Raw genomic sequence first — 57671 nt, forward strand, 5'->3', positions numbered from 1 at the left:
CCTACGCAGGGGCACCCGTCACCCGGACGCTCTGCCCCCTCCTTGCTTCGCTGCGGAGAGCGTCCGTGTGACACCCTGAGGGCGCTTGGCGGAAAACGCGGCAGCCCCTACGCTTCATATATGGGCACAGCAAAGCCCACGGACGCGCAACCCTTAGCGGGTCGCCCATCCGGGGCTTTAGTTACACAAAAAACAACAGGCTAGTGGCCCGCCACCGGAGCCTCATGGCTCTCACCGTCAGCCGAGTAGTCCGAATCCTTACGCGGCGTAGTCCACAGCACCAGCGCCGTCAGGACCGCGAAACCCAGAATGGAGAAGCCCATCGGCAGGTACTCATGCTCACCAGCAAACGACACCAGCGGCGCCGCCAACGCGCCCAGCATCGCCTGAACCGTACCCATCACCGCCGAAGCACTACCCGCCATGTGGCGCGCCTCGTTCAACGCCAACGCCGAAGCATTACCAAAGATCAGGCCGCACGAGCTGGTCAGCAGGAATAGCAGAATCAGGGTCGGCACCAGCGAAATACCGACAAGGAAGCTAACCACCAGCAGCGAAGACACCACCAGCAGGCTCACCACGCCGACATTCACAATGCGGCGCTGCGCCACACGACCCACCAGCTTCGTTGCAATCGCACTGAACAGCACAATGCCAATCGAGTTCACACCGAACACGATCGTGAACTGGGTTTCGGATAGACCCAGAATCTTCTGCAACACAAACGTCGAACCGGAAATATACGAGAACAGCGCACCAAACGCGAAGCACATCGTCAGCATGAAACCCAGGTAGCGGCGAATCTTGAAGACCTTCGGCAGCTCCGAGTACACGCTCAGGGCGGTGCCCTGGTAGCGTTCCTCCACCGGCAGGGTCTCCTTAATCACGAAGATCACGCCGAGCATCATGATTGCGGTAATCACGCCGAGCACATGGAAAATATCGCGCCAGCTACCCCACGACAGTACCCAGCCACCAAACAGCGGCGCAAGCACCGGCGCGAAGCCGTTAATCATCATCATGACGCCCATGAGCTTAGCCGTCCCCAGACCCTCAGTCGTATCAGCCACGATAGAACGCGCCAGCACCGCACCAATCGAACCGGTGAAACCCATCATGAAACGCGCAAAAATCAGCAGCTCAATATTCGGCGCGAAACCACACGCCACCGTCGCAATAAAGCAGATGACCGCACCAATCAGCAGCGGCTTGCGGCGGCCCGTCTTATCCGACAGCGGACCCACGACCAGCTGGCCGAGCGCCATACCCACCATGAACCCGCTCAACGTCAGGGACGCGTTCGTGCTGGTGGTGTTCAGATTCTCAGCGACTGCGGGTAGCGCCGCCAGGTACATGTCCGTGGCGAGCGGTGCGATAGCGGTCAGCAATGCCAGAACAACAATGAAAAGGGGCGATAGCCCGAAGGAGGTCTTAACCGACTTCGAAGACATATGTCTTAGTTTTTCTTTCTGTGTGATGCGCGTGCAACGGCGCCTGCGGCTCTACAAAACGCGGATGCGGCGGTACCGCCCCAGGGATGAGCTTGCGCAGGCTAGAAGCACAACTTGTTCACGGTAGCAGAATTGGGGGCGGCTTCGTAAGTTAAATGTTTGATATTTTTTTGAGCTGGGTTGGGAGGGCTCCGCTTGGTTGGTCTGGAAAGCGGCGCTCGCCTTCTCTTCTGCAGGGGAGGGCTTGGGGAAGGTACGCAGAAGGGACGGTGTTATCCTCGCTCCTACAGGGGCACCCGTCCTCGCTTCGCTTCGGACACCCTGATGTCGCTTACGGATAACACCGCCCCTTAGCGGCTTGGCTTAGCCTGCCGCTCAGCCCCGGCGCTGTAGAAATATTTGAGAAATATTCTTGAGAAGCATTGCTAGACCCAACGGCATAACTTACGTTGGTCATACTACGCAATACAACCGGAGGGCACCTCAGATGCGCAATCACTATTACAAATATTTGCTATGCATCCTGTTGCTGATAGCTTGCGTCTTGCTCGTAACCCTCGCCGTGCTTTCTAGCAACAACCCGGGTGGCGAAAAAGACGGCACGACCTCCACGCACGCGCCGAGCAATACCTCAACCTACTGGGATAAAGACCGCATGGAATCCGCCAGCCCGGCTCCCATGCCCGAGTAAAACAGCGCCTGAATAAAACTGCCTCTAAATAGCGTAGGGCCCAATGCTTCCAGATACACAAAGCATTGGGCCCTACTGTATTGTAGGCGGCTGCTACTGCGCCGCGCTGTCGTAGATGAAGTCCACGGTCGCGTAGTCCTCCGGGATTTCGGCGAGCAGCGCCTCCTCCTGCGCCGCCCAGCGCTCCCAGTGCGGGCGGAACGTGTCACCGTCACGAGCCATAGCGCGTTCGTGGCGCACCTCGTCCGGGGCGGTGGCGAGAATACGCACCTCGCAGGCGCCCGCAATCGCGCCGACACCCTCACAGATGATGACCTGCGTAGCCGCCGGGTCGACGGTGCGCACCTCACCGGGGGCGCCCGCCTCCCAATCCCACGGGGTGTAGGTTCCGGCAATACCTTCGGTCAGCTGCACGGATAGTGCGTCCCACGCCTCCACGCCGTCGAAGAGGCCGTCCCAGCCGGGGTAGAAGTCGTCCAGGTGCAGCACGTGCACGCTGTGTCCGGCGGCGGTGAGCTCCTGCTCAAGCTGCGCGGCGAGGCTGGTTTTGCCGGTGCCGCTGCGGCCGTCAATGCCGATGATCAGCGGGATCTGCGCGAAGTCCGCGAGGAACTGGGCACGGAATTCGGTGAATTCGGCGGTGTCCATGTCAAAGTCGTTGCCGATGCCGTGCTCCAGGCGCAGCATGTCTTTGCAGAGTTCCAGGATTTCGGCGGTGCCGGTGACGTGGCGGTTCTGGTTCAGGGGGATACGCTGACTCACTGCGCGTCACCTTCCTGCTTGAGGTGGTTGATGAGGCCGCGTGCGGCGGCGTCAATGAGGCCGGTGGTGTACACGAAGTCGCGTTCGCTACCGTACCAGGGGTCGTAGATACCGAGCTGGTCCAGGTGGGTGGTGGTGACCTTCGGGTCGAAGCTGCGCATCATGCGGATTTTGGCTTTGTCGTCGTCGTTGCGGGCGAGGGCTTTGAGGCGCAGGTAGTGGGGTGCATCCATGGCGAGGATGAGGTCGTTGCGGTCGAAATCCTCGACGGTGAAGACGCTGGCGCGGTGCGCGGACGGGTCGATACCGCGGGCGGTGAGCTGCGCGGCGGCGCGCGGATCGATGCGGTTGCCTTCTTCTTCGTTGCTGATGCCGCTGGAGGTGACGGTGACGGGCACGCCGGCTTCTTGGGCGTGCTGGCGGATGAGGTATTCGCCGACGGGGGAGCGGCAGATGTTGCCGGTGCAGACAGTCATGATTCGGTACATGGTTCTAGTGTATCGGTGGGGTGGCGGGTGGTTGAGCGCGGTGGGTGCTTGGGGTGGTTCTTTGGACGGCACGGTGACGGGCGGATGCGCTCGCCGCCTGGGACTGCCGCTACCAGAACCGGGCGCGAAAAGGCCCCGCCGACGAAGGGCCGGCGGGGCCTAAAATATGAGCCTTATTCAGCTGGTTTTTCTTCTGGTTTGGGCGCGGGTAAAGGTTCAGGGTCGAACAGCTCACAACCCACAGGGATAGTGAAGACCCTGCCGTCAGCTACGGTAATCTGCTCGGTTTCAATTTTTAATAAACTATCGGCAGCAGGTTTAAACGCATATTTGCTCGCATCTGCAGATATTGAAAATCTAGCCGTTTTATTAGTTTGGAATATGAATATAGTAAATTCTAATTCTTCGTTAATTTTTATATCAGAGAGGTGGCAGTTGTTGTAGAAAGCCGTATTGAAAAAAGCTGTTGGATATTTATCAAAAATTGCTTTAAAGAAGAATGCGCTACGCATGAAAGTTGCATCAAGAAAACTTCCTCCTTGCATAAAATGCGTTGCACTGAAATCAGTGTCATTCATAAATTGTGCATTATGGGCATAGAACGGATATTTAAATATTGATCCATAAAATTCGGCTCCTTCCTGGAAAACTGAGCCGGAGAAGCGGGTTGCTCCATTATATACAGAGTCGCTGAATCTACCGTATTTATTGAAATGGGAATCTGTGAACAATAATGACGAGTTAAAATTGCAAAGTGAGAAATCCACTGGGTAGAAGAAATTTGTATTTGAAAAATTGTAGTCAAAATTTGACCATGGCCCACTTTGAACCCTTAGTATCCTTTGCTGGTCAGCTTGAAGTCCGCCATTAAGGCGTTTTTTAATTTCTGCAAGGATGGAGAGGCGGAGCTCTTGCTCTTCATAAAGGGTAGCTCGTTCTGTTGCAAAATCTCCTATGTATCCAGCTGGTTCATGATCTAAATCAAGAATGTCTTGTTTCTTTGCAAGGGGAAAGGAGGAACGAATATAGGCACAAAGGTTATTGACAATAACCTGTCCCTCTTTTTGCTGTTCTTCTGGCATGAGGGTATTGTCAGTAAGCCACTCATCTACTAGGCCAATGAGAGTGTAAACCCCACCTGAACGTATAACTGCTTTTTCATTGGCTAGCTGCTCTATGGCTTTGGTGTAGCGGCTACGGCGTTCTGCGTGTACCTGACGGGTATGGTCGTTCTCGTTTTTCTCTTTCTCCTGGTTATTCTTTCGGTGTGTTTCACCAAGGGTGATGACACCTAGAACACCACCGGTGGTGTAGAGGATGAGCTGCCTGAGAACCCGGCCGTCATCGTCCTTGCCGAACCCGGAATTGAAGGCAACAGGGAGGAGAAAGGCAAAAACACCGCCGAGGATGGCGACAGCTGCAATCGACGCATAAAACGGCTTAATCTTTTTAACTTTAGGAAGGTAATTAAAAACAAAAAGTATAACTGCAACTGTGCAGGCTATAAGTATGCCTATCGCTACCCACTGGGCGACAACGTCCCAGGTAGTGGGTCCTAGGCTCGGAATCATGAGGCGCGTAGGAGACGGGCTAGGATCAGTCGTCACTGATGGTTCTCCTGTCTTCTCTAAGAGGAATGGTCACCTCTCAGCATAGTGCATAAGCTGTCTGCTGTGAGCTACTTCTGGTAACAATAAAGGCCCCGCCGATGAGGGGTCGGCGGGGCCTAAAGTATGAGTCTTATTCAGTGGGATTTTCTTCCTCAGTATCTGAATTTTCAAGAGGTTTTGCAAAATCACTCACGCAGGTATACATGTACGTTCTTTCATTCCAGGAAGTTGGGTCAAAGAGACGAGACCCAGCTGGTATTTCATGGGTTATAGACTGCCCATCTTTAAGGACAATTGTAGCTTTTCCTGGTACATACTTGTAAGACCCTAGTTCATAAAAATCAAATTTATGTTCGCCTCGATAATCTAAATACATAAATTTAAACGCACAATCTACTTTTTTGTTTTTAATTTTTTCAGGAATTTCGTGGATGTTTGCAGTAAAAATTCCAGATCCAGTAATGCTCGCACCATCGAAGTACGGCGCAATTTTGAAATCTGTTTCTCTAAATACAGCAGCGGATCCTTCGTCGTTTCCAAATTTTGTACCTTGAAAATGGGCTCGAGTATCTAGGGAATTGAATTTAGCGTTAGAAAAATCCGTATTGTCGTTTTTAAATTCTGTCCCTGAAAAATTTGCAAATTTTTCAAAAGTTACCCAATTGAAATCTGAGGAATCATTGAATTTTGCGATAGTAAAATCTGCAGTTTCATGGAAGTGTGATTTCCGGAATATAGCCCTGCATTCAAATGTGGAGTTTTTAAAGCATGCGTCACTGTGGAATTGGGCAGAGAATGCTGCGTAACAAGAAATATTATCTGGTTTGGTTGTCTTAAATTCAGAATCTATGAAAGTAACAGGGCCATAAAAATTGGACCCACTGAATTGCGCATTACAGTAGAACTTTGCCTTATTGAAAATAGAAGTTCCGTAAAAAGATGATCCATTAAACGATGCTCCATCTTTAAAATCTACATTGAGGAATTTTGCATTAATTAAACTAATGTCGTCGAGGGAATAATTAATGGTTGAGTTGCTAAAGTCGCATTGAATGAAGCTCCATGGGTTTTCGGGTGGTACACTATTGGACTCGTTGTCAATGGCTAATCTAAGTCGGTTACTAATCTTCTCAAAGATTTTTTTTCGTACCGGAGAATCATCAATTTTGTTTATGTCTGGGGTGGGTGGAGTTTGGATGTATTGACAGAGGTACTGGAGAATATCGTTTATTTTTTCACCTCTTTCCTCGATATTAAGATTTAATTCAGTACTGTCTGCATAAGACATTGCAACTTCTATAAGTGATTCTACGCCTTGTATGCGAATTTGAATATTTTCATTTCCAAGTTCTAAAATGGCATCCTTGCGTTTCTTGTCAAGGGTAGCCATGTGCTTTCTTCCCTGTTCTTTACTCAGTAATTCTTCTGTGGTTGTATGGTGTCTTTCTGTTTCTTTTTCTGTGGTTGTATGATGTCTTTCTGTTTCTTTTTCTGTGGCTCTATTACTTCGAGCAATTTCTTTGTCGGTGAAGATTTTTTTAACCATTCCGGAATTTTTGATGCTATTCTAGCAGCAGCTGCTTTAGCAGCAGCTGCTACAACAGTAGGGTCAATCATGTGAGTCTCCTATGAAGTGTTGTCTGGCAATATGATGAATATAAAATTAAATATTTTTTTGTTCAGGTGAAAATTAATATTGTTTCCTTGGAGGTGAAGAAATCCACCCACTATTGATATTGTATATCAAAAAACATAAGTGCCTCCTGGGTGCAGGTCAACCTCATCTCTGGTTTTCGTATATTCCTCCTATGCCTGAAAGGAGATTACTTCCCTTGGTAACGTGAACTCTGGGTAGAGGAGGGTGTAGCTGTTACTGCGCAGGCTCACTGATGCGGGTGTACTCCTGCTGCTCTTTGTCCCAGGAATCCGGGTCGTAAAGCACGGCACCGACAGGGAGAATGAACGTTCTATTAAGAAGCTCCGCTGCGCCACAGCTGAAACCGTGCGGGCTCTCCGGGCGCGCCTCGAACAGGTAATCCTGCGGATCCGCCTGTGCCGAGAACCGTGCCCTCTGCAGCCGCCTCTCCAAAGCCTCAAAGGACGGCTTAACATACATGAAGCTAGTCTGCCTGAAATCCGCGCCATGACCGAACGTCGCATCCGCGAAGTAGGCGCCCTCAAAGCTCGCCCCGTTGAAGCTCACCGCCCGCGCGAACGTCGCCTTGTAGAAGCCGACATGCGCCGTGAACGTCGCCTTACTAAAGTCGGCATCCTGCGCGAAGGTCGCGTTACCGAAGTTCGCGTGCTGCGGGAAGTCCATCTCATAGCGCGTCCTCGGAAGCGCAATAAAAGACGCCCGGCTGAACGTGGCGTCGCCGTCGAACCGCGCCCCACCAAAATCCTCGTACTGCGTGAAGGACGCCCCGCTAAAGTCCGCCGCGCCCGTAAAGCGCACCTTGCTGAACATCGCGGACTGCTTGGTCACTATACCGGCAAAGCGCGCGACCCCGCCGAACAGCGACTTGGAGAACACCGCCGGACGGTTGAAGACCGACGCGGCGAAGTATGCTTCATCGTGGAACGTGGAGGCGGTGAATACTGCCTTTCCGCCGAAGGTGACCGCCGCGAAGCTAGCTATGCCTGCGGTGTTCAAGCGTGAGAAGTTGGCATCGGATTTGAAGGCGGATACCGCGAAGTCAGCCGCAGCCGAGAAGACCGCGTCTGAGAAGTCGGCCTCGCCGGTGAAGGTTACGGTTGCGAAGCTTGCCGCGTCCGCAAAATGTGCCCCGCTGAACTCTGCCGCGCCTGCGAAGTGTGCGGCGCTGAAACCCACCCAGTCGGTGAAGCTGGTGCTGTGGAAGGATGCGTCAGCCGTGAACTGTGCTGCGGAGAAGCTGGTGTCACCGCGGAAGGTAGCACCGGAGAAATCCGCCGGGCCGTAGAAGGTCGCGGAGGCAAAATCGGCGTTCTGAAAGTGCAGCTGCCCCAGCGGGTAGAAGATGGGTGCGCCACCAAAGTCGAAGCGCAGGTCAGCCCACATGGGCGATATTGGCGGCACCGAGTGCTGGCTTTCCCTGTTGTCTTTCTCGGCGCTCTCGGTGATTGAGGCGAGGCGGCGGCTGAGCTCCATGAAGACTGTGCGGCGTACTAGCTGCTCTTCGCGTAGTGCTTCCTGATCGTGCGTAAAGTCGCCTGCGTACCCTTCGGGGGCCTCGTCTGCTTCTAGGATCTGCCGTTTCTGTGCGAGGGGGTAGGGCGTGCGGATGCACTCGGTCAGCGCGTCGATAATAGCTTGGGCTTCTTCGCGGCACACCTGCTCGGGCAGGGAGGTATCGGTGAGCCATTCGTCTGCAAGGTTTACGAGCGTGTACGCCCCGCCGAGGCGTACGGCGGGTTGTCCGTCGAGGAATTGTTCGAGTGCGTGTGTGTAGCGTTCGTGCCGCCCGGCCTGCTGGTTGTGTGCCGGGGTGTTTTTGTGTTGCCGTAGCGCGGTTAAGAGTTTGTTGAGGTTCATGGTGGTGTGCCCTTCCTGCTCCGGTGCTGGCTTATAACCAGCATAGGGGAGAACACCACCCTTGCGCGCTCGCGCTGGGCAAAGAAGAAGCCCCGCCTGCACGAGATGTGCAGACGGAGCTTCTCTATAGTGAGTTTTATATATGTTCGTTAGTCGGAAATAGTCATTATGAGAATTCTCAAAGGCCCCGCCGACGTGAGCCAGTGGGGCCTTCAAGGGTGAATACTATTCGGCAGGTTCTTCATGTTTTGGAGCCGACAAAGGCTCGGGACCAAACAGGCTACAACCGGTAGGGATATTAAAACGTGTTTCCCTATAAATATATTTATTTGATTTTCGAGGGAGTCGAAGCCTTATTTTATGGATTTTTATCTCAGTATTAATTGGGCAGCTTTCATTATTCAATTCCTTGAATATGTAATCGCTCGGATCGGCATTCTGTGAAAACTTAGCGTAAATTTTCAAGTTTCCTAGAGTGTGAAAAAAAGGAATTCTAGTCTTAAAACATGCTTCACGAAAATCCGCGGATCCATTGAATTCTGTCCTGCCGAATCTTGCAATTTTTTCAAAAATTGCTTGCCTAAAATCTGCAGAACTTTTATATTTTAAGTATCTTGAATCGCCGGGTTGCATACCATTAGTTTGGATTCCTTGAGTGCTTTTAAACTGCGCTCCTTCAAAGTTTGCTGACTCTTTAAATTCGGCTTTCCAAAAGTAGGCAATATCCATAAATGTAGTATTTATGAATTCTGTAGGGCTATAAAAAACTGTACTACTAAAATCTGCATCATTTTTAAATGTGGTGCTATTAAAGTGTGCGTCATGCAAGAAATGGGTACCCAAAAACTTGCTGTCAGCACTAAGGAAACTATTGGAGAGGTCGAATGTGTAGAAGATGTGTGCATTTGAAAAATCATATGAAAAATTCGACCAGGGGCCTTCCTTGATATCTGTGGTTCCACTACTTAGTCTAGCTTTAATTTCATGCAAAATTGCTTGGCGAATATTTTTTTCTTCGGATAATTCCGACTTGTCTTTAGAACTGTAATCATAAGGTGTGCGGATATAGTAGCAGAGGTGATTGATGATTTCCTGGCCAAATTTGTGTTGCCGCTTCTTGCTGAGGGTATCATCGCTAATCCAACTATCAGCGAGTTCAATGAGCGTATACACGGCTCCTTGGCGAACATGCACATTGTCACTTTTTAGATTATCCAAAGCTGTATAGTATCGGGCGTGAGGGTCATTATATGTTATATATTTAGGTTTTTGGAAGAATGTAGAAAGTCCCGCGAAAGCAGAGAGGTATGCCAGTATATCATTTATGAATTTGGCATCTGAGGGTGGAAGTAAAGATATTGCGGCAAAAGTGAAACCTGCGGGGAGGAATGAGTATTCTGGATTATTTATAATAAAGTATATGAAATTTATTGATTTTGGTTTTATTTGAGAAAATGTAAAGCAGGTATAGAATATAAAAATAATGGTAAGAAGAATAAGTGTTGCTCTTTTTAGGGTAGGAAAGTTGAGTGGAAATGGCTGATTTTTTAGAAATTCTGCAAATGTAGGAATGTGGATAATTCCATATATAAGCAGTAAAAATATAAAAATATAGATAATGATTTTAAATAAACATTGCTTGTTTTCGGTATTCGGATTGCTGTGCTGTTGCAGATTGGAATTGTTGGTAAGGGGTGGCGTGTCTTGCTCAGGCATAAGTTCTCCTGTCTACTTTGAGAGGATATGGTCGTAACCAGCATACGGCAGGCAGGTGCTCTCAAGCCACAGGTGAAGGTTGGAGAATTACGGGTCGGACAAGCGGAGATGCCTCCATAGAGTGAGCAATGGAGCTTGCAGATCAGTTCTCCATATATAAGAGGAGCGAATCTCTTGGATCTCAGGCAGGCGTCCGTAGCTGAGGTGCCTGCGCGAAGCGTACCCCTAGCAGCGTTGCTAGAGGCCTAGCTTCTAGACCTAAAAATCGCGCCCAAAATCGCCCCGTACACCCTATATAAGGTGCGCCCGAGCCATCTCCCGACCCCTCCCGCACCCCAATTTTTCGGGTTTTCACCCCTTTTATAAAAATTTTTAAAAATTTTTTCGCCCCGACCGCCCGGCGGTGTCCGCCGTGCGCTGAATCGCCGCGCCGCACCCTCGCGCCGCCCAAAAACCGCAGAATTCCGCGGCAAAACCGCCCATCCGCGCCTCGCCGCCGCCTCAAAATCCCCCGCAAAATACCCCTCCAGAGCCCCAAAAAACCCACCCCTCACGCTCCTTCGCATAAAAAAGTTGAGTAAAGTTCGCTCAAGTCTCTTGACAGCCCCTCCGGGAGAGTGCATACTTGAGTACATGAGGCTCAAGGAGCCGCGCAGACCACCCCAAACGGGCGGCACGCGCAGCACCGACCGCCTCCAAAACTTTCAAACTATCCCGCCTCGCATTAGAAGAAGCGGGGCACTAACACCTAAGGAGTGAATAAACATATGGCACGTGCAGTAGGTATTGACCTCGGTACCACCAACTCGGTCGTAGCAGCACTGGAAGGTGGCGACCCGGTCGTCATCGCTAACGCAGAGGGCACCCGCACCACCCCCTCCGTCGTCGCATTCTCCAAGGACGGCGAGGTTCTGGTCGGTAGCGTCGCAAAGCGTCAGGCAGTGACCAACGTCGACCGCACCATCTCCTCCGTCAAGCGCCACATGGGTACCGACTGGACCACCGAGATCGACGGCAAGAAGTACACCCCGCAGGAAATCTCCGCTCGTATCCTCATGAAGCTGAAGGGCGACGCAGAGGCATTCCTGAACGACACCGTCACCGACGCTGTCATCACCGTTCCCGCATACTTCAACGACGCTGAGCGTCAGGCAACCAAGGAAGCCGGCGAGATTGCAGGCCTGAACGTCCTGCGTATCGTCAACGAGCCCACCGCCGCAGCACTCGCATACGGTCTGGACAAGGGTAAGGAAGACGAGCTCATCCTGGTCTTCGACCTCGGTGGCGGTACCTTCGACGTCTCCCTGCTGGAAGTCGGCAAGGACGACGACGGCTTCTCCACCATTCAGGTTCGCGCAACCAGCGGTGACAACCGCCTCGGTGGTGACGACTGGGACCAGCGCGTAGTCGAGTGGCTGCTCGCACAGGTGAAGGCAAACACCGGTGCTGACCTGTCCAAGGACAAGATTGCTCTGCAGCGTCTGCAGGAAGCAGCTGAGCAGGCTAAGAAGGAGCTGTCCAGCGCTTCTAGCACCAACATCTCCCTGCAGTACCTGTCCGTGACCCCCGAGGGCCCCATCCACCTGGATGAGAAGCTGACCCGCGCAAAGTTCGAGGAACTGACCCGCGACCTGCTCGAGCGCACCAAGAAGCCCGTGCTCGACGTAATCAAGGAAGCTGGCGTGTCCATCTCCGAGATTTCTGAGGTCATCCTGGTTGGTGGCTCCACCCGTATGCCCGCTGTTGCTGAGCTCGTCAAGGAGCTCACCGGCCGCGAGCCCAACAAGGGCGTGAACCCCGACGAGGTCGTGGCAATGGGTGCAGCACTGCAGGCAGGCGTGCTGAAGGGCGACCGTAAGGACGTTCTGCTGATCGACGTCACCCCCCTCTCCCTCGGTATCGAGACCAAGGGCGGCGTGATGACCAAGCTGATCGAGCGCAACACCGCAATCCCGACCAAGCGTTCCGAGACCTTCACCACCGCAGAGGACAACCAGCCCTCCGTGACCATTCAGGTCTTCCAGGGTGAGCGTGAGTTCACTCGCGACAACAAGAACCTGGGTACCTTCGAGCTGACCGGCATCGCCCCCGCACCCCGTGGCGTGCCCCAGATTGAGGTCACCTTCGACATCGACGCAAACGGCATCGTCCACGTCTCCGCAAAGGACAAGGGCACCGGCGCTGAGCAGTCCATGACCATCACCGGCGGTACCTCCCTCTCCAAGGACGACATCGACCGCATGGTCAAGGACGCAGAAGCACACGCTGAGCAGGACAAGGCACGCCGCGAGGCTGCTGACACCCGCAACGCAGCTGAGTCCGTCGCATACTCCGTCGAGAAGCTCCTGAAGGAGAACGGCGACAAGCTGCCCGAGGACGTCAAGACCGAGGTTCAGGGCGATGTCGACGAGCTGAAGAAGGCACTCGAGGGCGACGACGACGCAGCAGTGAAGTCCGCATTCGAGAAGCTGCAGGCTTCCCAGTCCAAGCTGGGTGAGGCACTCTACGCAGCAGCTCAGGCTGAGGCATCCGAGTCCAAGCCCGCCGCTGACGAGGACGTTGTCGACGCCGAGGTTATCGACGAAGACGAGAAGAAGTAATTATGGCTGAGCAGGAAAACACCACCCCCGACCCGCTGGAGGAGGCATTCAACGCCCCCGCAGCGGAAGGCCACCCCGAAGCTGAATCGGTCGAAAGCCCCGAGGAAGCTGCGGAAGCCGTCGAGGCTGAGCTCCAGGACGCCGTAGAAGCAGAATCTGCGGATGCGGCACTCGCCGCAGAGCGCCTGGACTCCCTGCTTCGCCTGCAGGCCGAGTTCACTAACTTCAAGAACCGCACCGCTCGCGAAAAGGAGCAGTTGCGAGGCTTCGTAACCAGTGAACTGGTGACCGCACTGCTGCCGGTACTCGACGATATCGACGCCGCACGCAAGCACGGCGACCTGCAGGACGGCCCCTTCGCCTCCATCGCTGCGAAGCTCGAAGAGCTGCTCAGCAAGCAGGGCGTGGAGCGCTTCGGTGAAGTAGGCGACGCCTTCGACCCGAACATCCACGAAGCTGTACTGCAGCAGCCCACCGACGAGGTGGCTGAGGATCATGTCTCCATGGTTCTGCGTTACGGCTACCGCGTGAACGACCGCGTGGTTCGTACCGCTCAGGTGGCTGTGGCTGTCGCACCGTAAGGTGATCGGCTAAGCATTGGCTGAATAACTAACGACGGGCGGGTGCTCTCCCTGGTGGGGGAGTGCCCGCCCTGTTATTTGCCCGGGCTGTTCTGTCCGCGCTGTCATGCCCGGTGTTGGTGCGGGTTTTGGTGAGTTGTGGCGGCGGTCAAGAGGCTTGTAGGGGCGCTATTTTTTTGGGCTCAGCCCTTTCAAAATTGAGTCAAGTAGACTAAACTTTTATATAGAGTATTAACACAAGCACGCGGTGCCCCTGCAAGCCGTCCCGTAACCGAGGAGGGCGGCGCATCACCGCAGAAGGAGAAACACAACATGGCAAGTGAAAACTGGCTAACCGACGACTTTTACAAGGCACTGGGGGTTAGCGAAGACGCAAGCGAAAGCGACATCAAGAAGGCGTACCGCAAGCTCTCCCGCAAGTACCACCCGGACCTGAACCCCGGCGACGCCGCAGCAGAGAAGAAGTTCAAGGAAATCTCGGAAGCATACGACGTGCTCTCCGATAAGAAGCAGCGCGAAGAGTACGACCAGATTCGCCGCTACGGTGCCGCAGGCATGGGCGGATTCGGAGGCGGCGGCTTCGGCGGTGGTAGCTACACCGGCTACCCCGGCGCGGACGCATTCGGCGGCTTCAGCAACGGCGGCGCAGGCATCAACATTGACGACCTGCTCGGCGGCCTCTTCGGCGGCAGCGCCGGCGGCTCCCGACGCTCCGCAGGCTTCACCAGCGCCGACTTCGGCGGCATGGGCGGCGGCGGTTTCGGCGGCGCACAGCACGCAGCCCCCGAAGAAAGCACCACCAGCACCCGCATCAGCCTCGCCCAGGCATACACCGGCGCGACCGTGACCGTGTTCCTGCCGGACGGCTCCCACACCGAGGCACGCATCCCCGCAGGCATTAAGGACGGCCAGAAGGTCCGCCTGCGCGGCAAGGGCCTGCGCGGCGGCGACCTGAAGGTCACCGTGCGCGTCTCCGATGACTCCGTGTACTCGCGCGAGGGTAACAACCTGATTATGCGCGCGCCCGTCACCCTCGCTGAGGCCGTCGACGGCGCAGTGATTGAGGTGCCCCTGCCCGACGCATCCACCGTGAAGCTGCGCCTGGCACCCGGCCAGGTCGGCCGCCGACTGCGCGCTAAGGGCCGCGGCTTCAAGGCTAAGGGCGGCGACGGCGACCTGCTGGTCATCCCCGAGATTGTACTGCCCACCGAGCTGAGCGCAGAGGCGCAGGAAGCATTCGATAAGTTCGTAAAACTGGCACCGCAGGAGAACCCGCGTAAGGATCTGTTGAAGAAGGCGAAGTAAACCATGGCATCTCGAGAATCATCATCTAAGTCCCGTAGCGGCAAGCCGTTGCACAGCGTGGACCTGCCGGTTTTCGTGATTTCTGTGGCAGCTGAGCTGGCGGGCATGCACCCGCAGACCCTGCGCCAGTACGACCGCATCGGCCTGGTCCAGCCTTCGCGTGCGCCCGGTAAGGCGCGCCGCTATTCGCAGCGTGACGTGAACCGTCTGCAGCAGATTCAGCAGCTCTCGCAGGAGGGCGTCTCCCTGGAGGGTATTCGCCGCATTATTGAGCTGGAGTCCCTCGTGGAGGAGCAGCAGGAGCAGATTGCGGCGCTGCAGCGTCAGGTCGAGGATGCGAAGGTGAAGCTGGGCTTGGCGGAGCGCGTGTTCGCTGCCGGTACCAGCGGCGACGTGGTGCATATTGCCCGCGGTACCCGCCCGGCGCCTCGTCAGCGTTCTTCGGCTGTGGTGCTGTACCGTCAGCGTCACCAGTCGGCTACGGCGGATGATACAAAACCGCAGCGCTAAACCGGCTAAACCCGCTACACTGGGATAAACGGTTCGGCTGTTCTAGCTCGCTTCTAGTTCATTTGAGCTGGTCAGCCGCCCATATAGGCTTGTGCGTCTTAGCGTTGTGCGAGCGAGGTAGGGTAGACCCCCGCCCGTACGCACTTGGACCCACACACAAGGAGGTGAGGCTCCCCGAATGATCGGGGAGCCTCACCTGCTTTACCCTATATGCACTTTGCGCGGTGGCCTGCCTTGAAAAACTCGGATAACGAATGAATTCTATCTCGAAATGACCAATTTTAGAGCAGAGTGGGCTTAGAACAGGATAGAGTGGTAATACAGGGATAGAACTAATGGGTTCTTCTCATCGGTAAGATATCTCAGGTAACTAAGGAGGATAATTATGTGCAGGAAGCCTTCGAAGGTCGTTAAGGAGACCGCAGATCTTTCGCTGGGCTTGGACTTTGACCAAAGATGGCAGATCATCCAGCATTTCACTGATTGGATTAAACACGGTGATTCAAAAATTCAGATGCTTCTGACTGTTCAAGGCGTTATTGTTGCTGCCTATGCTACGTTCGCTCCTAAAATTCTCTCTGATATGGCGGAGCGAGGTGGCTGGGAATGGTATACATGGGTAGCTGTGGTTGTATGTTCATTGCTTTTGTTGGGATCTTTTATAATTGGTTTCTTAGCTTTGCAACCGTATACTAAATCGTATAACAGCGCTGGTGGGAACTTATTCTTTTACGGAACATACAAAATGGGTAAAAAAAATCAGTGTATGGAATCTGTAAGCGAAAAAGTATGTTTAGAATATTTAAGCGAACAAATTGCTGTACTTGGAAAAGTTGCCTGGAATAAGTTTTTTGCCGTAGTTATATTGCAGTGGGTAGTTTTTTCTAACGTTCTTATCCTTTTAATTATTGTGATTTTGTCTAGTTTTTGGAAGTAGGTGTGTAGAAATGGCAAATATGAAATATGTGCAGTCTGTAGCGGAGCGGCTGAACGATATATTTATGTCTAGATATTCGTCTAATAATTCCCTGAATCTTGATATCCTTGAACTAGTGGAAAAGTTAGGTGGATCTGTCTATGAAGTTGGCTATCTAGAGGCAAATGGAAATTCAATGGTTATAAATGATTCGGATGATTCATTTAAGATATATGTCTCTGCAATGGACGGGAAAAATCGACAGAAATTCACTATAGCTCACGAAATAGGTCATTATTTTATTCATTATAAGGATGGGAATCCGGAAGAGCGAGAAACTGTATATCGCAGGACAAATCATGCTTATGGTGGGTTTACTGAATATGAAGCAAATGTTTTTGCTGCAAGCCTATTGATGCCCGAGAATAAGTTTAAAAAATCTTTTGAAATCCGGGGCGGAGACTTGGATTTAGTTGCTAATGATTTTGGGGTATCTATCGCGGCTGCTGAAGTCCGTGCACGCACGCTAGGACTATTGGATAACAATGGCTGACAAAAAAATTAGCGATGTATCTGGAAATGAAGCACAGCCTGAGGATAAGGTACCTCAGGCTGTGCTTGTATGCGGGGTTGACATTGATGAATCTACCGCTTTAAAAGTTAAGAATCCTTTAGTAAATATAGGTATATCTAAATTTATGCGCGAATTTGATAGGCAGTTGCGTAAGCTGGATGCTGAGGATGGTGATTCGGCAAGAGATGACTGGGTTCTATGGCGTGTGCGCGGTGATGAGCTTGTTTATTTTAGAGTAATTCCTATTAGTGAGGGTAAAAGTATAGACTATCAGTCTGTTCGCAGGTATATAGACCAGTTTATAAAGGTTATGGAAATTGAACATATAGTTCCAGTGGGTCTAGAAAGTAATATGCGTTTAGGGTTACATGGGTATGCGTTTTTGCTGCATGCAGAAGATGAGTGGGACTTTTCGTGGAATCTAATAGGTAAAGACTGGGAATATAAAACTGAGAAGCAAGAACAGGTGGAAAAAGAAGAAGGAGACCCGGAGGATAACGCGTCAGTTATTTTTGGAGTTTATAGAAACTCTATCCGGGAGATTCAAAATGATTATTTTATAGATTTTATTGGTCGTGATGTTGATCTTGGGTTTCGTGTTGCTGAGTACTCTCGACCTCATTTTTTTGTGCTGTCGCCAAAGCTGGCAAGATGTATCCTAAATGGTGGCAAAAATAGGGGTGAATTGGATAGGGATGTTTTATTTTTTGGTTTTCATGAAATGAAAGGCTGTTCAATCGGTGATGGGGGTCCTGATAGATTTCCGTTGTACTTTTTGCCTATTGAGAATAAGGGTAGGAGTATAAATCAGGAAATGTTAAATAATTACAGGCTCTTTAATATTGGAGATGCCGAGGAAAAATTAATTAATTTTGAAAAATATGAACGCGAATCGTGTGAAATTATATTCAAAAGAGTCAGTGAGCAGCAGAAGCCTGTCGTGGGGGCTGGTCAGGGTCAAGGAGCAAAAGATGAGGGTTCACCTATTGTGGGTGAAATGATGAAAGATATGGAAGAACTGAAGCAACATTCAGAAGGAGAAAAATAGTGAAGAAAATATAATTACCAGCGGAGCAGCAACAGGGGGGTATAGGAATAGGGCAACCTAGAAAAATAAGTATGCCAAAAATGTGTAAAGGCCTGAATTCTGGTGCTGACTGTGGAGGTGAGGCTCCCCGAATGACCGGGGAGCCTCACCTCCTTAACGTATAAGTCGCGTACTAACGCTGACCCGCTTACTTGCGGCGGTAGGTCAGATCATGCGCGCGGCGGCCCGCCTCCTGAGCCTTACGCTCAAAGCTGGTGAGAGTACGGCCCTCCCAACGCGGAGCCCAACCACCCAGCGGATCCTCCTCGGTCGCACCGGCGCCCGGGTTCACGTTCTCAAAGTCGGGGTGCGCCTCCAGAACCTCACGCATGACCAGGGCGTACTCCTCCCAGTCAGTCGCCAGACGCCAAATGCCGCCGGGCTTAAGCACGCGCGCAACCTTATCAGCGAACGCCGGGGACACCAGGCGGCGCTTGTGGTGGCGGGACTTATGCCAGGGGTCCGGGAAGAACACCCACAGCTCGTCCACGGAGTTCTCCTCAAGCATGTTGTCGAGCAGTTCGGGTGCGTTCGCCTGAGCCACACGCACGTTCTCCACGCCAGCGTTGCCCATCTTCAGCAGCAGGTCCGCGATGCCGGGGGTGTACACCTCAACGGCGAGGAAGTTCGCCTCGGGCACCTCAGCTGCGCGGTGCACAATCGCCTCGCCCAGACCGGAACCAATCTCGACAACCTGGTACGCCTCGCGGCCGTAAATCTTGACCGGGTCGAAGGTCGCCTCAGGCGCGACGGAGGTGTCGGTGCGCAGACGCGGGATGTCCAGCACGTGGGTGGGGGAGTAGGTGTCCCACGCCTTCTGGCGGCGCGCGGTGAGGCGGTCGCCGCGGCGGACGAAGGAGTAGGGCTGGCGGAAGAATTCCTCGGGAACCGGCTTCTTGGCCTTTTCTTCGGTGGATTCGGGTGCCTGGCTAGGCTGCGTGTTCTCAGTAGACATACCTAAAAGAATAGCGTAGCGCCGCTACACCGTGCGGTTTCGCGGCGTGCGGGGCTGGCGTGACGCTGAACTAGCCGGGCGTGAAACTGAACTAGCCGGGAGCATGCCGGTCTGAGAAACACAGAAATTTAGCGCGCATACAAAAGTGCGGCGGGAACGAATACTGTTCCCGCCACACTTTCGTGAGGTCGTCTGAGTGAGTTAGCGTGTGGGGCTTACTTCTTGGAGCCCAGCAGTGCCAGGCCTGCGCCGAGCATCACGATGTTGTTTGCGAGCTGCTGACCGTCCTGGGTGGGGCGGAAGTACTTGTCGTGCATGTCCGGGTTGCGGAAGTACATGGTCATCAGGTTTGCCGCGAATGCGGTCAGGCCTGCGCCCGCCAGGCGTGCGGGGATGAAGGGGGTCAGCAGGGTTGCGCCGAGTGCGGTTTCTGCGCCGGAGATGAGCTTACCGAAGGTTGCTGCGTCCAGCTTGGAGACTGCGGGAACACCGGTTGCCGCCATCTGCTGCAGGAAGGCGTAGGTGCCTTCGTCTGCCTTGAGCTTCTTGACGCCTGCGTCGAGGATGAGCGCGCCGGCGGTGATGCGCAGTGCTGCGTTGGAGAACTTGCCCATGATGTTGTCCTTCTGTTCTGTAGTTGGTTGGTTAGGTTTTTGTTGAACGGTTTCTACTCTAGACTCGGTTCCTCGCCTTGTAAAGTTTTACGCGTAAAGTTTCTAAATATTTTTTGAAAACCTGGCAGAAGCTTGCAGAGAAGGGGCGTGATCTAAGGGTGGTGCGGGGCGTGTTCCGGGTGGAGGCTGAGAGATGTCACAGGCTCGCCCCGTCCCAATCGTCCCGTCTCAAAAATCTGGTGATGTTGTATTCCTTGTACTTGTGTGGGTATGAGGGGGTAAAATTTGAAATTATGCATTCTCTGCATAATCTTTTATCGGCGATGCAAGAAGTCGGAAGCCCCGCAAAATCGGAGCCCACAAGCCCAAGCGCACCGCGCCGGCTCGGGAAGCGCGGGAACCGCCTCCTGGCGCGCCGTTCAGGATTATGTATGAATACCAGCCACCCGGACTCGCCCCCGAGTGAAATTTAGGGCGAATCGACGCAGGAAAGAGAAATACGTGACACAGCAGCCAATGCAGCACAACTCCGTCACCGGCCTAGACTCCGAAGCGGAGCACTCCAAGCTCCAGCGCGGACTAAGCTACCGACACATCCAGCTGATCGCAATTGGCGGCGCCATCGGCACCGGCCTTTTCCTCGGCTCAGCAAAGACCATCGCCCTGACCGGCCCCTCCATCGTCTTTGTTTACGCCATTATCGGTAGCGTCATCTACTTTGTTCTGCGCGCCATGGGCGAGATTCTGCTCTCCAACCCCAAGTACAAGTCCTTCACCGACTTCATTACCGACATCCTCGGTCTGCGCGCCGGCTTCTTCGTCGGCTGGTCGTACTGGTTCTTCTGGGTCGTCACAGGTATCGCGGACGTCATTGCCATTACCGGCTACATCAAATACTGGTGGCCGGAAATCCCAGCCTTCATCCCGGCGCTGACCGTTATCGTGGCTCTGCTGCTGCTGAACCTGCCCTCGGTGAAGAACTTCGGTGAAATCGAATTCTGGTTCGCAGTCATTAAAATCGTCGCCATTGTCGCCCTCATTATTGTTGGTGCGCTCATGGTTGCCTTTAGCTTCACCGCGCCCGACGGTACCGTCGCCTCTGTGGCAAATCTCTGGGATCGCCCCGGCCCCTCCGGTAGCGGTATCTTTACCCAGGGCCTGACGGGCTTCCTGGGCGCCTTCCAGATTGCGCTCTTTGCCTTCGTGGGTGCTGAGCTGGTCGGTACCGCCGTGGCGGAAACCGAACACCCTGAACGCACCCTGCCCAAGGCAATTAACGCGGTACCCTTCCGCATTGGCCTCTTCTACGCCCTGCCGCTGCTGACCATCCTCGCCGTCACCCCCTGGGACAAGCTGGATAAGTCCATGAGCCCCTTCGTGGGCATGTTCTCCCTGGCGGGCATTGCTGTTGCCGCCTCCCTGGTGAACTTTGTGGTGCTGACCTCTGCGGCATCTTCGGCGAACTCCGGTATTTTCTCGACCTCCCGCATGGTGTACGGTTTGGCGCACGACGGTGCCGCACCCTCCGCACTGGGCAAGCTCACCAAGAATGGTGTGCCCGCCAACGCCCTGTACCTGACCACTGTGATGCTGCTGTTTAGTCTGGTCATGCTCTATGCCGGTAGCGGCATTATGGAGGCGTTCACCGTGGTGACCTCCGTGGCGTCGATGATGGGTATCTTCACCTGGAGCATGATCCTGATTGCGTACCTGGTATACCGCAAGAAGTTCCCCGAACGCCACGAGGCATCCGCATACAAGATGCCCTGGGGTATTGGCATGAGCTGGTTTGGTCTGGTCTTCTTCGCCGTCATGGTCTACGCCCTGAGCCTGTACCCGGACACCGCAATCGGTCTGGCGCTGACCCCCATCTGGTTCATCGCTCTGGCTATTGGCTACGAGATTCTGACCCGCCGCCACGCGGCGAAGCGTGCTCGTGCGCTGGCTGTTGAAAACGCTGCTGACAAGGCTGGTCAGAAGTAGTTTCTGTTCTTTCTGTGGTGCTGTTGGTAAGCCCCGTTTCTGCATTCTTTGAGGATGCGGAGGCGGGGCTTTCGCGTGCCCTCATGCCTGCCTGTTTACGTTCGGGGCGGTATTTTTTACGCCGCTTGATATGACGTGAATAATAGAAATAGGTCACATTTTTGCCGTAAATCCTGTTTTCTTGCACTTAACACCTGTAGAATAACTATCCAAGTAGCTGCGAGAGCTCCCAGAAAAACTTCGCGTTAGTCGATAGCGTGACACTTCCGAATGCCGCGCGATATCTGATAGAGCCCTAGCCTCGCCCCGAAATCCGGGGACGCCCCGCAAGCAAATGGCCGCATATTCATACAGTGACCGTGCCCGCTGCGATCTAGCGATTCTTATTCCAGTAACGGCACATGCGGTACGGGGTACAACCGCTGAAAAGAGGACGTCGTGACTGAACAGAACAACGTCAGCCTGAATCCTAAAGCTCCCGAGCAGGGAGAGCGACTACACCGCGGTCTAAGCAACCGCCACATCCAGCTCATCGCCATCGGCGGTGCCATCGGCACCGGCCTGTTCATGGGCTCCGGTCGCGCCATCTCCCTGGCGGGCCCCTCCGTGATTTTCGTGTATATGCTCATCGGCGCCGTCATCTTCCTGGTGCTGCGAGCTATGGGCGAGATTCTGCTCTCCAACCTGAGGTACAAGTCCTTCTCCGACTTCACCACCGACCTGGTCGGCCCCATGGCCGGGTTCTTCCTCGGCTGGTCCTACTGGTTCATGTGGGTGGTCACCGCCGTCGCGGATATCATCGCAATTGTTGGCTACCTGCGTATGTGGTGGCCCGACCTGCAGGCATGGATTCCGGCGATCGCCGTCATCGGTGTTCTGCTGACCCTGAACCTGGTGTCCGTGAAGAACTTCGGCGAAATCGAATTCTGGTTCGCCATGATCAAGATTGTCGCCATCGTTGCCCTGATTATTGTTGGCGGCGGCATGGTCGCTATCGGCTTCACCTCGCCCAGTGGCGCGCAGGCATCCGTTGCAAACCTCTGGAATGACGGCGGCATGTTCCCGAACCACTTCATTGGCTTCCTCGGCGCATTCCAGATTGCCGTCTTTGCCTTCATGGGCTCCGAGCTGGTTGGTACCACCGCCGCAGAAACCAAGGACCCCGAAAAGACCCTGCCCAAGGCAATCAACGCCGTACCGGTACGTGTTATGGTATTCTACGTGGGCGCGCTCGCTACTATCCTGATGGTTACCCCCTGGCGCCTCGTCAGCCCCGATAAGAGCCCCTTCGTGGCCATGTTCACTCTGGCGGGCCTGGGCATCGCCGCGCACATCATCAACTTTGTGGTGATTACCAGCGCAACCTCCTCGGCGAACTCCGGTATCTTCTCCACCTCGCGCATGGCATTCGGCCTGGCGCGCGAGCGCAGCGCCCCGCAGTTCCTGGGCAAGATCTCTAAGAACGGTGTGCCGCGTAACGCGCTGTTCCTCTCCGCCGTGATGCTGCTGTCCTCCATCGTGCTGCTCTACGCGGGTGACTCAATCTCTAGCGCGTTCAACCTGGTCACCACCGTGGCTGCGGTACTCGTGATTTTTGCGTGGGCGATGATTATGGTCAGCTACCTGATGTACCGCAAGAAGTTCCCGTCACGTCACGAGAAGTCGAAGTTCCGTCTGCCCGGCGGCCGTTTCTCCGCGTGGCTGTCGCTGGTGTTCTTCGCCTTCACCATCGGTGTGCTGGCCATGGATGAAGAAACCCTCAGGGGTCTGCTCGCGATGCCCGTCTGGTTCGCGATTCTGGGTATTGGTTGGTTCTTCAAGCGCCGTGCGGATGCACGCCGCCACGAAGCAATCTCTACCCGCACCGCGCAGATTGCGATTGTGGAGGCATCCGAGATTTTCTCGGCACGCTAAACACCCACGCTAAGCAACCCACGCTAAGCCACATCGGCTATCGGTACCGGCTACTAGTACACCGGCTACCGGTGCATGCGTAAAGCCCGCGTCACCTGCTCCTCTCAGGGAGCGGGGGACGCGGGCTTTCGCTGTCTCCAGGGATGAACCCGACGAGAGGCTCGCGGGAGTGCGCTTAGAGAGGCGCCACCTCAGCCTCTTCGGCAAGCGGGTCGTTGTCGTCATCGGTGCGGTAGAAATCCCAGCGTTCACAACCGCAACCCGAACGCATCGCCTCAATGACGGCGGCAGCTGCCTCCAGCGGGTCGAGCGCGTGCAGGTTCCACAGCGCATGCACCGGTACCGGGTGCCTCCAGCCGTGCTCCTGCAGGAACTCCGGGTCGAAGGCGGGCAGCGCCTCGACGGTGGGTTCAAGCTCGCAGAGGAAACCGGTGGGGGAGCGGAAAACCGTCACCACGGGGGTCGGGTCGGCATCTTCCAGGCAGGCTCCGTCGAAGAAGTAGTAGGTGCTCAGACGGCGGTTCCAGGCAAGCTGCGCGAGGCGTTCGCCGAAGACTTCCACCGTCTGCTCCCACTGGGTGCGGTGGTACGCCGCCAGGTTGGTGTGGGCGGTCTGCACCACGCCGATGCCCTGCTCGGTGAGTTCGCGGGCGCTCAGACGCGCGGGCTCTGCCGGTTCCGCCGGTTCTGCGGGAGCGCCCGCAGGGGATGCGTCCGGGGTATCCAGCTCTGCTAGTTCTGCTTCGGGGAGCTCAGCGTTAGTCAGCTCAGCGTCGAGGAGCTCAAGCTCCTCAGCCGCGCTCGCCTCGGTCTCGTTCGACTCAGCGGCAGCTGCGTTTGCTTCGTTCTTCGTCCACAGGCGCAGCTCGCGGGCAATCTGCGTGCGTCCGCGATGCAGAGTCGTCTGCCAGGAGCCGAACTTGGCGCGTACCGCACCCAGCGGCGGCACCTCACCAATCAGAGTGGGAATGGTCGACCAGTAGCCGTAGTTCAGCGCCGTCGGCTCGCGGTCGTAGCGGGCACAATAGCTCAAAAAGAGGCTCAGGGTCTTCGGAGCAAAATCCTCGGGTACCGAGGCGGCGTCAATGTACCACTCGTTTTCGAGTGCCTCCGCCGGATAGATGCCGGTACGGAGCATACCCAGGGACCAGTCGCCGTCGCCGAGGTAGTCGTTTACCGTCTGCGCCGGGGCAGGCCACGCGGATTCGCCCTCCATGCTGGAGGCAAGCAGGGTGTACAGGCTACCGCCCTCGGTGCCGATTTCTTCCAAACCGCGCAGTCGGATGTCCTCGAGGGTCTGCGCGTAGGCTTCTTCCTCCAGCTGGGAGTAGGGGTGTGCGGCAAGGTACTTGAGCGTAGCGCCGATCTTCGCCAGAACGTGCGCAATGTCTTCATTGCTGAAGTGGCGTGCCTCCAGCGCGGGCGGCAGGTCGTGAATAATATCGCAATCAAGAATCAGCGCCGCGTACTCGGGCTCCGGAGGCAGATCGTAGGCTTCCGCGAAAACGTACCAGAGGCCGCATGCGAGCACCGTGTAGCTCGGGGCGTCTGCCGTGACCGGGCCAAACTGCCAGATGCCGGAGTCCAGCGCATAGTTCAGGTGCTTCTTGTTGATGTGCGGGTACAGAAAATTGAGGCGGCGGAGAACCTGGGTAGGGGTGAACCCCAACGCGGCGAGTTCGGCGATGAGTTCCGCGTACTCGTCGTGAAAATCTAAGTAGCCCTCCGGCGCGTTTAATAGCGCGGCTTGTTCGCGCATGGGTCCCTCTTTCATCTGCGGGATGTGGCGGCACCATGTCGTACCGTGCCGCCGAAACCCTGAATGTGTGCACGCAGACAAGGGCGTTTGCGTGGTGTGAGGCCACCCCTTATCTGCATGAATAAGCGATATTTTTCAAAAAATATGCTCTTTTATCTAAATTTATCGCTGAAACTAAGCACTATTCAAATACGTGAACCCCTAACACGGTTTCTTACGGAAAGATGACAATGTTTAGCGCACCCACAGGGCAAAATGTGCGTAAAGACTCGTAATCTGCACTAGAAGATGCGATAGAAAATACGCTTACCCGCACCCGCACAGGCGAGCAAAATACGCCCCGCGCTGACTCTATCCTCAGCACCACCGCTCAACCCATGAGCCGCGGCGAAATATGCGAAACTGGAAGGATGAGCGAACACCCCCTTCCAAGCAGCATCCGCCCGCGCGCGAATCGAGCTGCAGACCCCGCGCCCAGTAGCGCCGCACACCGCGAAAAACACGAAACCGGCGGCACAGCTGAGCAGCCCGCTGAACACCTCATTAACGCGCTCGCCGTAGAAACCGGCATCGCGCCGCACCGCATCCGCGCAGCCGTGGCGCTACTTGACGCCGACAACTCCGTACCCTTCATCGCCCGCTACCGCAAAGAAGCAACGGGCGCACTCACCGACACCCAGCTGCGCACCATCCAGTCGCGCCTGGGCCAGCTCCGCGCCCTCGAAGAGCGCCGCAACCGCGTGCTTGAAGCGCTCACCGAACGCGCCGACGAAGGCCTCATCGACCCGCTCACCCTGCTACAGCTGCGTTCCTCGCTCATGAACGCCGCCACTATCGCAGACGTGAACGCCATCTACGCCCCGTACCGCAGCGAGCGCGTGACCCGCGCCCAGATGGCGCGTGCCGCCGGGCTTGATTCCCTCGTCGAAGACCTGCTGGAGGTGCCCCTCGCCGAGGCGCACGCCATCGCCGCCGCGTACATTACCGACGGCGCCGAAGATGACGAAGAAGAGAGCATTGAGGTTGCGGAGGCGGAGGAAGCCCTGCAGATTCACAGTGCCGAAGAAGCCCTCGAGGGTGCCCGCGCGGTCCTGATTGACCGCGCCCTCACCGACCCGGTGCTGAGCGAAAAGCTCCTCAAGCGCCTGTGTGAAGGCGGCGTGATTGAGTCTCGCGTGATTGCCGGTCAGGAAAGCATTGGTGCGAAGTTCTCCGACTATTTCGCCTTCTCGGACCGTATTCGTTCCATTCCGCCGCACCGCGTGCTGGCGCTGCACCGCGCCAAGGATGCCGGCGTGGTGCGCCTCAAGGTGGATGTGGCACCCGCCCCCGTGGCGCTCAGTCGCCTGCGTGGTGCTGCCCGCGCCGAAGCTGAGGCCGCCGCCGAAAATTACGAGAACGTCCGTTCTGCATACGAGCGTGAAGTCGCCGCCGCGCTACGCATCCCCGTGCAGGTGCTCAACACCGTCGACGACGAAGACCGCGTACTCGGCTGGCTCGCCGCCACCGTCCGCACCGCATGGCGCAGCCACCTGCGCCCGCGCCTTGCCGAACGCATCCGCCACCAGCTACTCGACGCCGCCGCACAGCACGCCACCGAGGTGTTCGCCTCCAATCTGCGCGATATTCTGCTCGCCGCACCCGCCGGCCACAAGACCACCCTCGGCCTGGATCCGGGTCTGCGCCACGGCGTGAAATACGCCGTGGTTGACGGCACCGGTGAGCCGCTGCGCGTGGGTACCGTCTACCCGCACGCCCCGCGCAACCAGTGGGCAGAAGCACTGCGCGAGCTCGCCGCCGCCTGCCGCGAGCACGGCGTGGAACTCATCGCCATCGGCAACGGCACCGCAAGCCGCGAAACCGACAAACTCGCCAGCGAACTGATCCGCACCCTGCGCGAGGACGGCGTAGAAGCACCCCAGAAGGTGACCGTCTCCGAGGCGGGCGCCTCCGTCTACTCCGCCTCCGCCCTCGCCGCCGCCGAACTGCCCGACTACGACGTGACCGTACGCGGCGCCGTCTCCATTGCACGCCGCCTGCAGGACCCGCTCGCCGAGCTCGTCAAAATCGACCCGCAGTCCATCGGTGTGGGCCAGTACCAGCACGACGTGCCGCCCGCCGCCCTGCGTCGCGCCCTCAACGACACCGTCGAAGACTGCGTGAACGCCGTGGGCGTGAACCTCAACAGCGCCTCCGTGCAGCTACTCGCGCATGTGGCGGGCGTGGGCACCGCAACCGCCGAACGCATCGTCGCCTACCGCACCGAACACGGCGCCTTCACGAACCGTCAGCAGCTGCTGAACGTGCCGCGACTGGGTGCGAAAACCTTCCGCCAGGCGGCTGGATTCATTCGCATCCGCGGCGGTGAGGAGCCGCTGGACGCCTCCGCGGTGCACCCGGAAGCTTACCCGCTCGCGCGCCGCATTATTGCCGACGCGCAGGCACGCAATGGCGCCCACTGGGTTACCGGCGCCCTGGGCACTTCGGACGGAACCGACCCGCTTGCCGGGTTGAATCCCGCCGACTACGTGCAGGATAGTCACGAACAGGACAGCCACGTGCTGGAGAGTGTGGAAGCCACCGCCGGTGTGTACACGGTCGAAGACATCTTCGCCGAGCTGCGCCGCCCCGGCCTGGACCCGCGCGGTAGCTTCCGCACCGCCCGCTTCTCCGAGTCCGTCTCGCACTTCGAGGACGTGCGCCCCGGCATGGTGCTCGAAGGTACCGTCTCGAACGTGGCGGCATTCGGCGCGTTCGTGGATATTGGTGTGCACCAGGACGGCCTCGTGCACATCTCCCAGATGAGCCGCGGCTACGTGGCGAACCCGCACGATATTGTGCGCAGCGGCGACATTGTGCAGGTGCGCGTGGTGGAGGTTGACCCGGTACGCCGCCGCATCTCCCTCTCCCTGCTGGTGGAGGACGAGAACTAGCGGTGAAAGATAAGCTGCGGAGCGCTCGCTAAGGATAGCTCTACAAAAACCATCCAATCCGAGAACTCCAATCCGAGAACGAGCGTTCGCTAAAACTCAATCCTGAGAACGCAATAAAGCCCCGACAAGCACTATCTGTGCCTGTCGGGGCTTTACTCTGCCTAGCTTCAAGCCCCTAGACGCGGGACTCTACGCTCCAGCTTAGAAATCAATGTTCGCCGGGTCAGCGCCAATACGACCCTCGGGGCTGGAAAGCGCATCCACAGCCGCGATGTCCTCGGCGGTCAGCTTCACGTTCACCGACGCCAGGTTCTCCTCAATGCGGGAGGGGGTCGCGGACTTCGGGATAGCCACGGTGCCCTTAGCCAGGTGCCATGCCAGCACGACCTGCGCGGGGGTTGCGCCGTGGCGCTCCGCAATCTCAGCCAGCACGGGGTTCTGCAGCAGATCGCTACCGTTGCCCAGCGGGCTCCATGCCTGAGTCGCGATGCCGTACTCGGCGTGAACGGCGCGCAGCGCCTCCTGCGAGAAGTAGGGGTGTAGCTCAACCTGGTGGATGACCGGAACCACGCCGGTCTCCTCGATAATCTCGCGCAGCTGCTCCTCGGGGAAGTTCGAAACACCAATCGAACGGACCTTACCCTGCTTCTGCAGCTCAATCAGCGCACGCCAAGAATCCAAGTACAGGCCCTGCTGCGGCTTAGCCCAGTGAATCAGATACATGTCAACGTAGTCGGTACCCAGCTTCTCCAAGGAAGCCTCGAACGCCTCGAAAGCGCTCTCGTAACCCTGGTCAGAGTTCCACAGCTTGGTGGTGAGGAAGATGTCTTCGCGAGCCACGCCGGAGTTAGCGATAGCGCGGCCCACGCCCGCCTCGTTGCCGTAGCTAGCGGCGGTGTCGATGTGGCGGTAGCCGATCTCCAGGGCGGTGCTCACAATCTTCTCGGCGACCTCGTCCTCAATCTGCCACACGCCGTAGCCCAGCTGCGGAATGGATCGGCCGTCGTTGAACTTTACATTGGGTACGTTGTAGCTCATGATGCTCCTTTTGAATCTGTGGGGAGGCGGCGCCTCCGTAAGTAGTCGTACCAGGTTACGCCTCAGAGCCCCCGTTGAGAAGGGCCACAGCAGAATCGGGCGTGAATCTAGCCCGAGGCGTAACCAAGTAACGAAAAATGACGGGCGTCAGGCATATCAGCAGACCCGAAGTCTACCGCTCAGTCTGGAAGGCGGCTACCGCTCAGATTGGAGGGCGGCTATCGCTCGATAGCCGGCGCAAAGAGCTCACGCACATCCTCAGCCGTCACCGCTGCGGAGGCGAACTCGCCCTCACCGACCACCGCATCGAAGAGCGCGGCCTTCGACTCCTTGAGCTGCATGACCTTCTCCTCAATGGTGCCCTCGGCGACCAGACGGTAGACGTGCACCTCCTTGTCCTGGCCGATGCGGTGAATACGGTCCACCGCCTGCTGCTCGGCGGCGGGGTTCCACCACGGATCCATGATGAACACGTGGTCCGCCTCGGTCAGGTTCAGGCCGAAACCGCCAGCCTTGAGCGAAATGAGGAACACCGGCTCCTGCCCGCTCGTAAACGCCTCGATAACCTCGGCACGGTTGCGGGTCGAACCGTCCAGGTACAGGTGACCGATGCCCTCCTTAGCCAGGCGTGCCGAAATGCTCTTGAGGTAGCCGGTGAACTGGCTGAACACCAGCACTCGGTGGCCCTTCTCGAGCAGGTCGGGCAGCTGCTGAACCAGGTAGTCACGCTTGACCGACGACACCCCGGCGTAGGCTTCCGGATCAATCAGCGCGGCATCGAGCGCCAGGCGGCGCAGCAGGGTCAGCGACTGGAAGATCGTGAACCGGTTCTTGTCCATATCCTCCAGTAGACCCAGCACCTTCTGACGTTCACGCTGCAGATGCGTGTCATAGATGCGGCGGTGACCGGGAGCCAGTGGCAGGTTCACGCGCGTATCGTTCTTCGCCGGAAGCTCCGCCGCCACCAGCTCCTTGGTGCGGCGCAGCATGAGCGGGCGGATGCGCCGGCGCAGACGAGCAGCCGTCGCCGCGGCGTGCGCCGGGTCCTCACCGGACTCCGCCGGGCGAGCGTACAGGTCACGGAACGCACGGGCTGAGGGGAACAGGCCATCCGCCACAATCGCCAGCAGCGCCCACAGCTCCATGAGGTTGTTCTCAATGGGCGTGCCGGTCATCGCGATCTTGGTGCGGGCGGGCATCGCGCGGGCGATGGACCAGGCGCGGGTGCCGGTGTTTTTGACGAATTGCGCCTCGTCCAGCAGGAGCGCACCCCAGCCTTCGGGGGCGGACTGCTCGCCCGTGGAATCGTCAACGGTACGGCCTAGCGTGCGGGCGTAACCGGTGTATGCGTCCTCGTCCATGCGCAACAGTGTGTAGCTGGTCAGCACCAGGTGTGCCCCGGCGATGCGCTCGGCAAGCGGGGTCTTACCGGCGGTGGTTTCGGTGATGGTCACGACCTTCGCCTCGGGTAGGAAGCGTTCCGCCTCCGCCGCCCAGTTAGTGATGACGGAGGTCGGTGCAATCACGAGGAAAGGCGCGAACGGCTCGACGCTCTCACCGCGCTCGGTGGTACGTTCGGAGGCGGTGCGGTGCTCCTCGATGGCGTGGGCGAGGAGGGCGAGAGCCTGCACGGTCTTACCCAGACCCATATCGTCGGCGAGAATACCGCCCAGACGCTGCTCATACAGGAACGACAGCCACTGGAAACCTTCCACCTGGTAGGGGCGTAGGGTCGCCTGCAGGCCGGTGGGTACCGGGCAGCTCGGAATAATCTGGCGGGAAGTCTTCTTGCGAGAGGTCTTCTGGAGCGCGGGGGAATCCTGCGTGCCCTTGTCAAGGGTCTGTTCAGTGCCCTTTTCAGCGCTCTCTTCGGCATCTTCCAGGCCCTCAACCAGCTCCAGTAGCGAACGCACCTGAGCGTCCCACCGCGCGGTCGTATGCACGCTCGCCGCCAGCGACTCCAGCTCAGAGAATAGTCCCGCCTGGTGGCGGTTAATGCGCAACTCACCGCCCGCATCGTCGAGTTCGCGAGCCTCCGCGATGAGGGTGCGCAGGGTCTTAAACTCGGGTCGACGCAGCGAAAAATAGGTACCGTTACCGAGCAGAATACGGTCTGCCCCGCGATCGAGTGCCTCAAAAATCTGCGCAAACGGCACGGTCCAGTTATTGACCTTTACCGCAATGCCCAGGCCGAACCAGTCGCGAGAATTGCCCTCGCTCACGGTGATTTCAATGAGCGCGTCAGTTGCCTCCACGAACTGTGGCGGGGTGCCATTAAAACGCACCTGAACAGCGGAAACACGGCGAAGCTTCGGCAGAATCGCGCTGAGCAGCTCGCGGGTTTCCCAGCCTTCGATGCGGCGCTCCTCCAGCCCGGAAAGCGCCGGGTGGGCGGCAAGAATGGCGCGTACCGAACGCAGCACGCGCGCCTCAAAACGCTCGTCGCGAATCTCGCCGCCCTCTTCACCGGGGTAACCGAAAACGGGCAGGGAGCACACATCGGAGCCGGCCGCAGGATTCTGTGTGCTCGCCTCTTGCGCGCTCGCCTCCTCTGCACTGTCCTCCGCGAAGGGGTTCAGTGGGTACTCCCAGTGCCAGCTCAGCTGCGCGTCGTGGCGTACCTGCTCGTCAAAGCTGATTTCAAGCACCAGATGCGGCGGCTTCACGCGCGGCAGCGCCAGCGCAGGATCGGGGGTCAGCGAGGGAATGGAACGGCTGAGCGCGGGCAGATACTCCTTCTGGAACGTGGCGCGTTCCGCGGCGGGAATGTGCACGGTTCCGGCGCTAATGAGCGATTCGGAGGCGGCATCGAGCGGCTCGACCAGGGGGATGAGCGCCAGCTCCACGCCCTCGGGCAGTTCGGGCACGGCGGGGGAGTAGCGCACCCGCTCACCCTGTACTGGGGCAATCGTCGGTGCGCTATTCTCGGCTTCCTCAGTCGGCGCCTTCAGCGCGTCCTTTTGCACGAAAGATTCGCGGCCCACTTCATCCAGTGCGCCGGGGCGCGCGGTCTTCCAGTGCACCGCCTTTGCCGCCTGCTCGTACTCCTGCTGTGCGAGCCCGCCCAGGGCAAAGAAACCGGTGCGCGGGGTGCCGATGGGGTGGCAGTGCGCGGCGGGCAGCCAGAGCTGGCGCAGCAGTTCGCCTTCGCGTCCTTCCCAGCTGAGCGCGGCTTGAAGTTGCAGGCCGGCGCCTTCTGCGTGCTTCTCAGCGCTGGCGTGCAGGCGCACCTGTGCCGGGCTCAGCACGGCGTAGTTCACCTCGCGACCGTTGATCAGCAGGGGCAGGCCAATATCCTCCGCGCGGGCGAGTACATCCCAGAGCAGAGTGGAGGCAGATGCGCTAATCGAAATCCAGTCGCGGTGCGAGGAATACATGTTCTGCCAGGGGCGGGCAATCGAGTAGAGCTCGGCGAAGAATCGTTCGTGTTCGGGGTAGATTTCGTGCCGTCCGACGGGTCCGCCCACGCTGGAGGCGAAGGTTTCCCAGCTGAGTCCGCCCTTGATCCAGCGCCCGGTTTTGGACGCCATGAGCGGGCGGGCGAGCAGGTTAATGCTGGGGGTTGCCCCGGGCATATTGCGGCCGCGCGCGTAGGAGCCGGAGACGCTCAGTGAGAAATCCAGGGCACCGCTCACGCGCATCGAATCAATGCCCGCAAGGTCCTGACGTGCGGAAAGAACGGAGGAGAGATCGCGTCGCCATGCCGAGATTTTGGTGGCGGACGCCTCTGCCTGCAGGCTCGGGGAGGCGCCTAGCTCGTTGAGCGCAAAGCTTCCCTGGGGGTTTTCGGGCTCGACAGCCGCTGCATCGGGTGCGGGTAGTTTTGCCGCGGTGGTGAGCGCACCGGAGGCACGTAGCGCCGCAAGCGGGTCGGCGGACTTCTTCGCCTCCGCAACATCCGCGCTCTTCGCAGTGGCGCCCTTCGTCGCGGCACCGGGTACGCCGACCGGTCCGGGGTGTTCGCTGAGTGCCTTTTTCGCTACGGAGGCGCGGTCGAGTGCGGTGAGCATGAGCGCTACGGCGTGCTTGCAATCGGTGAGCACGGGGCAGGTGCAGCGGGCGGTGAAGGTTGCGGAGCCGCTGACGGCGGGGAAGAAGCGAACGGTCACTTCGTAGGGGATGATGGTGCTTCCGTTGACGAGCCCGGTGAGGGTGCGCTCGTCTTCGTCGTAGCTGTAGCGGATGACTTCGCGGTTGCGCTGGTAGGCGACACCGCGCTGGTAGGTGCGGTGCCCGGCCTGGCGAATGATCTGCGGTACGGTGACGGGAATTTCGGGGAAGGGGTTGTTGGCGCTCACCAGCTCATTATCGCGTATCGTGCGGGTTTGCGCCTTGTCGCCGGTCATTTGCGGGTGGCTGCCGGGCTGGTTGCCGAGCTGGTGGCTGGGGCGACTATTGAGCGGTGTTTTGGGGCGTGTTTCGTATTTTTGGCGGGGGAGTTTTTAACGCATAAAAACACCTGTATTCACATAAGATATTCCGCGCAGTATCAAAAATTCCCGCCATTTAAAACGTTCCCACAAGCCAAAATGCTAATAATCTAAATCTCTTTCAAAAAACGCTTTACTTAACTTGAGAAAATGCTGTAAGCTAAACCCAGCTTCAAGAGTTTCGACTGATAAGCTCCGACTATGGTCGAACGCCAACCCCATGTTCACGGGTGGCTCGGATGACGAAGCGGTTTGTATTCACCACCGGAATAACCGGTGGTAATTGGTACAGACAAGAGCAACGCGAAAGGATCGCGCCACTCACGGCGCAGGTTGTCACATGTACAACGGCTCTGCAACCGAAGCAGCAATCTCTCTGAACCCCTCCCGCTCCTACCAGGAAAGCCTGCGTGCCGCAGCTGTCCCCGCGCGAGGCGGATACACCGCAGTCAGCATTGACGATTACTCCCGCATTTCTTCTAAGCGCGACGAGTTCCTGAACTTCCTTCTTCTGCCCAACCCCGAGGGCATCCCCGCTATTGAGTACGCCGGTCTGCGCGTAGCGTAGCATTAGGGGTATGAATTTCTCCGGTATGCTCCTGGACTCCGACGTTCTTGCGGAGATCCGTAAGGCGGATCCAGACCCCGCCGTGGTCGCTTTTCTGCGCCGCCGCTCGTTCCGACACATGTACATTTCCGTGCTGAGTATTGGTGAGCTGAAGGGTCTATACCCCTACCCGGAAACTGACCGCTGGATTACCGAACTTCTTGAGCGCTTTGGCGACCACGTTATTAATGTGGATGCGCGTGTGAGCCTCGAGTGGGCGGGCCGTCAGGCGCCGCGCGGCGTGCATGCCGTGGGCCGTGATGATGCTGGTCCGCTGCCTACCGCCGCCCTGGAGGGTCTGATGGCGGCGAGTGCGAGTGCCTATGATTTGGAGCTGATTTCTTCTAAGGCTCAGGTGTACCGCGCCTGGGGTGTTCAGGCTTCCAACCCGTGGACTGAGGATTAAAACTTTGCCGGATGCGCGTCCTCGCGTGCATACCTGTGTGAATAGTTGTGAGAACCCGCTTTCGAGTGTTAATCGGAGGCGGGTTTCGTCGTTAATTCGTGGCATGATTGAAGGACGATGAAAAGCACCTCACCTATCTCTCGTTATTCCATGCCCATGCCTCTGTGGCTTCAGGGTGTTGTTGAGCTAATTGTTACTGCCCTGTTCTCTGCGCTTGCTGTGTTTGCGGCGATGTCTGCCGTGTGGGCGACCAAGGGTTTTGGCGACATGGAGTTCTCCTCCGTGGCCGCCATGTCGGCGCACCTGTGGCTTCTGATTCACGGTGTTCCTTTGGATCTTGCGGCTGCTTTTGGTGCTTCTGCCGGCACGATGACGCTGGTGCCGCTGGGTTTGAGTATTCTGCCTCTGCTGCTCTGTTACCGTTCGGGTCGTCGCCTGGCGCGCGCCTCGTATGAGGGTGAGTTTTTGATTCCGGTGCTGTCCGGTTCGGTGACTTACGCGCTGATTAGTTCGGCGATGTACGGTTGGGCGAGCCCGCATCCGCAGCCTCTTCAGGCGTTGAATGCTGCCCTGGTGCCTTTGGGTATTGTGGTGGCTGGTCTGATGTGGGGTGGCTACCGTGAGGCGCGTTCGCTCTCGCGCATGGTGGGTGTTGATACTGCGGAGCAGATTTCGCAGATGAGTCAGTATTCGCGTTGGGCGGGTTCGTATGCCTGGGCTGTGGTGCGTGCCGCGGTGGTTGCTTTTGTGGCGCTGGTCGGTCTGGGCGCGGTGCTTTTGGGTATCGGTATTTTGGCTGGCTGGTCGCAGATTGTTGCCACCTACCAGGAGCTGCATGCGGGCGCTGTGGGTGATACTGCGGTGACTCTGTTGCAGTTGGGTTTCTTGCCGAACCTGGTGATTTATGCGATTGCGTGGTCGACCGGTGCCGGTTTCTCCTTTGGTGCGGGTACCTCGGTTGGCTTGACCAGTAGCGATGTTGGTACTTTGCCGATGCTTCCGATTCTGGGTGCTGTGCCCGAGTCGATGGGCTCGTTTGGTCTGGTGGGTCTGCTGGTGCCGCTGGGTGCCGGTGCGATTGCTGGCTGGTGGTTCTTGCGTGAGGGTGAGGATCACCTGGATGAGTGGGTTGCCCTGAAGGTTCCGTTCCGCCCGCTGTCTGCGCTGATTTCTGCGGTGGTGCTGGGTGTGATGACCGGTATTATGACGTCGTTTGGTGCCCTGTGGCTGGGCTGGATTTCGTACGGCTCCCTGGGCATTGGTCGTTTTACGGAGGTTGGTGCTGAGCCGCTGACTTTTGCGGCGCATACCGCGTTGACGGTGGGTGCCGGCGTGACTTTCGGTATGTTGCTGAGCCGTGCCCTGGTACCGGATAGTAGCCGTGAGCTGCCTCGTTTTGCGGATGAGCGCCCGAATCTGGGTGAGCGTCTGATGAGTTTTACTGCCTCGACCCGTGAGCGTTTTGCGCAGGGCCGTGAGCGCTTTGCACAGCATCGTGAGCAGCGTGCCCAGGAGCGTGCGGAACGTGCACAGCGTGAGGCTGAGGAAGCCGCTGAGCGTGAAGCTGAAGAGGCGGCTGCGCGTGAAGCCGCTGAGCGTGAAGCTGAGGAGGCGGCACGTGCGCAGGCTTCCGAGCACGTTGCTGAGCCCGAGCGGTCTGTAGCATCTGAGCAGTCTGTTGTATCTGAGGTGGCGACCGGTCACGTTCCGGTGCATCCGCAGGAGCCTGTGGTTGCCGTCCCGGTGGAGGCGACTGAGCAGCTGGCGCAGCGTGCGGCGGCGGATGCTTTCGCTGAGATTGTTGCAGAGCGCGAAGAGGCGGCTGAAGAGCCTGTAGTAGCAGAATCCACTGCGGACGCTACTCAGGAGTCTGTCTCCGAAGAGCTTATTGCGCAGGAGAGCTCTGCTGAGGAGTACGAGCCGATTGAGGCCGTTCAGCAGGTCGATTACCTGCACTCTGCACATGCTGGCTCTGCACATGCTGACTCTGCGCATGCTGAGGATTACGAGAGTATCGAAGCTTCTGTTGAGCCTGCCTCCAGCGAGCACGCTACTTATGAACACACTGCTTATGAGCCCGCCCTGTACGCTCACGACCCCTCCGATGAGCAGACCCGCGAGCTGATTCAGGAGCCCGTCTACGAGGCTGCTGAACCTGTTGAGCGTGAGGACGCTGTCGAAGAGCCCGCAGAGCAGGCGCTGCGTTCGAAGGGCCGCGCGAGCCGCATTATGGCGTACTTCGGCTTTGGTCTTGAGCAGCCCGCCGCAGCGCAAGATGACTCAGCGCAGGATAGCTCAGCCGATGCCGCTCACGCCGCATCCGCCGCGCAGGATTCCGCTCGGGACCGTGCCAATGACCGCGCGCATGAGCGTGAGCAGAAGCGCGAGGCGAAGAAGGCGGCTAAGGCGGCACGCAAGAAGCAGAAGAAGGACTCAGAGCGCGACTTTGTGGATCGCGAACTGGATGTCCTCTCTGCTGATCAGGCGATGAAGCGCATCTTTGAGGTTCGTAGTCAGACCGGAGTGCTTCCGCTGGTGACCGATGAGGCGTCTACCGTGGAGCTGCCCCCGCTGGATGTCATCTCCTCGAAGTCCCAGGGTTCTAGCGCCCAGGGTTCTAACCCGCGTAAGAAGAACTAGCGCACTGCATTCTTAGCGAGGGGAAGAAGGGCTGGACGTGCCGGTGAGCTTGTCCATCGTGCCCTGGAACTTCTGGTCGCAGGTGTACATATCGGTCTGGGTCAGCGCGGCGGCGCGGCACTCACGGTACTCCTGAGCGCCGGGCATGAGTGCAAGACCAATGCCGCCGAGCAGGGTCATCGCGCCGTAGATAATGCTGACGCCCGCGGCAATGTAGAAGAACCAGGGGCCGCGGTAGACGGCGGTGCGCACGATCGCAATAATGCTCAGGGTAATGCCGGCGAGCGCGAAGATGAAGAGCGCCAAGAAAAGCGGCATCGTGGAGAGCACGAAGGAAGACGCCGCAAAAATCACCAGCGCGGCAGCGATCAGCATGAGCGAGGTGCGAATATTCGCTTTCTGCTGTTCGATGGGGTCGATAGGCTTGCGCGGCTTCTTGCCCTGAGGTCCCCGAGGCTGCGGCATCATGTTCTGCGGTGCCTGCTGCGGCGCTCGCGGCGGAACCTGCTGGTTCTGCGGCGTGCCGTTGTTCGGTGCGTTGTTTGGAGTGTTCTGCGGGGGAGTAGACATACCTATAAGGGTACCGTCCCGTGCGCCCGCGACCTATTGAGTTCGCGACCTGTTGAGTTTGCGCCCAGCAAACCCCGGTGAAGCCCCATGAACCCCCATGAACTCCAGTGAAACCCGGTGAGGATTCATCCCGCCGGGGTTTCTTTGTGCTCGCCTTTGGGCTTTAGGCGTGTTGTGAACCTCTTACCCCCTTTGGATAAGGGTGTGAGACGGGTTATACTAGTCGGGTGCGAATTGTGGTTATGGTATCCGGCTCCGGAACGAATCTTCAGTCCATCCTCGACGCTGTAGCAGCGGGCGAGCTTCCCCTCGACATTGCGGCAGTGGGCGCCGACAAGCCCTGTCTGGGCATTGAACGTGCCCAGGCGGCGGGCGTACCCACCTTCCTGGTGCAGCCCGGCGACTACGCCGACCGCCCCTCTTGGAACCGCGCGCTGGAAGAAAAGATCGCTTCCTACAACCCCGATTACATTGTGTTCGCCGGCTTCATGCGCATTGTTGACGCGCAGCTGGTCGAGCGTTTCAAAAACCGCATTATTAACACCCACCCCGCCCTGCTGCCCTCCTTCCCGGGTGCGCACGGCGTGCGTGACGCCCTAGCGCACGGTGTGAAGATTACCGGCCTGACCGTCCACTTTGTGGATGCGGGCGTTGACACCGGCCCCATCCTCGCCCAGGCGGCAGTGCCCGTTCTGGATGACGACACCGAAGAAACCCTGCACGAACGCATTAAGGTGCAGGAGCGCCGCCTGCTCGTGCAGACCATCGCATCCCTGGCTGAATCTCACGGCACTGCATCTGACGGCGCTGCATCCGACAGCTAATTCCGCCCACTAGATTTTTGCGGCGGAATGAGCCGAGCTCACACCCCGCCGCCCACACACGTTCCGTTGTGGCACCCGAGTACCCCTGAGGGGAAGGTGCACAGCGGCGGGGAATACCCCACACATATCCTGTCTATCCGGGCAGGCTACGTCCATCCACCAGCTGTGCCGCCGAGAACCGGCGTGCACGTCTAAAGCATCGGAGTATTTGTGTCTCTCATTGAGCTCGATCGCGTGCCCCTGCGCCGCGCCCTCATTTCCGTCTACGACAAGACCGGTCTGGAGGAGTTCGCCCGCGGCCTGCACGAGGCTGGCGTCGCGCTGGTCTCCACCGGCTCCACCGCATCCACCATCGCGGCAGCAGGCGTACCCGTCACCGAGGTCACCGAAGTTACCGGTTTCCCCGAGTGCCTCGAAGGGCGCGTGAAGACCCTGCACCCGCGCATCCACGCCGGTATTCTGGCGGACCGCCGCAAGCAGGAGCACATCGACACCCTCGAAGAGCTGGACGTTGAGGCATTCGACCTGGTGGTTGTGAACCTGTACCCCTTCGTTGAGACCGTTGCCTCCGGTGCCGATCAGGACGCCATCATCGAGAAGATCGACATTGGTGGCCCCTCCATGGTTCGCGCTGCCGCGAAGAACCACGACGCCGTCGCTATTGTTGTGGACCCCGCCGACTACGCGCGCACCGTTGAGGCCGCTAAGAACGGTGGCTTCTCCCTGGATGAGCGCCGCCGCCTTGCTGCCGGCGCATTCGCCCACACCGCCGCGTACGATACCGCTGTGGCTACCTGGACCGCATCCCAGTTCCTGCAGGATGAGGACGCTAACTTCTGGCCCCCGTACGCTGGCCTGGGCTTCGAGCGCAGCGAGACCCTGCGTTACGGCGAGAACCCGCACCAGCGTGCCGCCCTGTACGTTGACCCCGCCGCTGCCCCCGGCATTGCTCAGGCGGAGCAGCTGCACGGTAAGGCGATGAGCTACAACAACTACGTTGATGCTGATGCCGCTCTGCGTGCCGCTTACGACTTCGACGAGCCGGCTGTTGCCGTTATCAAGCACAACAACCCCTGCGGTATTGCTGTGGCAACCCCCGGCGCGGCTGACCCGATTGCGGACGCTCACGCGAAGGCGCACGCTTGCGACCCGCTGTCCGCATACGGTGGCGTGATTGCCGCTAACCGCCCGGTGACCGCCGCTATGGCTCAGACCGTCAAGGGCATCTTCACCGAGGTGATCGTGGCTCCCGGCTTCGAGCCCGAGGCGCTGGAGATCCTGCGTGAGAAGAAGAACCTGCGCCTGCTGGTTCTGCCCGAGAACTTTGCCCGCGAGGCTATCGAGTACCGCCCCATTTCCGGTGGCGCACTCTTCCAGGAGGCTGACCGCCTACAGGCTGAGGGTGACGACCCGAAGAACTGGACCCTGGTTGCCGGTGAGCCGGCTGACGAGGCAACCCTGCGTGACCTCGAGTTCGCGTGGCGTGCACTGCGTTCGCCCAAGTCCAACGCTATTCTGCTTGCCGATAACGGTGCCGCCGTGGGCATCGGCATGGGCCAGGTGAACCGCGTGGATTCCTGCAAGCTTTCGGTGGAGCGCGCGAACACTCTCGGCGGTGAAGGTAACGAGCGTGCCCGCGGTGCGGTTGCCGCATCCGACGCGTTCTTCCCCTTCGCTGACGGCCTGCAGGTGCTGCTGGACGCCGGCGTGCGTGCCGTCGTGCACCCGGGCGGTTCGATCCGCGACGAGGAAGTTATCGAGGCGGCTAAGGCTGCTGGCGTGACCATGTACCTGACCGGTACCCGCCACTTCTTCCACTAAAAATGTGTAGCGGGCTCAGCCTGCGCTGAGCTGCCCGCTGTGAGCGGGGCATTCTAGGGTGAACCTTCTGGTGAGCCTGGGATGCCCCGCTTTTTCATACTCTCCACCTGGGACATTCGTGTTGGAACATCTGCGGTGGAGCATCCGTATTGTGGGCAGTCGTATTTATAGAATTTTTGCTCTATTTTGCGCCGGATTTGCGCATGAGGGCGCGTCAACAGCGACCAGGATGCGCACGGATTGGCTAAAAGTTCGCTAGGATTAGGGTGTGCCTAAAGTCAGCGAAGAATACAAAAAGAACAGGCGTTCTCAGATTGTAGAGACCGCCCGCGAATGCTTCATCAAGCAGGGTTATCAGAAGGCTTCGATGAGCGAGATTATTGCGGCCACTGGCCTGTCTGCTGGAGCGATTTATAACCACTTCTCCTCCAAGGATGAGATTATCCTGGCGGCAGCCCGCATGGACATGGCGCCCTTCGACCGCATCCGCGCCGAACAGCCCTGGGACTACGTGTTCGGGTGCCTGAAGGTGCTGGACACCCCCAAGATTCGCCGTCACCTGCTCGTCACCTGGGGCGAGGCTGTGGCAATGCCGCAGCTGGCGACCGTGGTGTCTGAACAGCTGAGCTACCTGCGCGATCAGTCCCTGGAACGCTACCGCGCCTGGGGTGCCGCTGAGCTGGACTTCACCGAAGAAGAGCTTGAAGAGTGGCTGACCGTTATCGGTGCCGCGGTGCTGTCGGTGCTGACCGGTTACGTGGTGCAGACCCAGCTGGTGGCTGGCGGTAAGAAGGAGAGCGCTCGCGAGGCGTACCTGGAGTACGCTTCCGCTATTCTGCGTCAGGCGTAGGGCGCACAGACCTGCGTAAACTGCCGCCAATAAGCCCGCCGGGGTGTGTTGTGCGCCCCGCGCCGGACTCGCGCAGACACCGTGAAAACTTCATCGTGATGCTTGGTAAAGCCCGTTTTCCTTCTCGAAGGAAAGCGGGCTTTACGGTATTATGAGGTGTAGCTCATATTTTTTTCATTCGGGGTTTTCAGTTGGAGGCGCCCGCCGCCTCCTGAAGAACGCCCGGCATACGCCGCGGAAACCCCGATGATGAGCGACCGAAGATAACGCAAAAACACTCCCAGGAGCGTAATGTCCGAGCAGAAGATCCTCGAGATGCCCCTCGCCGACCTCGACCCCGAGGTTGCAGAAGCCATTGAGCTGGAGCGCAAGCGCCAGCAGAACACCCTCGAGATGATTGCATCCGAGAACTTCGTCCCCCGTGCCGTCCTCGAAAGCCAGGGCTCGGTGCTGACCAACAAGTACGCTGAGGGTTACCCCGGCCGCCGCTACTACGGCGGTTGCGAATTCGTTGACATCGTTGAGTCCCTCGCTATTTCCCGCGTGAAGGAACTCTTCGGCGCTGAGCACGCAAACGTTCAGCCCCACTCCGGCGCGCAGGCGAACAACGCCGTCATGCATGCACTGCTGAACCCCGGCGACACCATCATGGGTCTGTCCCTGGCACACGGCGGCCACCTGACTCACGGCATGAAGCTGAACGTCTCCGGCAAGCTGTACAACGTTGTCGCCTACAGCGTGGACGAGAACGGCCGCGTTGACATGGAGCAGGTGCGTGAACTGGCGCTGGCTGAGCGCCCCAAGCTGATTATCGCCGGCTGGTCCGCGTACCCCCGTCAGTTGGACTTCGCTGCGTTCCGCGCGATCGCTGACGAAATCGGCGCGTACCTGTGGGTGGACATGGCCCACTTCGCGGGCCTGGTGGCTGCGGGTCTGCACCCGAACCCCGTCCCGCACGCACACGTGGTCTCCTCCACCGTACACAAGACTCTGGGCGGTCCCCGCTCCGGCTTCATCCTCTGCACCGAGGAGCTGAAGAAGAAGATTGACTCCGCAGTGTTCCCCGGCCAGCAGGGTGGCCCGCTCATGCACGTGATTGCCGCGAAGGCTACCGCGTTCAAGGTCGCCGCATCTGACGCGTTCAAGGACCGCCAGAAGCGCACCGTTGAGGGCGCACAGATCCTGGCGAACCGCCTGCTGCAGCAGGATGTGAAGGACGCCGGCGTTTCCATCGCATCCGGCGGTACTGACGTTCACCTGGTGCTTGTTGACCTGCGCAACCACGCCCTCAACGGCAAGGAAGCAGAAGACCTGCTGCACGATGCCGGTATTACTGTCAACCGTAACGCTGTGCCGAACGACCCCCGCCCGCCGATGGTGACCTCCGGTCTGCGTATCGGTACCCCTGCTCTGGCGACCCGCGGCTTCGACGCCGAGGGCTTCACCGAGGTTGCCGACATTATCGCTTCCGTACTGCTGCCGAACCCGGACATCGCTGCGCTGCGTGCCCGCGTTGAGGCACTGTGCGCCAAGTACCCCCTCTACCAGGGTAGCGAGAACTGGTAGACCCATGAATGACCCCGTTCGCTCAACATTCCCTGTGGGTGCTGAGCGGGCGGGGTTATTTCGCCCTCTTACTTTTTGCTGCTCTACCCGCCACATTCGTTGAGGGACGTAGCGGGGGAGTGGTACCTCTAGGGGCACACCCTAGAACCCAACACACAGACCGTCCGTTTCGGCGAACCCGCCGCAATCTATGGAAGGAAAAACAATGCCCCAGATTCTAGACGGTAACGCAACCGCCGCAGCCATCAAGGAAGAGCTGAAGGAGCGCGTCGAGGCGCTCAAGGCTAAGGGTATTACCCCCGGCCTGGGTACCGTGCTGGTCGGTGACGACCCCGCATCCCGCTCGTACGTGGGCGCTAAGCACCGCGACTGCGCAGAGATCGGTATTAACTCCATCCGTGTGGACCTGCCCGGTGACATCACTCAGGAAGAGCTCGACGCAGAGATCGACAAGCTGAACAACGACCCGGCGTGCACCAGCTACATTGTGCAGTTGCCCCTGCCCAAGCACCTGGACACCAACCGCGTGCTGGAGCGCATCGCCCCCGAGAAGGACGCTGACGGCCTGCACCCGACCAACCTCGGCAAGCTCGTGCTGAACGTTTCTGAGCCGCTGGATTCCCCGCTGCCCTGCACCCCCAACGGTGTCATTGAGCTGGTGAAGCGCCACGGCATCGACTGGAACGGCAAGAACGTTGTGGTGCTCGGCCGCGGCATTACCGTGGGCCGCCCGCTGGGTCTGCTGCTGACCCGCCGCGAGGTGAACGCGACCGCAACCCTGGCGCACACCGGTACCGAGAACCTGGACGAGGTACTGCGCGAGGCTGACGTCATTGTTGCCGCTGTGGGTGTTCCGCACGTGCTGAAGGCTCACCAGGTCAAGGACGGCGCAATCCTGCTGGACGTTGGTGTTTCCCGCGCTGAGGACCCGGAGACCGGCAAGAAGAAGCTCTTCGGCGATGTCTCCCCGGAGGCTGCGCAGAAGGCATCCTGGGTTTCCCCGAACCCCGGCGGTGTGGGCCCGATGACCCGCGCGGAGCTACTGGTGAACGTGGTTGAGACCGCGGAGCGTCAGGCGGCGTAAGGCCCGCAGCATTTTAGAGCTGAAATATTTCAGAGCTGATAACTCAAAAGGGCGGTGCCCCGGTAGAACAATCTACCGGGGCACCGCCCTTCACACTGTCATCACAAGAGAAAAGGCAGGTGCTAGAGAATCATCTCGTAGAAGTAGGCATCGGCAAGGTACAAGGTCTCTGCGTACTCTACGGGGCTACCTTCTTCGGTGTAGCCGGTCGCGCAGACCTTGAACGCCGCCTCGCCCACGGGAACCTGCTGGTTGAACGCCTCGGCGTCGGCGTCGGTGAAGAGCGCCGCGCTGGTGCGTACGCGGGCGTGCTTAATGGCGTTGGGGGTGTCGGCAAGCTGGTCTAGCGAGCTCATCGCACCGGACATCTCCGCCATCATGGCGTCCAGGATGCTACTTGCGGCGGCCTTGACAAAGTAGGAACGCTTAAAGCCGATGACTTCGTGGTCGGCAAGACGCAGGCGGCGCACGAACAGCACCTGCTCGCCCACCGGCACGGATAGGTGGGTGGAAATCTCTTCGGTGGCGTCCACCCAGCGGGTCGCAATCATGCGGGTGGAGCCCTCAAAACCGCGGCGGCACATATCGTCAACGAAGGTGTCCACGCGCGGAATGTAGGTGGCGTCGGTGCGCTCGGCAACGTAGGTGCCGGAGCCCTGCACGTTGTAGAGCAGGCCGCGTTCAATCAGGACCTTCAGGGCGCTACGAACCGTCTGGCGGCTCACCCCAAAGTTCTGCTGAATCATACGTTCGGTGGGCAGCTTATCGCCGGGCTTGCCGGGAATAATGTAGCGCTGCTCAATGTAGTGGATGACCTGCTCGTACTTCGGGCCGGGAATCGGGGGTAGCTCGTAGCGGCTCTCAGTGTTGTGAGCGGTACTTTCGGAGGCGGAGGTGCCCGCAGAATGTGAGGGGGTACCGTGGTCGGTGGTCTGTGAGGAGTGTGAATTCATCACCCAATAGTTTACCGTTCAGCCAGAGAAAAAACGCGCACGAGTGAAAATTTCTCTTCCTTCAAACTGGCATAATTAAGACTATGCATTTTTCTAACACCCCTGCACCGCGCCCGAGCGGTCTGCTTCGCGTGGCGAGCGTGAATGTGAACGGTATCCGAGCCGCCTACAAGAAGGATATGGCGGCGTGGTTGGCGAGCCGTGACATCGACATTCTCTGCCTGCAGGAGGTGCGCGCCCCCGACGCTATCGTGCGTGAGCTGCTGGACGAATCCCAGTGGCATATTCTGCACGCGGAGGCTGCCGCGAAGGGCCGCGCCGGTGTACTGGTGGCGACCCGCCGCACCCCGAACTCGGCCGGTGAAGTCCTGGAGAATCAGCCGGTGGCGACCCGCTCGAATATTGGCGAAGAGTACTTTGACGATTCGGGCCGCTGGGTTGAGGCGGACTACGTTCTGCCCAACGGTAAGACCCTGACCGTGGTCAGCGCCTACGTTCACTCCGGTGAGGTCGGCACCCAGAAGCAGGACGATAAGTACCGCTTCCTGGAGCGCATGCTGGTGCGCATGCCTGAACTGGCAAAGCACTCGGACCACGTGCTCATCGTGGGCGATTTGAACGTGGGCCACACCGAGCTGGACATTAAGAACTGGAAGGCTAACCAGAAGCGTGCCGGCTTCCTGCCGGAGGAACGCGCCTACTTTGACCGCTTCTTCGGCGATATCGGCTACCGCGATGTGGCTCGTGAGCTGGCGGGTCAGGTGCCCGGCCCCTACACCTGGTGGTCTTACCGCGGTAAGGCGTTCGATAATGACGCAGGCTGGCGTATCGACTACCACATGGCGACCCCGGCGCTCGCCGAAAGCGCCGTGGAAGCGGTCGTGGACCGCGCGGCAAGCTACGACGAGCGTTTCAGCGATCACGCGCCGCTCGTGGTTGACTACCGCATCGGTGAGTAAGACGCGGACCCACCTACAGATAAGTTTTTGAAGATGTGCTGCACCGTCCGCAGCACCGCACAGGAAGAACTGCACAGGAAATAACTATGGCAGACGAAAAGAAGCAGGATAAGTCCCTCATCCCTAACGCCTCTCAGCAGAAGGCACGTATCTACTCGGGTGCGCAGCCGTCGGCTGATTCGATGCACCTGGGTAACTACATTGGTGCTGTGAACAACTGGGTGGCGTTGCAGGACGACCCGAATAACGAATGTCTGTTCTTTATCCCGGATATGCACGCCATCACCGTTCCTCAGAACCCCGAGGAGCTGCGTGAGCGTACCCGCCTGACCGCGGCGCAGTATATCGCCTCCGGCATTGACCCGACCCGCACCCCGCTGTTCGTGCAGTCGCACGTGCCCGAGCACGCCCAGCTGGCGTGGGTTCTGAACTGCTTCACCGGCTTCGGCGAGGCCTCCCGTATGACCCAGTTCAAGGACAAGTCCCAGAAGCAGGGCGCCGAGAACGCCTCCGTGGGCCTGTTCACCTACCCGATTCTGATGGCTGCCGACATCCTGCTCTACCAGGTGGACGGCGTGCCCGTGGGTGAGGACCAGCGTCAGCACCTGGAGCTGACCCGTAACCTGGCTCAGCGTTTCAACTCCCGTTTCGGTGAGACCTTCGTGGTGCCCGAGCCGGTGATTCTGAAGGAAACCGCCAAGATTTACGACCTGCAGGACCCGACCTCGAAGATGTCCAAGTCGGCGGCATCCGACAAGGGCCTCATCAAGCTGCTGGACACCCCCAAGGTTACCCAGAAGAAGATTAAGTCCGCCGTGACCGACGACGGCTCCGTCATCGCCTACGACCGCGAGGCCAAGCCCGGCGTGTCCAACCTGCTCTCTATCTACTCGGCCATGACCGGCGAGAGCATCGACGAGATTGTGGCACGCTACGAGGGCAAGATGTACGGCCACCTGAAGGTCGACCTGGCCGATATCGTGGTGGACCGCCTGGCTCCGGTGCGCGAGCGCACCCTCGAGCTGATGGACGACCCCGCTGAGCTGGACCGCCTGCTGGCCGTGGGTGCCTCCGCCGCCCGCGAGATCGCTACGGTCACCATTGAGAACGTGTACAAGAAGGTTGGCTTCCTGCCTGCCGCCGCAATCTAGCGCGCTGTTCAGCCAGTCCGGCTGAGACGCCGCATTACCTGCACGATTGAGATGACAGCACAAGAGAACTCTTCGAGCCCCACGACGGCTCCTGTATCCCCGACCCTGAAACCCGGTCACCGCTACCTGAGCGTTATTGCGCATGTGAGCGGTGAGAATGTTCAGCGCCTGGAAGAGTGGAAGCGCGCGGTAGCCGGTGGTGCGGTGGCGCCTATCAGCACCCACGTGACCGTGTACCTGACGGAGCTGAACGAGTCTCTAATGGCTGAGGTGCACTCCCCGCAGTTCCGCGAGGCGCTGGACACGCCGCGTTTTGAGGCGCGCTGGGGTTCGGTGCACTCCTTCCGCCCGGTCACCGAGGTGGAGTACCTGAACCTGGAGGCGGGCAAGGCCGAGTTCGAGCAGATTCACCAGAAGCTGGTTGAGCTATTCGGTGCCGGCGCGGCGTCCTTCCCCTACGTGCCGCACGTGACCCTGGGTCACGGGCTCACGGAAGAGCAGGTGGCGAACGCCCGTGAGGTGTTTGATGCTCTGCCCGCCGAGCAGCGCACCTTCACCGTGGATCACCTACACTGCTACTCCTATGACGGGCAGGACTGGGAAGAGATGACGGTTCTGCCGTTGCGCTAGTAGCTGGCGTATAAACGTAAAGAGAGATGCGACCGATAAGTTATCGGTCGCATCTCTCTTTATGTTTTCGCTAGGTTTATCTCAGCGTGAGAGCCCTAGTGGGAGTGGCCCTCATGAGCCTCGCCGGACTCGTGCGCGTCAGCCGAAGCCGAGGATGAAGCAGTGCCGTGTGCCTCAGAACCGTGAGCCTCAGCCTCAACCGGTGCAGCGTTCGAGGAGGAGACACCCAGAATCTCGTTCGGGGTCTTCGGAAGCTCCACGCTCATCAGCTCCTTGGGTGCTGCCGGGTTCGACAGGGACACCGCAATGAGCTTCTTGGTCGCCGGGTCGGTCACGTAGGCGGTCTTACCGTCCACCCACAGTGCCGGACGCTCGTCCTGCCAGGTCTCAGACTCGGTCCACGCCTCCATGAGCTGTACGGAGCCCAGCTCCGCGCCGGTCGCCGGATCGAAGACACGCAGCTTGCCGTCGGTGGTCAGCAGCAGCGCCTCACCCTGGGGGCCGCGAGCCAGCGAACGGAAGGTGTAGCTCACGCCAGAAGGCAGGGAGTAGACGGTGCGGGTTGCCGCAACGGTGTCGATAATGGAGAACTTCTCGGGGCGCTCCAGCTTAGCGTCCTTGTCGGTCTTGTAGTCCGCCAGAACGTACTGGGAGTCAGCCTTGCCAGCCTGGTTACCCGAGCGCGAGTACGGGTCCTCGGGATTGGTGATCTTGGTGAACTTGCCGTCCTTGTAGACCAGCGCGCCGTCGGTGCAACCGATGGAGAACGCGCCGTCCTTGGCGATGGCTTCACCGTGAACGCCGGGGCAGGCGGGGCTCTCGATGACGGTCTTGCCCTGTGCGTCCACAACAGCGGCGCCAGTGCGGGTCTTCGAGTCGCCAACCGCTACCAGGTACTGGTCGTTGGGCAGCGGGATTGCGAAGCCGTGGTGCGGCTGCGGCAGGGTGACGGTGGTGGTCTCCAGGGAGGAAGCGGTGCGCTTATCGTGGGTCAGCTTCGCCGGGTCGTACACGGCGAAGGAGCCGGTGCCGTCAGCGAATGCCGCGACCTTGCCGTTGTCCTTGATGACGTGACCGGTGTGGTCAGCCGCAAGAGACAGCGAGGACAGCGACGGGGACGTGGTGTAGTAGTGCGAGTGGTCGCCGTGCGCTACGGACCATACGCCGGTGTCCAGGAAGGTGTAGCTGTTACCGTCTGCAACGACGAGGTGGCGGTTATCGCCAGCGTCGGAGAGGCGCAGGAAGCCTTCCTTGGGGATGTCTGCGAGCAACTTCATGTCCTTGGCGTCGTAGACGAGCACGCCGCCGTCGTAGGTGATGGCGACGCGGCTTGCCGCGCCCTTGCCTTCGGTGATAGGGGCGGGGGTTGCGCTTGCAGAGGTGGAGGCGCTGGGGCTGGTCTGGGCGTTCTGGGTGGTCTGGGAGCCGCATGCGGTCAGGGCGAGTGCGGCTACTGCGCCGAGTGCGCCGGCACGGGTGAGGAAAAACTTACGGGTCATGTGCATGTACCAAGATTAACATGAGAATGGTTCTCTATAGTGGTTGATCCTTGGCTCGTATCAGAGTCTGGAAGTGCAATCTGCGCGGGGTGTGTAAGGTATTCTGCCCCTGCCCAGCCGAAGGAAGTGTCCTTTTGTGCCCCCACTAGGTGAAAGCCTTGAATCGACTCGCGAAATGGCTCATCAGGGCATAAAAAACCGGCTCCCTTCCGAAAAGAAGAGAGCCGGTCTCTAGAGGTATCTTTTGCTCGAGTAAGGCTCATGTACCTACTCAGAGCCAAAAATTTAGAGGAGGTTGTTCAAGCCTCGCGCCTTGACCTCACCCACTGCATCCTTGACAGCCTGTGCCTTGGAGCGCGGAGCGACCAACAGGGCGTCGGGGGTGTCCACCACAACGATATCGTCGAGGCCAAGGATAGAGATCTTGCGGTCGGTATTCGCGACAATAATGCCGGAACAACCGTGGTTGATAACGTTATCCTTCTCGCCGAGAATGGTCAGCTCTTCGCCGCTCTTCTCGGTGTTCAGGCGTGCCACAGCGTCGAAGTCTCCCACATCGTCCCAGCTGAAGGAACCGGGAACCATTGCAACGTCGCCCGCTGCCGCAGCGGGCTCAGCCACAGCGTAGTCGATAGCGGTCTTGGGCAGGGTCTCCCACACGCGCTCCATGACGGCCTCGCGCTCGGGGGTGTCCCATGCGTTAGCAATCTCCATGATGCCCGCGTACAGCTCGGGCTCGTTCGCCTCGAGGTGCTTGAGCATCAGGGCTGCCGGTGCCACGAACATGCCTGCGTTCCAGGTGTACTCGCCGGAATCCAGGTACTTCTGTGCGGTAGTGGTGTCCGGCTTCTCCACGAAGGTGTCCACCGCGTGCGCGTTGGGTGCACCCTCGATGCCCAGGGACTCGCTGGCGTGAATGTAGCCAAACGCGCTGGAGGGCTCGGTGGGGGTAATGCCGATGGTGACAATCTTGCCGGTTGCCGCGGTGATGACAGCCTCGGTCACCACACGGTGGAACTCGTCCACCGGGCTGATGACGTGGTCAGCTGCGAAGGAGCCGATAATAGCGTCCGGTTCGCGGCGGTGGATGATGGCGCAAGCCAAGCCGATAGCTGCAGCCGAATCCTTGGGGGAGGGCTCCAGTACCAGGTCAGCGGCCCGCAGTTCAGGAATCTGCTGGGTAACCGCATTGGCGTGCGAAGTGCCGGTAACCACCATGACGGAACCGTTGCTGAGATCGATGAGACGGTCGTAGGTGTCACGCAGCAGAGAATTGCCCGACGAGGTGAGGTCGAGCAGGAACTTCGGGGCGTGCGCGCGGGACAGGGGCCACAAACGCGAGCCAACACCGCCGGCGGGAATGAGCGGGCGGAATCGAGTGAGTGCAGTATTCATCGCTTCAAGAATAGCGGGTGAATTTGTCATATATCGAATTCTTTTAGGTTTTAACAAAAAAGTGTCAGGCGGCTCTCATTTAGGCGATGTTTGAGGTTAGGTTAAGGTAAGTTCCCCACAAACACGGGGAAGTAGGCGATATGGTAATAAAAACATGCCCTAATTCACTTTTAGAACCTGTAAAAATTCCCTAAACAGGGTGTCAATAAGCTGTGAATTTACCTGATATCTTGGAAGTAACAGACGAACAAAAGCAGTCGGTGAGCACACAGCTGTGCCCGGAAGCTGAGGGTCACAATGACCCCTCAGAACCCGGAAGCTCGCCGTCGCAGCAGGAGGTTATTCAGTGTTGAATGGTTCTAAAGGAACCCTCTACCGCGGCCGCTGGGGCATGTGGTCCTGGGTTGCTCATCGCATTACCGGTATCGCGATTTTCTTCTTCCTTCTTGTACACATCCTGGATACTGCCGTCGTGCGTATCTCCCCGGAGGCCTACAATGGCGTACTGAGCCTGTACAAGAACCCCATCATGGGTCTGGGTGAGACCGCGCTTGTTGCCGCCATCGTCTACCACGCGTTCAACGGTATCCGCATTATCCTCATTGACTTCTGGGGTAAGGCAACCAACTCACACGTGGAGCACATCCAGGCGAAGAACAAGGACGGCAACGTCGAAATCAGCCAGAAGGCAACTTACACGCACATCAAGATTCTCTGGGTTGTGCTTTTCCTCTGGGCAATCACCGTTGCTGGCTTCGCAGCACGTCACCTGCCGATCGTTTTCTCGCACATGGGAGGTCACTAAACTATGGCTACTCCGCTTAAGCCCCGCACCTATGTACCCCGTCTGCGTGACAACCGCATCGACGGTGTGAAGTACAACCGCTCCTCCTCCAAGCGCAACAACTTTGAGATGTTCGCTTGGCTGGGTATGCGCCTGTCCGGCGTTGTACTCGTCGTGCTGATTTTCGGTCACCTGTTCTCCAACCTCATGGTCGGCGACGGCATCCACGCCATCGACTTCGGCTTCGTGGGCGGCAAGTGGGCGAACCCCTTCTGGCAGGTCTGGGATCTGCTGCTGCTCTGGCTGGCTATGCTGCACGGTGCTAACGGTATCCGCGTCATCATCGATGACTACGCTGAGAAGGACCGCCTGCGTATTTGGCTGAAGGTCATCCTCTTCGCAGCATGCGCATTCGTCCTGCTGGTTGGTACCCTCACCATCTTCGCATTCGACCCCTGCCCCTCGGGCGCAGCGGCTAATCTGCTTCCCAGCTTCTGCTCGGCACGCTAACGGCGACGTATCCGAGACAAACGAAAACATCTAAAACACAGAAAGAACATCATGCAGGTACATAAGTACGATGTAGTGATCGTCGGTGCCGGTGGCGCAGGTATGCGTGCCGCCATTGAGGCCGGCCAGCGAGTTCGCACCGCGGTACTGACCAAGCTATACCCCACCCGCTCCCACACCGGCGCAGCACAGGGTGGCATGTGCGCCGCTCTGGCTAACGTTGAAGAGGACAACTGGGAGTGGCACACCTTTGACACCGTCAAGGGTGGCGACTACCTGGTTGACCAGGACGCAGCAGAAATCATGGCTAAGGAAGCTATTGACGCTGTGCTCGACCTGGAAAAGATGGGCCTTCCCTTCAACCGAACCCCCGAAGGCCGCATTGACCAGCGCCGCTTCGGCGGTCACACCCGTGACCACGGTAAGGCTGCTGTGCGCCGCGCGTGCTACGCAGCTGACCGTACCGGCCACATGATTCTGCAGACCCTCTACCAGAACTGCGTTCGCCACAATGTGGAGTTCTACAACGAGTTCTACGTTCTCGACCTGATCCTGGTCAAGGACGAAGAGGGCAAGCCCCGCCCCGCAGGCGTCGTCTCCTACGACCTGGCAACCGGCGAGGTCCACGTCTTCCAGGCTAAGTCCGTGATTTTCGCATCCGGCGGTTGTGGCAAGATCTTCAAGACCACCTCCAACGCACACACCCTCACCGGTGACGGCATGGCTATCGCACTGCGTGCAGGCCTGCCCCTGGAGGACATGGAATTCGTTCAGTTCCACCCGACCGGCCTGGCTGGCCTGGGCATTCTCGTCACCGAGGGTGCTCGTGGTGAAGGCGGTATTCTCCGTAACGCTGACGGTGAGCGCTTCATGGAGCGCTACGCACCCACCATTAAGGACCTCGCACCCCGCGATATCGTGGCACGTGCAATGGCAAACGAGGTGCGCGAAGGCCGCGGCTGCGGTCCCCACAAGGACTACGTGCTGCTGGACCTGACCCACCTGGAGCCCTCGCACATCGACGAGAAGCTGCCGGACATCACCGAGTTCGCTCGTACCTACCTGGCAGTGGAACCGCACCACCAGCCCATCCCGGTGTTCCCCACCGCGCACTACGCAATGGGCGGTATCCCCACCAACAACGAGACCGAGGTCTACCACAACAGCGAAGAGACCATCCCCGGCCTCTACGCAGCTGGTGAGGTTGCTTGTGTGTCCGTCCACGGTGCAAACCGTCTGGGCACCAACTCCCTGCTGGACATCAACGTGTTCGGTAAGCGTGCAGGCCGCAAGGCAGCAGAGTACGCAGCATCCGCTGAGTTCGTACCGGTTCCGGACGACGCAGCAGATCGCGTTCTCAACATGCTCAACGGCATCCTCGAAGGCAAGGGCACCGAGAAGGTCGGCGCTATCCGCGCAGACCTGCAGAAGGCTATGGAAGCTGACATGCAGGTGTTCCGTACCGACGAGACCATCCGCGCAGCACTGGCAACCATCGCTGAATTGGAAGAGCGTTACAAGAACATCTCCATCCAGGACAAGGGCAAGCGCTTCAACCTCGACCTGCTTGAGGCTGTTGAGCTTGGCTTCCTGATTGAGCTGGCAAAGGTCATGTCCGTTGGCGCGCTGCACCGTAAGGAATCCCGTGGTGGTCACTACCGCGAGGACTTCCCCAAGCGTGACGATGTCAACTTCATGAAGCACTCGATGGTCTACCTCGACCCCGAATCCGAGTTTGAGGGTGTCAAGGGCCTGCGATTCGAAACCAAGCCCGTTGTCTACACCCGCTACGAGCCGAAGGAGCGTAAGTACTAAAATGGCTGAAAACGAACTCCCCGAACCGGAATCCGTCAAGCTGTTTGAGGGTATGACCGGCGGCGACTCCGACTCCATCCCCACGTACGATGTGGTCATCAAGATTCGTCGCTACAACCCGGAAGTTTCCTCCGAGGCGTACTGGGATGAATTCCCGCTGACCATGTACCGCACCGACCGCGTGCTGGATGCTCTGCACAAGATCAAGTGGGAAGTAGACGGCTCCGTCTCCTTCCGCCGCTCCTGCGCACACGGCATCTGCGGCTCGGACGCAATGCGCATCAACGGCCGTAACCGCCTGGCTTGCAAGACCCTGCTGAAGGACCTTGACCTGACCAAGCCGATTACCGTTGAGCCCATCAAGGGTCTGCCCTGCGAAAAGGACCTCATCGTTGACATGGAGCCCTTCTTCCAGGCATACCGCGAAATCATGCCGTTCTTCATCAACGATTCGAACGAGCCTGAGCGTGAGCGCCTGCAGACCATTGAGGACCGTGCACGTTTCGATGACACCACCAAGTGCATCCTCTGTGCAGCATGTACCTCGTCCTGCCCGGTCTTCTGGACCGACGGTCAGTACTTCGGCCCCTCCGCTATCGTGAACGCACACCGCTTCATCTTCGACTCGCGCGATGATGCAGGCGACCTGCGTCTGGAGATCCTCAACGACAAGGAAGGCGTATGGCGTTGCCGTACCACCTTCAACTGCACCGAGGCTTGCCCCCGTGGCATCCAGATCACCAAGGCTATTGCCGAGGTGAAGCAGGCAATCCTGAGCCGCTCGCTCTAATCTGAGTACGCGGTGTCAGCTGATACAGCATTGACGATTCAAGCCGTCACCCACGCCGGGTGGCGGCTTGAATCTTTTTAACAGAAAAGGACCGGCTTCAAATCGCGGGGCAGAGCATTGAACGGGGCTTCGGCGGGCAGGAGTACTCTTCACAATCTGTCATAAAGTCATAGATATTCTCGAGGGCTGTCAGAAAGGGGGAGCGGGTAGGTAAACCCCGGCGGACGGCGTTATTCTACTGTGTATGGTTTTCGCTAATTCTCGCTACGATTTGTCCACCCCTGTCTTCGACGACTGGGTGGAGCGCATGATGGGTACCCTCGTGCAGTTCCGCCGCGAAGTGCACGCCAACCCGGAGCTTTCCTTCCGTGAAGTGGCGACCACTGAGCGCCTCATGAATCGACTGCGAGAAGCCGGCATGAACCCCGTTGCTTGCGAAGGTACCGGCTGCTACGTAGATATCGGGAGCGGCCCCTTCGCTGTGGCTCTGCGCGCCGATATTGACGCTCTGCCCATTGTTGAGCAGACCGACCTGCCCTATGCTTCTACCGTGCCCGGCGTGATGCACGCCTGCGGTCACGATATTCACCAGACCGTCATGCTCGGTGTGGCGCTGGCACTGCACGAGCTGAACGAGAAGACCCCGCTGGGCCGTAGCGTCCGTATTCTCTTCCAGCCCGCTGAGGAGCAGCTGCCCGGCGGTGCGGTGCAGATGATTTCGCAGGGTCTGCTGAAGGACATTCCGCGCGCCTTTGCTCTGCACTGCGACCCGAAGGTGGACCTGGGCCAGATTGGTACCCGTATCGGTGCGATTACTAGCGCATCCGACACCATCAAGATTCACCTGAGCGGTCACGGTGGCCACACTTCTCGCCCGCATCTGACTGAGGACCTCATCTATGCGATGAGCCAGATTGCTGTGCAGGTTCCCGCCGTGCTGACCCGCCGCACCGACGTGCGTTCGGGCGTGCTGGTCGCCTGGGGCCAGGTCAGTGCTGGTGTTGCTCCCAACGCTATTCCCGCCGAGGGCTACCTGGCGGGTACCATGCGTTGCCTGGATGTTGAGGTTTGGCGTCAGGCAGGCAACATGCTGGATGAAGTCATCGAGCAGGTTGCCGTACCCTTCGGCGTGACCGCGCGTGTGGAGCACATCCGCGGAGTGCCCCCGGTCGTGAACACCGACCTGGAAACCACCATGCTGGAGAACGCGGCTCGCGCCGAACTGGGCGAAGACTCCATTGTGCTGGTTGAGCAGTCCATGGGCGGCGAAGACTTCGCGTGGATGCTGCAGGAAGTTCCCGGCTCCATGTTCCGCCTGGGCACCCGTGCCCCCGGCGACCCCACCTACGATCTGCACCAGGGCGATTACGCCCCGAGCGAGCAGGCAATCGGCATTGGTGTGCGCGTCATGGCGGCAACTGCCCTGCGCGCCGTCCGTTTTGAGCTGGCGAAGGCTGCGAAGGCAGCGAACCCCATCCGCGATGAGGCACGCTAAAGAGCTTTTCGAAAGCTTATTCTGCAGTCTTGAAGGCGCGACTCTATAGCCGCATTAAGCCTTGAAAAGTGTAGAAGTTTCACCCCGTTACCTCTCACCGAGTAGCGGGGTGAAACTCTATGCACGCGATAGAATTAAAAGGATTATGAGGACATTTGCGTCATGTTTCCGACCCCGTGCCCACACACCTGCGGGGGATGAAGGAGGTGGCGCATCATCACACGGCGCACGCCGGAGGAGGACACCCAATGAGCTTCTTTGGAATCGGCAAGAAGAAGTTGGATGAGCAGTCGCGCGAAGAACAGAGTGCCGAAACTGCTAAGGTCCAGAAGGAACAGGTAAGCGAAGACGCTCCCAAGAATGCGCGACTGAGCCAGAAGATTATGGAACAGCAGCAGTGGGAGGACTCCCTGCGCCGCTTCGTGAAGTCTGAAAGCACACGCCACCAGAACCACGATGAAGAGCAGAACGAAGAGCACCGCGCTGTTGAGGACCTCAAACGCGCCCTCTTGCACGGCGATGAGAAGGTTGAAGAATCTTCCGCTGCTGATGAGCTGACCGAGGAACAGGCTGAGGAGCAGGAACGCCGTAGCCTGTTGGCGGCGCTTGGTGTTTTCCCCCAGGAGGCTGAGGAGCCTGTTGAGGTTGAGCAGGCTGCTGAGACCCAGGACGTTGAAGAAGACGCTTCGCCGGTTGCTGAGGCTGCTCAGCCCGCAACGCCCGCGTTCCTGCGCGATGACGAAGAGTCTGCAGCTGAGGATGCATCTGTCGAGGAGCAAGAGCCTAAGGACGCTGCAGCGGATGCACGTTCCCAGTTTGAAGAGCACCTACGTGCTCTGCGTGCCCAGAATGTCGAAGATACTGCCGCTGAGGTCGCTGAAGCGGCTGCAGACGAGGCAGAGGGTGGCGAAGAGCTTGAGGTTGCTGACGCTGTTGTAGAAGCTACTGAGAACAAGTCTGAGAACGCTCATTCTGCATCTGCAGCTGAGGACGTATCTGCAGGTGCTGAAGACTCCCTGACCGCAGAAGACCTGAAGACTGCCCGCACCCGCGCCGCTGTCACCGAGGCACAGAACGCCGGCCTGGACGACCTGGCGGCAGCCTACGCTGCTCGCCTGGGCATCACCCTCGATAGCGAAGAGGAGACTTTCGGCGAGGTCGCCTCCGATGAGGTAATCGCTGAAGAAGCTCCCGCTGATGAGGTAGTTGCTGAGGAAGCAGAGTCCGCTGAGGCACCCGAGTCCACTGAAGCTGCTGAATCTGTCGAAGACGCTGAGGCCTCTGAGGCACCCGCACCTGTTGCTGATGCTACTGAAGACTTCGAATCCGAGGAGACCATTGACCTTACCGCAGGCGTAGAAGAGGCTGCAGAGCCTGTTGCCGCTGGTGAGGAAGAGCCGATTGAGGCTGTCGTTGAGGCACCTGAACTGCTGGCATCTGAACTTACTGAGGAAGAAGACGCGGTCTCTGATGAGACCGAGTTGCTCTCCGCTGTATCCGTTGAGGAGAAGCACGAAGCGTCCGTCTCTGAATCGCTCGAGGCTGAGGACTTCGACGCTGAAGAAGAGAACACCGCAGAGCTGATCTTTGACACTTCCGCTGTTGAAGAAAGCGCTGTTGAGGACAGCACCGCGGAAGAAACCGCTACGGAAGAGCCTGCTACCAAGATTGAGGACTCCGCGGCTGAAGGCTCCGGTTCTGAGGACGACGAGCCCGTCGAGAGCTCCTCTGTAGCTCCTGCTCTTGCCGCTGTTGCTGCACCCGTGGCTGCTGCCGCTGCTGTTGCCTCCGCCGCAAAGGCTGATAAGGCTGAGGAGAAGGCAGAAAAGGGTACCTCTCAGGGGGTCGCTCTGACCGCAGAGGCCATCGATAAGAAGGAAGCCGAGAAGCA

The 57671-nt window shown here is 58.5% G+C and carries 45 protein-coding genes and 1 riboswitch (1 of these 46 only partly in view); of the genes, 28 read left to right on the top strand and 17 right to left on the bottom strand.

The genetic code is table 11. The features are described 5' to 3' along the window. Positions 1-200: 200 nt before the first annotated feature. The gene (locus HMPREF2710_RS08015; protein ID WP_070600552.1) at positions 201-1451 is read right to left on the bottom strand and encodes a multidrug effflux MFS transporter; all 1251 of its coding nucleotides are present in this window, start codon (positions 1449-1451) and stop codon (positions 201-203) included. Between the two features lie 544 nt (positions 1452-1995). Here HMPREF2710_RS08015 and HMPREF2710_RS09470 point away from each other — a divergent pair. Continuing rightward, positions 1996-2142 (top strand): hypothetical protein, encoded by a 147-nt coding sequence (locus HMPREF2710_RS09470; RefSeq protein WP_168163106.1) that lies wholly within the window; start codon positions 1996-1998, stop codon positions 2140-2142. 93 nt (positions 2143-2235) lie between these two features. Here HMPREF2710_RS09470 and HMPREF2710_RS08020 read toward each other — a convergent pair whose 3' ends face one another. The 7 genes from HMPREF2710_RS08020 to HMPREF2710_RS09310 form a co-directional block, all read right to left on the bottom strand. Then, on the bottom strand, positions 2236-2904 hold the full coding sequence (locus HMPREF2710_RS08020; RefSeq protein ID WP_070600554.1) for a nucleoside/nucleotide kinase family protein: 669 nt from the start codon (positions 2902-2904) through the stop codon (positions 2236-2238). Then, positions 2901-3380: a low molecular weight protein-tyrosine-phosphatase gene (locus tag HMPREF2710_RS08025; RefSeq protein ID WP_246824555.1), complete on the bottom strand. Its 480-nt coding sequence runs from the start codon at positions 3378-3380 to the stop codon at positions 2901-2903. The genes HMPREF2710_RS08020 and HMPREF2710_RS08025 overlap by 4 nt, the downstream gene beginning before the upstream one ends. A gap of 185 nt (positions 3381-3565) precedes the next feature. Continuing rightward, positions 3566-4999: a pentapeptide repeat-containing protein gene (locus tag HMPREF2710_RS08030; RefSeq protein ID WP_083303518.1), complete on the bottom strand. Its 1434-nt coding sequence runs from the start codon at positions 4997-4999 to the stop codon at positions 3566-3568. Between the two features lie 133 nt (positions 5000-5132). Further along, a complete protein-coding gene (locus tag HMPREF2710_RS09425; protein ID WP_141746634.1) occupies positions 5133-6392 on the bottom strand; it encodes a pentapeptide repeat-containing protein in 1260 nt (419 codons plus the stop codon). Positions 6393-6415: 23 nt separating this feature from the next. Next, the gene (locus HMPREF2710_RS08035) at positions 6416-6619 is read right to left on the bottom strand and encodes a hypothetical protein (RefSeq protein WP_070600558.1); all 204 of its coding nucleotides are present in this window, start codon (positions 6617-6619) and stop codon (positions 6416-6418) included. A gap of 253 nt (positions 6620-6872) precedes the next feature. Next, positions 6873-8516: a pentapeptide repeat-containing protein gene (locus HMPREF2710_RS08040; protein ID WP_070600560.1), complete on the bottom strand. Its 1644-nt coding sequence runs from the start codon at positions 8514-8516 to the stop codon at positions 6873-6875. A 225-nt stretch (positions 8517-8741) separates the two neighbouring features. Further along, a complete protein-coding gene (locus HMPREF2710_RS09310; protein ID WP_083303519.1) occupies positions 8742-10232 on the bottom strand; it encodes a pentapeptide repeat-containing protein in 1491 nt (496 codons plus the stop codon). Between the two features lie 767 nt (positions 10233-10999). Here HMPREF2710_RS09310 and dnaK point away from each other — a divergent pair. The 7 genes from dnaK (at position 11000) to HMPREF2710_RS08075 (ending at position 17766) form a co-directional block, all read left to right on the top strand. Next, positions 11000-12832 (top strand): molecular chaperone DnaK, encoded by a 1833-nt coding sequence (gene dnaK, locus HMPREF2710_RS08045; protein WP_070600561.1) that lies wholly within the window; start codon positions 11000-11002, stop codon positions 12830-12832. 2 nt (positions 12833-12834) lie between these two features. Next, positions 12835-13413 (top strand): nucleotide exchange factor GrpE, encoded by a 579-nt coding sequence (locus tag HMPREF2710_RS08050; protein WP_070600562.1) that lies wholly within the window; start codon positions 12835-12837, stop codon positions 13411-13413. Positions 13414-13725: 312 nt separating this feature from the next. Next, positions 13726-14718 carry a DnaJ domain-containing protein gene (locus HMPREF2710_RS08055; protein WP_070600564.1) on the top strand — a complete coding sequence of 331 codons (993 nt, stop codon included), beginning with the start codon at positions 13726-13728 and terminating at the stop codon, positions 14716-14718. Positions 14719-14721: 3 nt separating this feature from the next. Next, on the top strand, positions 14722-15228 hold the full coding sequence (locus HMPREF2710_RS08060) for a heat shock protein transcriptional repressor HspR (RefSeq protein WP_049341461.1): 507 nt from the start codon (positions 14722-14724) through the stop codon (positions 15226-15228). Positions 15229-15613: 385 nt separating this feature from the next. Then, entirely contained in the window at positions 15614-16165 is a 552-nt protein-coding gene (locus HMPREF2710_RS08065) for a Pycsar system effector family protein (protein ID WP_070600566.1), read from the top strand. 10 nt (positions 16166-16175) lie between these two features. Continuing rightward, positions 16176-16697, top strand: a complete 522-nt coding sequence (locus tag HMPREF2710_RS08070; protein ID WP_070600567.1) for an ImmA/IrrE family metallo-endopeptidase — start codon at positions 16176-16178, stop codon at positions 16695-16697. Beyond that, on the top strand, positions 16690-17766 hold the full coding sequence (locus HMPREF2710_RS08075) for a hypothetical protein (protein ID WP_070600568.1): 1077 nt from the start codon (positions 16690-16692) through the stop codon (positions 17764-17766). The genes HMPREF2710_RS08070 and HMPREF2710_RS08075 overlap by 8 nt, the downstream gene beginning before the upstream one ends. Positions 17767-17953: 187 nt before the next feature. Here the strand turns inward: HMPREF2710_RS08075 and trmB are convergent, their stop codons facing one another. Both trmB and HMPREF2710_RS08085 read right to left on the bottom strand, forming a co-directional pair. Continuing rightward, positions 17954-18760, bottom strand: a complete 807-nt coding sequence (gene trmB / locus HMPREF2710_RS08080; RefSeq protein WP_005508988.1) for a tRNA (guanosine(46)-N7)-methyltransferase TrmB — start codon at positions 18758-18760, stop codon at positions 17954-17956. 215 nt (positions 18761-18975) lie between these two features. After that, a complete protein-coding gene (locus tag HMPREF2710_RS08085; RefSeq protein WP_070600570.1) occupies positions 18976-19374 on the bottom strand; it encodes a hypothetical protein in 399 nt (132 codons plus the stop codon). A gap of 516 nt (positions 19375-19890) precedes the next feature. Here HMPREF2710_RS08085 and HMPREF2710_RS08090 point away from each other — a divergent pair. Together HMPREF2710_RS08090 and HMPREF2710_RS08095 are read left to right on the top strand one after the other, a co-directional pair. Beyond that, on the top strand, positions 19891-21357 hold the full coding sequence (locus HMPREF2710_RS08090) for an amino acid permease (RefSeq protein ID WP_049354969.1): 1467 nt from the start codon (positions 19891-19893) through the stop codon (positions 21355-21357). Positions 21358-21795: 438 nt separating this feature from the next. Then, on the top strand, positions 21796-23271 hold the full coding sequence (locus HMPREF2710_RS08095) for an amino acid permease (RefSeq protein WP_070600572.1): 1476 nt from the start codon (positions 21796-21798) through the stop codon (positions 23269-23271). A 175-nt stretch (positions 23272-23446) separates the two neighbouring features. Here the strand turns inward: HMPREF2710_RS08095 and HMPREF2710_RS08100 are convergent, their stop codons facing one another. After that, the gene (locus HMPREF2710_RS08100; protein WP_070600575.1) at positions 23447-25030 is read right to left on the bottom strand and encodes a dehydrogenase; all 1584 of its coding nucleotides are present in this window, start codon (positions 25028-25030) and stop codon (positions 23447-23449) included. A 410-nt stretch (positions 25031-25440) separates the two neighbouring features. Here HMPREF2710_RS08100 and HMPREF2710_RS08105 point away from each other — a divergent pair, with 410 nt between their 5' ends. Continuing rightward, positions 25441-27963 carry a helix-hairpin-helix domain-containing protein gene (locus HMPREF2710_RS08105; RefSeq protein WP_246824556.1) on the top strand — a complete coding sequence of 841 codons (2523 nt, stop codon included), beginning with the start codon at positions 25441-25443 and terminating at the stop codon, positions 27961-27963. Between the two features lie 201 nt (positions 27964-28164). Here the strand turns inward: HMPREF2710_RS08105 and HMPREF2710_RS08110 are convergent, their stop codons facing one another. After that, positions 28165-29001, bottom strand: a complete 837-nt coding sequence (locus HMPREF2710_RS08110) for an aldo/keto reductase (RefSeq protein WP_049350026.1) — start codon at positions 28999-29001, stop codon at positions 28165-28167. Between the two features lie 218 nt (positions 29002-29219). Further along, a complete protein-coding gene (locus tag HMPREF2710_RS08115; protein WP_070600577.1) occupies positions 29220-33347 on the bottom strand; it encodes a DEAD/DEAH box helicase in 4128 nt (1375 codons plus the stop codon). Between the two features lie 254 nt (positions 33348-33601). Beyond that, a riboswitch (SAM riboswitch) is annotated at positions 33602-33736 on the top strand. A gap of 35 nt (positions 33737-33771) precedes the next feature. Between HMPREF2710_RS08115 and HMPREF2710_RS08120 the strand changes: the two genes are divergently transcribed. The 3 genes from HMPREF2710_RS08120 to HMPREF2710_RS08130 all read left to right on the top strand — a co-directional run bounded on the left by HMPREF2710_RS08120 (position 33772) and on the right by HMPREF2710_RS08130 (position 37084). Further along, the gene (locus tag HMPREF2710_RS08120; protein WP_005506796.1) at positions 33772-33999 is read left to right on the top strand and encodes a hypothetical protein; all 228 of its coding nucleotides are present in this window, start codon (positions 33772-33774) and stop codon (positions 33997-33999) included. Between the two features lie 10 nt (positions 34000-34009). Further along, on the top strand, positions 34010-34444 hold the full coding sequence (locus HMPREF2710_RS08125; protein ID WP_049341485.1) for a PIN domain-containing protein: 435 nt from the start codon (positions 34010-34012) through the stop codon (positions 34442-34444). A 117-nt stretch (positions 34445-34561) separates the two neighbouring features. Continuing rightward, positions 34562-37084, top strand: coding sequence for a cell division protein PerM (locus HMPREF2710_RS08130; protein WP_070600579.1), 2523 nt, complete (start codon positions 34562-34564; stop codon positions 37082-37084). A 12-nt stretch (positions 37085-37096) separates the two neighbouring features. On the opposite strand, the gene HMPREF2710_RS08135 is transcribed toward HMPREF2710_RS08130, so the two are convergent. Beyond that, entirely contained in the window at positions 37097-37654 is a 558-nt protein-coding gene (locus HMPREF2710_RS08135) for a 4-hydroxyphenylpyruvate dioxygenase (protein ID WP_070600581.1), read from the bottom strand. 242 nt (positions 37655-37896) lie between these two features. Between HMPREF2710_RS08135 and purN the strand changes: the two genes are divergently transcribed. From purN to HMPREF2710_RS08160, 5 genes are all read left to right on the top strand, one after another. Beyond that, positions 37897-38478: a phosphoribosylglycinamide formyltransferase gene (purN, locus tag HMPREF2710_RS08140; RefSeq protein ID WP_049352241.1), complete on the top strand. Its 582-nt coding sequence runs from the start codon at positions 37897-37899 to the stop codon at positions 38476-38478. A gap of 210 nt (positions 38479-38688) precedes the next feature. Further along, entirely contained in the window at positions 38689-40299 is a 1611-nt protein-coding gene (gene purH, locus HMPREF2710_RS08145; RefSeq protein WP_012904095.1) for a bifunctional phosphoribosylaminoimidazolecarboxamide formyltransferase/IMP cyclohydrolase, read from the top strand. A 268-nt stretch (positions 40300-40567) separates the two neighbouring features. Beyond that, the gene (locus tag HMPREF2710_RS08150; protein ID WP_049341495.1) at positions 40568-41149 is read left to right on the top strand and encodes a TetR/AcrR family transcriptional regulator; all 582 of its coding nucleotides are present in this window, start codon (positions 40568-40570) and stop codon (positions 41147-41149) included. Between the two features lie 291 nt (positions 41150-41440). Beyond that, positions 41441-42715 carry a serine hydroxymethyltransferase gene (gene glyA, locus HMPREF2710_RS08155; RefSeq protein ID WP_012904094.1) on the top strand — a complete coding sequence of 425 codons (1275 nt, stop codon included), beginning with the start codon at positions 41441-41443 and terminating at the stop codon, positions 42713-42715. A gap of 205 nt (positions 42716-42920) precedes the next feature. Continuing rightward, the gene (locus HMPREF2710_RS08160; RefSeq protein ID WP_005508973.1) at positions 42921-43799 is read left to right on the top strand and encodes a bifunctional methylenetetrahydrofolate dehydrogenase/methenyltetrahydrofolate cyclohydrolase; all 879 of its coding nucleotides are present in this window, start codon (positions 42921-42923) and stop codon (positions 43797-43799) included. Positions 43800-43921: 122 nt separating this feature from the next. Here the strand turns inward: HMPREF2710_RS08160 and HMPREF2710_RS08165 are convergent, their stop codons facing one another. Next, complete coding sequence (locus tag HMPREF2710_RS08165) at positions 43922-44755, bottom strand: GntR family transcriptional regulator (protein ID WP_070600583.1); 834 nt, start codon at positions 44753-44755, stop codon at positions 43922-43924. Between the two features lie 80 nt (positions 44756-44835). On the opposite strand from HMPREF2710_RS08165, the gene HMPREF2710_RS08170 reads away from it, so the two are divergent. From HMPREF2710_RS08170 to HMPREF2710_RS08180, 3 genes are all read left to right on the top strand, one after another. Then, positions 44836-45711, top strand: coding sequence for an exodeoxyribonuclease III (locus HMPREF2710_RS08170; RefSeq protein WP_005506814.1), 876 nt, complete (start codon positions 44836-44838; stop codon positions 45709-45711). An 86-nt stretch (positions 45712-45797) separates the two neighbouring features. Then, complete coding sequence (trpS, locus tag HMPREF2710_RS08175) at positions 45798-46862, top strand: tryptophan--tRNA ligase (protein WP_049362031.1); 1065 nt, start codon at positions 45798-45800, stop codon at positions 46860-46862. Between the two features lie 51 nt (positions 46863-46913). Beyond that, the gene (locus HMPREF2710_RS08180; RefSeq protein WP_049362032.1) at positions 46914-47492 is read left to right on the top strand and encodes a 2'-5' RNA ligase family protein; all 579 of its coding nucleotides are present in this window, start codon (positions 46914-46916) and stop codon (positions 47490-47492) included. 95 nt (positions 47493-47587) lie between these two features. Here the strand turns inward: HMPREF2710_RS08180 and HMPREF2710_RS08185 are convergent, their stop codons facing one another. Next, a complete protein-coding gene (locus HMPREF2710_RS08185) occupies positions 47588-48991 on the bottom strand; it encodes a hypothetical protein (protein ID WP_239669164.1) in 1404 nt (467 codons plus the stop codon). 285 nt (positions 48992-49276) lie between these two features. Further along, positions 49277-50386 (bottom strand): mannose-1-phosphate guanylyltransferase, encoded by a 1110-nt coding sequence (locus HMPREF2710_RS08190; protein ID WP_049362038.1) that lies wholly within the window; start codon positions 50384-50386, stop codon positions 49277-49279. A 346-nt stretch (positions 50387-50732) separates the two neighbouring features. On the opposite strand from HMPREF2710_RS08190, the gene sdhC reads away from it, so the two are divergent. The 6 genes from sdhC to HMPREF2710_RS08220 form a co-directional block, all read left to right on the top strand. Next, entirely contained in the window at positions 50733-51191 is a 459-nt protein-coding gene (gene sdhC, locus HMPREF2710_RS08195; RefSeq protein ID WP_005506819.1) for a succinate dehydrogenase, cytochrome b556 subunit, read from the top strand. A 3-nt stretch (positions 51192-51194) separates the two neighbouring features. Further along, entirely contained in the window at positions 51195-51680 is a 486-nt protein-coding gene (locus HMPREF2710_RS08200; RefSeq protein WP_012904082.1) for a succinate dehydrogenase hydrophobic membrane anchor subunit, read from the top strand. Positions 51681-51731: 51 nt separating this feature from the next. Continuing rightward, positions 51732-53495 (top strand): succinate dehydrogenase flavoprotein subunit, encoded by a 1764-nt coding sequence (gene sdhA, locus HMPREF2710_RS08205; RefSeq protein WP_070542594.1) that lies wholly within the window; start codon positions 51732-51734, stop codon positions 53493-53495. A gap of 1 nt (position 53496) precedes the next feature. After that, positions 53497-54285, top strand: a complete 789-nt coding sequence (locus tag HMPREF2710_RS08210; RefSeq protein ID WP_005508960.1) for a succinate dehydrogenase iron-sulfur subunit — start codon at positions 53497-53499, stop codon at positions 54283-54285. A gap of 244 nt (positions 54286-54529) precedes the next feature. After that, positions 54530-55780, top strand: coding sequence for an amidohydrolase (locus HMPREF2710_RS08215; RefSeq protein WP_012904078.1), 1251 nt, complete (start codon positions 54530-54532; stop codon positions 55778-55780). 248 nt (positions 55781-56028) lie between these two features. Then, positions 56029-57671, top strand: the 5' end (the start) of a protein-coding gene (locus HMPREF2710_RS08220; protein ID WP_070600585.1) for an ornithinee aminotransferase. 2239 nt of this gene lie beyond the right edge of the window; the window shows 1643 of its 3882 coding nt (coding positions 1-1643); its start codon is at positions 56029-56031; its stop codon lies beyond the right edge, outside the window.

Source organism: Rothia sp. HMSC069D01, assembly GCF_001810135.1.
Taxonomy (GTDB): Bacteria; Actinomycetota; Actinomycetes; order Actinomycetales; family Micrococcaceae; genus Rothia.

Excerpts from the sequence above, each read along its gene's own strand:
- HMPREF2710_RS08190 (WP_049362038.1), bottom strand. The coding sequence starts at position 50,386 with ATGAATACTGCACTCACTCGATTCCGCCCGCTCATTCCCGCCGGCGGT.
- HMPREF2710_RS08180 (WP_049362032.1), top strand. The coding sequence starts at position 46,914 with ATGACAGCACAAGAGAACTCTTCGAGCCCCACGACGGCTCCTGTATCC.
- HMPREF2710_RS08135 (WP_070600581.1), bottom strand. The coding sequence starts at position 37,654 with ATGTCTACTCCCCCGCAGAACACTCCAAACAACGCACCGAACAACGGC.
- glyA (WP_012904094.1), top strand. The coding sequence starts at position 41,441 with ATGTCCGAGCAGAAGATCCTCGAGATGCCCCTCGCCGACCTCGACCCC.
- HMPREF2710_RS08090 (WP_049354969.1), top strand. The coding sequence starts at position 19,891 with ATGCAGCACAACTCCGTCACCGGCCTAGACTCCGAAGCGGAGCACTCC.
- HMPREF2710_RS08210 (WP_005508960.1), top strand. The coding sequence starts at position 53,497 with ATGGCTGAAAACGAACTCCCCGAACCGGAATCCGTCAAGCTGTTTGAG.
- trpS (WP_049362031.1), top strand. The coding sequence starts at position 45,798 with ATGGCAGACGAAAAGAAGCAGGATAAGTCCCTCATCCCTAACGCCTCT.
- HMPREF2710_RS09425 (WP_141746634.1), bottom strand. The coding sequence starts at position 6,392 with ATGGCTACCCTTGACAAGAAACGCAAGGATGCCATTTTAGAACTTGGA.
- HMPREF2710_RS08025 (WP_246824555.1), bottom strand. The coding sequence starts at position 3,380 with ATGACTGTCTGCACCGGCAACATCTGCCGCTCCCCCGTCGGCGAATAC.
- HMPREF2710_RS08065 (WP_070600566.1), top strand. The coding sequence starts at position 15,614 with ATGTGCAGGAAGCCTTCGAAGGTCGTTAAGGAGACCGCAGATCTTTCG.
- HMPREF2710_RS08130 (WP_070600579.1), top strand. The coding sequence starts at position 34,562 with ATGAAAAGCACCTCACCTATCTCTCGTTATTCCATGCCCATGCCTCTG.
- HMPREF2710_RS08040 (WP_070600560.1), bottom strand. The coding sequence starts at position 8,516 with ATGAACCTCAACAAACTCTTAACCGCGCTACGGCAACACAAAAACACC.
- HMPREF2710_RS08185 (WP_239669164.1), bottom strand. The coding sequence starts at position 48,991 with ATGACCCGTAAGTTTTTCCTCACCCGTGCCGGCGCACTCGGCGCAGTA.
- HMPREF2710_RS08055 (WP_070600564.1), top strand. The coding sequence starts at position 13,726 with ATGGCAAGTGAAAACTGGCTAACCGACGACTTTTACAAGGCACTGGGG.
- HMPREF2710_RS08200 (WP_012904082.1), top strand. The coding sequence starts at position 51,195 with ATGGCTACTCCGCTTAAGCCCCGCACCTATGTACCCCGTCTGCGTGAC.
- HMPREF2710_RS08060 (WP_049341461.1), top strand. The coding sequence starts at position 14,722 with ATGGCATCTCGAGAATCATCATCTAAGTCCCGTAGCGGCAAGCCGTTG.
- HMPREF2710_RS09310 (WP_083303519.1), bottom strand. The coding sequence starts at position 10,232 with ATGCCTGAGCAAGACACGCCACCCCTTACCAACAATTCCAATCTGCAA.
- HMPREF2710_RS08070 (WP_070600567.1), top strand. The coding sequence starts at position 16,176 with ATGGCAAATATGAAATATGTGCAGTCTGTAGCGGAGCGGCTGAACGAT.
- HMPREF2710_RS08120 (WP_005506796.1), top strand. The coding sequence starts at position 33,772 with ATGTACAACGGCTCTGCAACCGAAGCAGCAATCTCTCTGAACCCCTCC.
- HMPREF2710_RS08015 (WP_070600552.1), bottom strand. The coding sequence starts at position 1,451 with ATGTCTTCGAAGTCGGTTAAGACCTCCTTCGGGCTATCGCCCCTTTTC.
- HMPREF2710_RS08085 (WP_070600570.1), bottom strand. The coding sequence starts at position 19,374 with ATGGGCAAGTTCTCCAACGCAGCACTGCGCATCACCGCCGGCGCGCTC.
- sdhA (WP_070542594.1), top strand. The coding sequence starts at position 51,732 with ATGCAGGTACATAAGTACGATGTAGTGATCGTCGGTGCCGGTGGCGCA.
- HMPREF2710_RS08110 (WP_049350026.1), bottom strand. The coding sequence starts at position 29,001 with ATGAGCTACAACGTACCCAATGTAAAGTTCAACGACGGCCGATCCATT.
- dnaK (WP_070600561.1), top strand. The coding sequence starts at position 11,000 with ATGGCACGTGCAGTAGGTATTGACCTCGGTACCACCAACTCGGTCGTA.
- HMPREF2710_RS08115 (WP_070600577.1), bottom strand. The coding sequence starts at position 33,347 with ATGACCGGCGACAAGGCGCAAACCCGCACGATACGCGATAATGAGCTG.
- trmB (WP_005508988.1), bottom strand. The coding sequence starts at position 18,760 with ATGTCTACTGAGAACACGCAGCCTAGCCAGGCACCCGAATCCACCGAA.
- HMPREF2710_RS08075 (WP_070600568.1), top strand. The coding sequence starts at position 16,690 with ATGGCTGACAAAAAAATTAGCGATGTATCTGGAAATGAAGCACAGCCT.
- HMPREF2710_RS08035 (WP_070600558.1), bottom strand. The coding sequence starts at position 6,619 with ATGATTGACCCTACTGTTGTAGCAGCTGCTGCTAAAGCAGCTGCTGCT.
- HMPREF2710_RS08170 (WP_005506814.1), top strand. The coding sequence starts at position 44,836 with ATGCATTTTTCTAACACCCCTGCACCGCGCCCGAGCGGTCTGCTTCGC.
- HMPREF2710_RS08215 (WP_012904078.1), top strand. The coding sequence starts at position 54,530 with ATGGTTTTCGCTAATTCTCGCTACGATTTGTCCACCCCTGTCTTCGAC.
- purN (WP_049352241.1), top strand. The coding sequence starts at position 37,897 with ATGGTATCCGGCTCCGGAACGAATCTTCAGTCCATCCTCGACGCTGTA.
- HMPREF2710_RS08125 (WP_049341485.1), top strand. The coding sequence starts at position 34,010 with ATGAATTTCTCCGGTATGCTCCTGGACTCCGACGTTCTTGCGGAGATC.
- HMPREF2710_RS08160 (WP_005508973.1), top strand. The coding sequence starts at position 42,921 with ATGCCCCAGATTCTAGACGGTAACGCAACCGCCGCAGCCATCAAGGAA.
- HMPREF2710_RS08050 (WP_070600562.1), top strand. The coding sequence starts at position 12,835 with ATGGCTGAGCAGGAAAACACCACCCCCGACCCGCTGGAGGAGGCATTC.
- HMPREF2710_RS08100 (WP_070600575.1), bottom strand. The coding sequence starts at position 25,030 with ATGCGCGAACAAGCCGCGCTATTAAACGCGCCGGAGGGCTACTTAGAT.
- HMPREF2710_RS08105 (WP_246824556.1), top strand. The coding sequence starts at position 25,441 with ATGAGCGAACACCCCCTTCCAAGCAGCATCCGCCCGCGCGCGAATCGA.